Here is a 57,671-nt window from a genome sequence, read left to right on the forward strand (position 1 = left end):
GCGAAATTAAACAACCAGTCGCCGGTTCAATACCGACAACTGGTTGGATAAATGCTTTTTTGACCTCTGTCTTATATACGGGGGTCAGTCCCATGCTTTGCGCTGCCTTTTTTTGTTTCGCAGTTTGTGTCAAATGCGACATGAAAACTTCCATTGTCTTATTCAACTAACCTGCCCCGTTAGTAAAAAATGCTTTACTCCTTATTGAGGTAACGCACCCGTTAGCTTAATAAGGAATTTTTGTTACTCCTCTTCACTATCAAGTAAATAACCAACAAATTCTTCGTGTAAAGCAACTTCTTTTTTTAATTGTATTCACGATTATTGTTATAAAACTGAATAATAAAGTTGTTTAATTCGAGAGCTTTTACGTTTGCCCTCAATTATAAAGAAAATTTCCCACCATGATAACAATAGTAAGTTTCAGCTTTAAGATTTTTAATCTTTCTTAAAGACTGCTGTGCATTATCGACATCTAGACAAAAGTTTGGATTTGCAATGATCAATTCCTGTTTTTCATTAACAGCTGTATCACCCGTAATTACGCTATTCAATCTGGGGAAATACAATGAAATATGTCCTGAAGTATGCCCCGGAGTTGCTATTATCCTACATTTTTCATCTAAAATCATATCACCATCATGTACCTTTTCATCAACTGAAATATGCTTCAAATTCTTTAATTGCTGTATAAACCAATTACCAAAATCGACTTCGCTTTTCGGCATAGTCTTTAGCATTTCTTCAGCTTGAATCAATCTCTCTGACTTCATTTCACCACTAATGTATTTTGATTCAATTTCACTAGCTATAATGTTAATCCAAGGATACTTTTCTTTGAAATCATATAAGGAACCTATATGGTCATCATCATAGTGAGTAATGATAATATTCTTTAAATTCTTCATTTCATATCCATTTTTTAAAATTTCATTCTCTATTAAAGTTAAAAAATTTGCATACCCTGTATCGACCAAGGTTAATTCATTATTCAATATAATTAAGCTAGGATAAATGTAATTTTTTTGTCCATTAAATTCAAATTCAATTGGTAGTTCTAATATCTTCATGTTTCTTCCTCCATCAATTATTTATTCAAACACTGAACAAGCATTATTTGTTTTTAAGATTACATCATAATTATTAGTAAAGATAGATAAAGAATAGTAATGAAACATTTAATACCTAACAATACTTTTTACCCATACTGATTTGTAATTAGACATCATATTTTAGATTTAAAAAAACAAAAAGGCTATCTGGTGTATTATTTTAATAATTCCCCAGACTAGCCATATCAATTATTTTATTTCTTTTTTTGCATAAACAATTTTTTTGATTGTTTCAACTGATAAAAAATACTTTTCAGATATTTCTTGGATGTTCATTCCATACTCAAAGTTTTCTCGAATGTTGTGATTTCGATGATTCAGTTGCTTTTGTATACCACTAACAGAACCCCACTTTTTTCGAGTGGTTTGTTGTATTGGAATATACAATATTTCCCCTTGTATATATTTTTGAACTTCGGCCAAAAGCTCTTTTGGTAATACTTTTGTAGCATTTATATATTTCAAATTTGCTCGCTCCTTATTTCGATTTAACATAAATAAGGTGCAAAGCCAAAATATTAGAATTATTATCTAGCGATTAAATATTTTTCCCCATGCAAAGTATCGCTTTTCTAAATAAAGGCTTTGCATGAGTTTGGGTTTTATTTCTTAATGTAATAGATTTATTTTTCAATTAAAACACTCCTTTGGATAATCATATCCAAAGGGGTGAAACGATGCAACTTTATTAAAAACGGTACATCTTTACAAACGGTATAACTTTATTTCAAACCTACAATTGGAGGGGGCCATTTGTAATGCAAGAACTAAACAAGTAGAAAGTCAATTGCCCATCACCCACGCAACCAGAATTCAATATCAAGTGACTCAGAAATTGCACCAATTTCTCTCAATACTTTTAATTGCGATTCAGTTTGTTCATCGAAAACTTCATGTTTCATATGAGACCACCTTTTACTCAATTTTTAACTAATTAGAGAGTTGTTATGAATACATTCTTATTCAACTAAACTGCCCAGTTAGTTTAAGTGTAACATTTCACAATGGATCACCGAAGCCTACTTGATGTCTTAGACATAAAAATAGACCATCGAAATGATGGTCTTGTTTAACTAAAGCCCCCGTTAGTTGAATAAGGCTTAGATTATAGGGATATTTCAGATAAAAGTTTTTATTTTGGGATTCATTTCTTTAGTGATTTCTTTTTTCTTGATACATTTTCTGTTCTCGGGCTATTTGATATACGTATTGCTTTCGAGATTATCTTTAATGACCTCAGTAGGAATTATGAACTCCAAAGCGCCCATTGCCCCTGGTGCTACCTCGTATTTGTCAAAGCAAATGACCAACTTACCCTCGTTATTGATGTAGAAACTTTGATTTCTATCAATATTTACAAATGATACCTGTTCAGGATATTCAACAATCCCTGCTACCTCGTAGTAATTACTGCTATCTTTCTTATAATTTGCGATCATTTGCTCAATGATATTGTTGCTGATGTAATAAATGTAATTATCATCTTTGAAAAGACTTGGTAATGTAATTAAAAGTTCGTTCTTTTTATCTATCGTATCGAATTGTCTTGCGGAATAACCATTTGATGTGCTGATTTCATAACGTTCGATAGCAAGGATTTGATCGTTGTCGGTTTTCACTTCATAACCTCCTTTGACTCCAATATGCCCACCGCCCACGCTTTCAACATATTTCATACTTTCCTTGAAGGCTTCATATTGTGCTTGGGCTTCAACCATATATTTTTTATTCAAGCTTGCTTCAAATTCAGTGTTCTCCAATCCTTGTAAAGCTGGTACTTGGATATCGGCTTTATATGTTTCATCTTCTACTTTAAATTCGTGGAAGGAAACAACTTTTGCTAGACTACCAATGACAGGCACGTCTTTTACTGAAGCCGCAAAGGATTCACTCGTGTTCACACCTAATATAAAAAATAGTGCTGCTGCCGCTACCCCTCCAGTAATTTTTTTAGGCAATTTTTTATGATTTTTATTGTTCTTCATTCCTTGTTTTATTGCATGCCTAACAACAAAATCTAATTCTTCTGGAATAGGAATATTGTCATTTTCTTTTTTCATTTGTTTTAATTTATCATCCATTATTAATAATTCTCCTCAATCATATCGATGCGTAATATTTGTAACGCTTTGTACAACCTTGTTTTAACAGTACTGACATTTTCATTTAAGATCTCAGCAATTTCACCTAGTTTGAAGTCTTCGATGTATCGGAGTATAATCACGCTACGGTACTGCTCGGGTAGCGCATTGATTGCTGTATTTAAATCAACATTTTCATAATTATCCACCATTCCTGTATCTAAGTTAGATAGTATCGCGTCATCTATAACCATAAGTTTTTTCTGTTTCCGAAGCAGGTCAAGGGCCGTATTCACGACAATTCGATAGAACCATGTTCTGATATACTCAGGATTTTTTAATGAATTCTTATTAGAGAACGCTTTATTAATGGCATCATGCACCACATCAAGTGCATCTTCCCGATTTTGTACATATTGGTAAGCCAGTCTGTAGTACTTTTCTTGATTCTGCATCACAAAATCTGCGATGTTTGTCCCTAAATCTGTTTTGTTCATCTTTTACAACTTCTCCTTAAGGTGAAAATTCATTATAAGTGCACTCTATAAGCTTGACGTACAGCTAATCTAAAAAGTTTGCTAAAACAAATAAAATAAAACAATTCAATTAATCTTCTTTTATTACGTTACTGATGATGAAAGATTAACAACAAAACAAGTAAACTATCTAGATGTCGATAAAATCTTCACTCTTCATGTAAAGTGACAATAAAGTTACTTAATTTTAAAAGCTCAAACAAGCATAACCCCGTCCTAGATTTAGAACGGGGTTAAAAATATTGTTGTTTAATTTTTGATGTAAGATACTCCACTCCACTAAAAAATATAATAATAAAGTCGTTTTAAAATCTAAGTCTTATTCAACAATAGCGCCCATGAGCCTCCTCGGCAATTTCTACACCGACAACTAGATGCATTGAGGAATGTTTTCAATGAGTTGATTTTCTTGTCCTACGATTTAAACTTCATCGTAGAGCGTCCTCCTAGATGATGGGCTTTTGAGGCATCGACCTCGTATGCAACCCTATCGTACCGAGGCCTTGTTTTTTTGCAAAGACCAAATTTTTCGTTTCACAGAAATTCTATCGGGATCTTAAATCTACAAAGACCTATTTTAGCAGTTCGAAAGATTTATTAATATTCAAATCACCGTACAGTTGGTCAAACAGCTTGCCGTCTTCCGACTGGGGAGCAAACGGATTGGACTGCGGTACCGTATACACATACACCATGCCATTGGCTTCCGTAATGACGCTCCCTACAGGCGGCCCTTCTTCGCTTGAGAGGCGACTCCAATCATTTTTTGAAAATACGGAGATCATCATCAGCATCTCAGTATCTTTTCCATTTTTTGTCGTATAATCGAACTGCACTACATGCTTAGCCGATGGCATGATTTGATTTGCATTTGTGCCAGCATATTGGCTTGCCTTGTAATGTCCGTTCCATGATGCAGGCAATTTATAACTGAAGTTTGCCTGAGAATTTGTGTATAGTTCTTGGTTATCCGCCAAAACATCTTTGAGTTTATTTCCTTCCCAAGTTAAGATCAGATGATCCACGTATCCACCATTTCCTCCTTGAGGGGCCGTTACGATAATATCGTTCACTTTGTTGCCCGTATAGTCACCAATAATCAAGTTTGGTTCTCGGGCTGATTCCACATACATTTTTCCATCCGTCCCTTTGAACATCCAATCATATTTTATGTATCTTTTAGTTTTTCCCTCCTGCACGATGATGGATAAATCATTCGCATACGCATCCAGTTTTCCATCAATCTTTTCTTTTGTACCCACCAATATCACATTGTCTTTAACTGAATTACCGTCAATATCGGACACCTTGCAGTCGAGTACATACGTATTTTCCTTAAGTTTAAGTTCGGGTACTCTAAATTTTTGACCAATTTCTATTTTTGGTAACTTTTTTTCGGATTGCTGAGCTACCACTTTTTGATCTGAAGCTGCCTGTTTTGCCAACGAAACTTGTGGCGCCCCGATTCCAACTGCACAAATGAAACCTGCCAACACTAAATAAGGAATTTTCTTTACGTACTGCTTTTTCATTTTCAAAACCTCCATTTATTCATTTTTGTCTCTACATAAGTAAGACGTATGAGGTCCCCTAAAAAGTTTGTTTTTGGATTGGAGGAGAAAGAAATCTTTTTTTATAAACAGTACCTAAAAGGGGTAACGTCAGGTAAATGCGGATTTACAACGATAAGGAAAGCCTAATTTCTCGGTGGTGTAAGTGAGAAATTAGGCTTTAGTTACTTCATAAAAGCGCCCTTTTGTTGAATAGAATGACTCGCATTTTATTTAACAACTTTATTATTTTTTAAACGACATTATTGTGAATTAAACAACCTTTTTGTCATTTAACACTTCACAAAAAGTCGTTCTTCTTAAACTAACCTGCCCGTTAGTTTAAGTACATTTCTTCACAATCCTTACAATTACATTAACATAAATATCCAATAAAAAAATCATCTAACCTCTAAGGAATATACAGAGGAGAGATGATTTTAATCAAACTTTATTACAAATTATCGATCTTTAATATAAATAATCAATCTTTATTACAAAGCTACACTTAATGAAATATAAAAAGTTTGATTATAAAGTTTGATTATATATAATCAAACTCAAAATCCCTAAATATAAGGTCTGGCTTTATTTTATTATACTATTTACCCTATATTATATTTGTTTCCGTAGTAAGTGTTAATTGCCCACCCGGTTGAATTCCTTCGATTACTAATGGCTCCATATTGGCACGTGCTAAGTAAATAGCAACTGTTGCCCCTGCTGGTCCTGTACCTAAAATGACTACTTTTTTTCTCAAAACAATTGACCTCCCAATATAATTGAATGCTTATATATTGATTATAATAATGCATTGCTATATAACAATATACTTATATTATGTTTTACTAACCCTTTTTGCAACTATATATTTTCAATTTACAAAACTTTATTAAAAAAATCCGCTTATTTTAAATGCTCATTACTTCTTAGAACATTAGATTCCTTAGTCTCTTTAAAATCTTACCATTTTAAAGACCTTCACTAACTTTAATTGCAGTGAAGGTCTTTTTCTTTTATATAAAAGTTCTTTATTCCCAATTTCAAATGGGAAAATTCAAATTACATTTATTAAATCAATATTTGATGAATTTACCCAACTCTAATACGGTATATACGGTGGAAATAAATCATTGCGGAATGTATGTGCTCCCATATCCCAACATACTGCTAAATGCGTAGGTTTCATCAAATTTTGAGCCGTTAACACATGGCGGGCAAATCCTTGAACGCCATTAGAAGGAGTTCCGTCTTCTAATCTAATAAATTGATTCATTGCTGCTGATGCAAAATACGAACGGAATAACAGGGCCATCCCGTCAACTATTAATAAATGTGGTTTTGTCATAACTAAACGTCCTCTCTTTGTTACAAAAACCTATTATAACAAAAGTTATCATTGAGAAGGCGATTGAAGCTTAATGACGTTCACTCTATCCAATCAATGAGGTAACAAATAAGCAGCAATTTTATTAATATCTTTACTAAAAATACGATCCTCTGTCATGCTCGGCGCAATTGCTCGGAGCTCCTGCCATTTTTCATAAAGCTTTGGTGACATTTTTTGTGCATCGCGGTATTCTACTGCTTGAGCCGCACAAAATGCTTCAATAGCTAATACGTGGCGTACATTGGCAATAATCATTCGTGCATGACGTGCCCCCGTCGTTCCCATACTCACATGATCTTCCTGATTTGCAGAAGATGGAATCGAATCGACAGAAGCTGGGTGTGCTAATGTTTTATTTTCTGACACTAGGCTTGCTGCACTGTACTGTAAAATCATTGCTCCGGATTCTAACCCTGGATTTGCACTTAAAAAAGCTGGTAACCCTTCACTTAACGATGGATTGACTAAACGCTCAATTCGACGTTCTGAAACATTCGCTAGTTCCGCCACACCAATTTTCATAAAGTCCATGGCAAAAGCAATCGGCTGACCGTGGAAGTTACCACCCGAAATAACGACTTCCCCCTCTTCAAAAATAAGTGGATTATCCGTAGCCGCATTCATTTCAAGCTCTAACTTTTCCTTTACATAATTCAGCACTTGCCAGCTCGCTCCGTGAATTTGTGGAATACAACGCAGTGAATATGGATCTTGCACTCGTTTTTCCCCTTGGTGCGTAATGAGCTGACTGCCTTCTAGCCATTCACGCATACGTTTTGCAACGTCCATTTGCTCCTGCATCCCTCTTGCTTCATGCACAGCTGGATGGAATGCATCAATAATGCCATATAAAGATTCCATCGTCATCGCAGCAATCCATTCACTTGCATATGCTAACTTTTCGGCTTCAATATAATTCACAACACCTTGTGCGGTCATCGCTTGTGTACCATTAATTAAAGCAAGCCCTTCCTTCGCTTGTAATTTAATTTGTGGTAATTGATGTTCATTAAACACTTCATCTGAAGGACGAACTTCCCCTTTAACCCAAACTTCCCCTTCCCCAATAATCGCGAGCACTAAATGCGATAATGGCGCTAAATCTCCAGATGCCCCTAATGAACCTTGCTGTGGAATAATTGGATGCACTTTTTCATTGATCATCCATACTAAACGTTCAAGCACCTCTAAACGAATACCTGATAACCCTTTTAATAAAGCATTTAATCGCAGTACCATCATCGCTCTTGAAACAATTTCAGGAAATGGATCGCCAAAACCGCATGCATGTGAGCGAATTAAATTTAATTGCAAAGTACCTACTTCATGTTCTGCTATTTTGACATCACTAAATTTGCCAAAGCCAGTATTAATACCGTACACTGTTTTTTCCTGCTGCACAATTCGTTCAACGGCTTGTCGGCTTTTTTGCACCTTATCCATCGCTTCTTGACCGATTTCAACTTTTTCATGCTTGTATAAAATTTCTTCTAGCTGCCCCATTGATAATCTTTCACCGTTTAATTGAATCATGTATTCCGTCCCCTTTTATTGCCGTATTTTGTTAATGAACTTAGTTTATTTTATTATTGTACAAATAGTTAGATTTTTCTAGTACTTTATTCGATTTTCACTAGAAATATTAATTTATTCTCTAAAATCGTTATTTTATATGCTTAATAACACATTTTTATATACTTCATCTAATTCATTAACCTATTAACGAATCATCAATTTAGTATTTTAGCATAGTGAAGTTTCGAATTTTTCACCACAAAAAAGACATTTAGATAAATGCTCCAAATGTCCTTTTCCATTCAATTTATTTCATTCGTTTCATATCTCTTATTGCTTGTATGGATAGTCGAACTAATAATATCGCGCATAAAAATAAGCCTAAATAAGCGACCGCATTTAAGTAGACCGCAAAGCTAGATTGCATAAACTGGGAGATTGCTAATAGTGCGACCGAAATTATTCCAAAGGTAATTCCAACTAATAATAAGACGAGGCGTGAGAAAAGTTGGCTAATGAATAAGGAATTTGCCTTATCGGAAAAAATATCGTGATGTAAAATAATTTTCCCGCTTTCGACTTTCTTCACAAGCTGATCAATACGTCTTGGAATTTTGCGGATATTCGGTAACAGGATGGCTAATTCCTCTTCGATAAACGCTATTGTAGCACGAGGTTCCGTAAATGGTTTTGTAAAGCTCGTTTTTAAATAATCATTTGAAAATTCCTTTGCCTCTGTAAATATTTCAAAATCGGGATCAATGATGGATAATGTACCATCTAACGTCACAACCGCACGTAACGCAACATTAACCGCTGGATAAAAATGCAATCCAAATTCACGGACAACTGAAAAAATAGAATAAATTAATACATCTGTCGGTATTCGAGATACGTAATTTATTTTCAGTAAGATTTGACTAATTGCCTGCTCCATTTCAATGCGATTAATATCTTCTGTATTTTCAACGAGCAATCTTACACCATCTACAACGAGTGGCGCATCATTTTGATAAATGCCGACTAAAAAATATTTCAACCCTTCTTGCTGCGGTTCTGCAAGGCGACCAACCGCGCCAAAATCAAGCATCGTCAGCTTTCCTGTATGCTGCTCAATATAAATATTTCCCGGATGTGGGTCCGCATGAAAAATTCCTGAAACGAGTGCCTGCTCTAGAAAAGAAAATAATAATGTTTGCGCAAATTGACGGTGATCAACTTGCTGCGCTTCATAAATATCATGCGCAATGGCTACTGACTTCCCTTTTATATATTCCATAACAAGAACGTTTGCATTGCTATAACGATGATACACTTTTGGTATTTTTACATCATTTTTTTCATTTCGAACAATCGTCATCATTTGTTCCATATTCCGCGCTTCAATCGTAAAATCGATTTCTTCACTTAAAGCTACGCTAAAACCTTTTGCTAACTCTAAAAACCCTAAGCTTTCCGCCCACTGTGATTTACTTGAAATCCAACTGGCAAACTCCATTAAAATGCCTAAATCTTCATTCATAATATTTTTCACATCTGGGCGCAATAATTTTACAGCAACAGGTTCGTTAGTATCACGTAAAATCGCTTTATGCACTTGGCCAATTGATGCTGATGCTAATGGTTCCTCACTAAAGTAGGAAAAGATTTGACTAACTTCACCTTTTAAATTTTTCTTCAAAATTTCGTCTACTTGCTCTTTTGAAAGTGGACGCACATGTTGTTGCAATTTTTCAAGTTCCTCAATGAATACTGGGGATAGCAGCTCTTTTCGAGTAGAAAGAACTTGACCAAACTTAACGAAAATCCCACCGCATTGCTCCAGCGTATCGCGCAAAGCAATTGCTAATTCGCGTTCATCTTCACGCGAACGAGCATATTTCACCGTGCGCGTCACGCCATTTTTCATCGCAATACGGACAACTTGACTTAGACGTTTTTGACGACGCCAATAAATAAACAGTGTCTTCACACTAGAGCGGCGTCCTACAGGTGCCCCGTTGTCATTAATTTCAATTGGGTCAAACAGTTCAAAAAACAAGTAAAGTAGCATTGAAATAAGAAGCATCCCACCAAACCAAAGGAGCGTTACGATATTCGTTAAGTTTGAAATGATACCATCTTCAAAAAAGCTTGTACCACGTAAATACGTATACCAAAAGATGAAGCTCGTAAAAATCACACTGATCGCAACTGAGAAAATACGCTTCCCTAAATTCACTTGGGAGCCGATTAAACGCCCACTAATAAAAAAAACGAGTATTGAAGCAATAACTAATTGTAAAATAATTATTAGAGCATGCATCCATTCGACCTCCTATTTCACTAATCCGCCGGGGCATTATCTTAATTCAGCGGTTTTTTTGCTGAATTAAGATACGTGTACTTCAATCTTCACATTTCCTCTTAACGCCTTGCTAATCATACAAACTTCCTCTGCTTTATATGCGTAACGTTGTGCCATAAGTTGCTTCTTTTCGTCTTGCTGTAACATGTTTAACTCTATATAATGGTGAATTTCACGGTAAGTAAAAACCCCATTCGTCACTTCAACAATACCTTCAGACTTCAGTGTAGGTTGTGCTTCAATTTGACTTCGTTCCAACATCGCTGCAAGTGTGATCATATAACAAGTTGCGGCAGCTCCCAATAGCATCTCATCAGGATTCGTGCCAATGCCCGGACCATCCATTTCTGGCGGTATTGAGATTTGTGTTTCTAAACGCTGTGCTGTTAATTTGCCTACTTCATTGCGTCCACCTGGCCAATCGATTGTTAAACTAAATGTATGTAATGTCATTTTTTATCCACCCTTTACCTTTTCTTTTACTATATCAGATTCAAAAAGGCGGTTGGAACAAATCGCTCCAGCCGCCTCCACATCACCAAACGTTTTCTTTATATTTTTTATAGTAATTGATTTGGCGCATAAATAAATAAAATTTACGTTTACAATGCTTGTCCTGCTTATAAAATAATGGATTCACCATTTTGCCTTCACGAATCAGTCGTTGAATATCCGCTTGAACAGTTGGATCTTCAACGAATTTTCTTAAGACAATTTTCGGAACGACCGAGAATAATAAATCTCCTTTTAAATAAGTGCATGGCGTTGGTATATTGAAAATTAAATCGTCCACAAAATAGCGCGCCATATTATGTCCCATTGCCGTCACATAATAGCTTGAGCGACCTTGGCGAATATTCACTTCAAACACTTTAAACTTGCCATCTCGTTCATCATATTTTAAGTCGAAGTTCGCAAATCCGCGGTAATCAACTGCTTCTAAAAAGCCGCGTAGCTTTGTCATCACTTCTTCATTGTAACGCGTTAGGACAGCCGTATAGTTTCCGATTGCGGTTTTCGTATGTTCCTGTAATGCCACTTGTGCAAATGTTACAAGCTGTGTTTCACCTTTTGAGCTTACATAAATAACGGAATCCCACATCGCTGTATCTTCACCAGGAATGAAATCTTGTATGATCAGCTCATCTTGATAGCCACTCGCCTTCACCATATCAAGTACTTTTTGTACTTCTTCGCGACTTTCTACTTTAAACACTTTCGCTTGTCCTTCAAAAGGATGGCGACTATATTCGATTCCATTGCTTGGCTTAATAATGACCGGATACATCATGTCACCTGTAAAATCACCGTCAACGCGACAGTCATAAAAATATGTTGTCGGGATATCAATGCCGTGCTGCTCACAAAGTTTATAAAAATTGGATTTTAACTGTAAATGTTCCATTAGCTCTTCATCAATATTGTTAAAAACAAAATAATCTTGCAAAATGGCACGATTTTCTATAATTAAACGGACGTATAAATCATTCGTCCCGATTAATACAAGCTTGTCTGCTTCATCGCCATATTTTTTCGCAACACTTATTAAAATCTTCGCAAATTGGTCGGGTTCACCCAATTTTTTATCATATTCAATCGCACGTGGAATGGTACTTAAATTCGTAAAAGGAAGTGCACCTTTTCCTACTAAAATCGGACGGATATTATATTCTTCATGAAATGAAATGGCCATATTGTATGCGTTAATATCTGTCCCTACAATGATGGGCAAAAATGGTTGTTTGCTCATAAAACTCTTCCTCTCGATATGTTCAACTAGCTTAACTAGCAATACGTTTTCTTATTCAATAGAAGACTTCCCAAGCGGATGTCCATTAACATATCATACAATACTCTTTCGAATTATGCCTTAATTTACAAGTAAGAAAATTATCCCATGCCTTTGATTATGAAAACAAAAGCAAACTTTCTGAAACTTCTTCTTGCTTAGAACGTACTTATTAGAGAGGTGATTAAAGTGAATGAACGATTACAATTATTTTTTGACAATATCGGAAAAATAAAACTTTATTTCGGTTCGGATGCAGACAACTTTGCAAAACATTTGGCGCTCAAATTAACTGTTCGTAATATTCATTTTTATTACGAGGATTATGAAAACGTACAGCGGCAAATTAAATTGCATACGAAATGGTATCATTTTGCACGCAACAACTCCAAACTAAATCATGCTTATTATGTGCATTTTGCAAAAGATCCAAAACAAATCCCTAAAGCTTTTCAACATTATAAAACACTAACAAAGCAATTTAATCGAGGGGAACAAAGCTATCTTACTGCGATGTATTTAAATAATGATGCGGCATTAGACAAGCTTCGGGTACTTTTAAACGAATTGATGCAGCAGCCTAGTTTAAAATTTGTCTCACTTGATACGCATCATTGCGCCATTTTAGCTACCCGTCCTGAAGAACCATACATACTAGCGAGTACATACACGCAATATTATAACCAGCTTGTTACGGACGGTTTTGTTCGTAGTAAAGAAACCATTCAAACGGCCCTTTTATTAACGGTTGGTACAGGGACATTTTGCGAAAATACGATTCAGCAAGTAAAAAAACTGACGACACTTATTTTTTCGATTCGAGCAAATTTAAAATACTGTCACTACAGGACAATTGCTTTACTCGCACTGGCAAATTTTCAACCGAATCAAATCCCCGCACTCGAAGACATCCATGATGAAATTTGTCGTAGCTTAAAAATTTCGCCTAATAACTGCAATACCTTACTATTAGCTGCACAAATTTATACGGCAAATGAAGCAATAGGGGATCTCCCATCTTACAATATGGATTTTTCTGATTTTGCCTATGCTATTGTCAATGATGATTTTACAAGTACTAATGAAGCCAGTGATTAATATTTGGTCGCTGGCTTTTAACTAATTCCAATAAATTTTACGTTCAATATTTACTGGGACGCAAAAAAAGGCAGGTGAAATCGTTGCCCATTCCACCCGCCTCTTGCCTATTTTATTTCATCACAACATTTTTCGGTTCACATAATTCGAAACGACCAAGAGAATCCTCGGTAGCCCCTTTTGTATTTCCTAAAACGACAACCGCTTCATTTAATGCTGCTCGACATTTTGTGAACGTATTGTGAGAGGCATTCATTGTGCAGTTTAATGTATCGATTGCCGCGCCACCTGCACGAGAGCTACAACTATCAAATACAGTATCTCGAATTGAGATTTCTGCATCATACATATGAAGCGCACCACTTCGATCAGCGCGACTTTCTTTAAATTGACAACCTTCAACTACGAGTTTTACCTTTTGAACTTTACCTGTTATCCGACTAAAGAAGCTCTTTGATGTCATATGCTTTGCCTCTGTCCCTGCAATGTACATACTCCCACCTTTTCCAAGCGTAGAATTATGTTCAAAAATACAGTTTCGCAATACAAAATGCTCACTATTCGTAAAGTAAATCGCGCCCCCACGTTCCTCTGTAAAGCACTTTTCAAATGAACAACTATCCAGCTCTACCTTTGCATTATTCATTTCAATTGCTCTTACATTGTTCGCACCAAAAAAATGCGCATCATTTATTTTTGTAATCCCCATATTACGTAGGCTCAACATCGTTTTATTGGCATCCAGTGAAGCAATAAAGCGAACACCATCCGCCTTGATTACACCGCCGTCCACAATGATTGTTGCCTCATTGCCAAACGTTATATTCATGCCATTTAAGTCCAGCTCGGCACCTTTTCCGACAATAACCTCGCCCGTTAAATACGTAGCATGGCCGAGCTTTTTCTTTTGTCCCGCTAGTAGTGTCATTTGTGTCAGGCGTTCTTGATATTCAAAACCTGGCAAGAAGTATGAAAGCTCTTGTAGAGTTACGCCCACATTTTGCTCAAAAGCTGTTTGAACTACTTTTGTTGCAAGCTCTGTATCCTTTTTGAGCATCGCCAAACGGAAGCCTCGAATAAATTGAACTTCCTCATAACTTAACTGGAATAGTTCCTCAAATAGGACAAGTAACTCCTGCTCTTTTTCCGTAATTTTATGATCCTTTTGCGCATAGCCATATAAATCGAGCATGAAAATATATTTATGCTGGGCTTCATGCAATGTTTGCAGCACATTGTGAATTGTTTGTGATTCGGCCTCCATTGCAACAGAAATTGCTAACTTTTTAAATTCAGGCGGTAAGTCTAATAATGTAATTTGCTTTTTTAAACTTTCCTTTGCCATCTCACTCGGGTAGCCGTTCACACAGACTAACATTGCAAAGCCAATTGCATATGTTTTACGAAATTGTATTTTTTCATGGGCAAGTGGGTGCTTTTCATTTAATAGTTCCTTCTTAACTTGTCGCAAATTTTGTAATATTGACATGCTGTACCTCCAAAGGTTGTTTCGTTTGTATGTGTTCCTATACTTTATAACGGCAATAATTCAGTAATTTTTATGTCTATTTATATGAAAGAACACACATTTTCAAAACAATTCGAATAATCCCTCCAAACGGACACATCAAAAACAAATGATATACATAATTTCTACAAAAGTTTCTACCTTGTCATTATAAGTATGCTAAGAGAAGTTCTCATAAAGTATGCTCTTTGTGCAAGGCCAGCCTCTTCAAAATTTTTCCTTTCTAAATCCTTTCTCGATATATACACAATTAGAAAACTAAAAAACTCACCATTCCAACAATAAAGTTGAGACGGTGAGTTTTCATTTTGATTTTATTTTGTTTTTCGCTCGTTTGCGTACTCTGCCGCTGCAGTAAATACAACGTCTGATGAAGAATTTAGCGCTGTCTCACATGAATCTTGAATGACCCCAATGATGAAGCCAATTGCCACAACTTGCATCGCAATATCATCCGAGATCCCTAATAAGCTACATGCTAACGGGATTAGTAATAATGAGCCCCCAGCAACTCCAGATGCACCAGTAGCAGAAACGGCTGATAAAATCATTAAGATCATTGCTGTTAAAAGATCTACCTCAACTCCTAAAGTGTGAGCAGCCGCCATCGTTAAGATCGAAATCGTAACAGCCGCGCCTCCCATATTGATTGTCGCGCCTAAAGGAATCGAAATCGCATACGTATCTTTATTTAATCCAAGCTTTTCTGCCAATTCCATATTTACTGGAATATTAGCAGCTGAACTTCGTGTGAAAAATGCCGCCACACCACTTTCTTTTAAACTTGCAAACACAAGTGGATATGGATTGCGACGTGCAACGATAAATACGAGTAAAGGATTTACAACTAATGCAATAAAGAACATTGTCCCAACTAGAATAATCACAAGACGACCATATGACGATAATGCAGAAAATCCAGTTGTTGAAATTGTTTCAAAAACAAGTCCCATAATTCCAAGTGGTGCTAAACTAATTAACCATTGCACAATTTTTGTAATGGCATCTGATAAATCTGTTACTACCTTTTTCGTCGACTCACTCGCCGCTTTTAATGCAAATCCTAAAATAATGGCCCACGTAAGAATTCCTAAATAATTGGCATCTAGTAAAGCACTGACAGGATTCGAAACCATATTGAATAATAATGTTTCCAACACTTCCGTAATCCCACTCGGCGGTTCTATTTCTTGTGCGCTCGTTTTTAATAATAATGTTGTCGGGAAAATGTAACTAATAACTACCGCTACTAATCCTGCTAAAAACGTGCCGAGAATATATAAAATGACAACCATTTTCATATTGGTAGCCTTGCCACTCGCGTGAGAAGCGATTGCATTAATGACTAAAATAAATACTAATATCGGTGCCACTGCCTTTAACGCACTAATAAACAGCGTTCCGAAAATTGAAATGACCGACAATTGTTCAGGTACTAATAAAGCAAATACTACACCAAGTAAAATACCTACAATAATTCGGTTCACAAGGTTAATACTATTCCATTTTTCAAATAAACTTTTCATTTTTTCCTCCAAAAATTATCCGATGTAGACAGTTACATAGAAGTCTATATGGTTTTAATTCATTTTTTATTTATATTAAAATAATACAATGTATCCGTATATAATACAACTGTATTTTTCAGACGTACATTGAAATTGAAATTTACAGGCTCTAATCTACCAAATAAAACTTTCCTCATGATGAGCATTCCATCAAAATAACTATAATAATCCTTATATCAAAATAAAAAGCACTCTTTTTTAACTAATTTTTTTATTTTTTTAACCCAGTTTTAACCTTTGCCCTATAAATTAGTACTGTAAAGAAAAAAATTGGGAGTGAAAAAAAATGACAAACCGTACAATTCAACCACAAATCCAGTACTGTACAATCGAATTTTTAAAGCCAGGAGATGTTGTAAACGAGGATTTATATGTAGAGAATCGTCGACTACTATCAAAGGGCCATGTGCTGACAGAGCGCATTATTACATTATTAAAAAATCGTAATGTAACAAAAGTATGCATTCAAAAAACTGAAACGGACAATTCAGAATTGATAATGGAGATGGATGTGAAGGCAGATGGAAAGGTCGAAAGCGAATTAAACTTTACTAAACCTCTATTCGGTCAAATTCAAACAGAACTCGGCTATGACTATTTACATGTATTAGGCTCTTTAAGTTCTGAAAAACGATATGGACGTATTTTAAATAATTCTTTGGATATTCAATTTTTAAAAAATTTGTTTATTGATTATATGCAAAATCCAGTTTTATTCAAATATATTGAAAACCTTAAGTCTCATGACGAATATACTTATATGCATTCGATAGATGTATTTACAATTAGTACTTTGTTTGCACTATCAGAGGGCATACCAAACATCCAGGAAACGGCGTTAGGCTACTTGTTCCATGATATTGGGAAACTAATGGTACAAGAAAGAGTATTAATGAAGCAAAAAAATTTATTGGATATAGAGTACAATACGATCCAACGCCATACGCTAGATGGTTTTAATATATTAACTGATATTGGTTTTGAAAATATTGCTTATTTAGCAAAGTCACATCATGAACGATTAGATGGTTCAGGTTACCCTGAAGGTTTAGCCGCTCATCAACAATCAATCGAATTACAAATTTTACAAATTACTGATGTGTATTCTGCTATGACAACCAATAGACCTTATAAGGAAGCTGCTTCAGCCAATATCACGATGACACAGCTACTCAAACAATCCGCTCAATTTGACAGTGATTTAGTTCATCGTTTTATTGATTTCATTGGAATCTACCCTGAAAATGCGGTTGTACTATTATCTGACTCTAATCAAGCAATTGTCGAAAAAGTAAATCCTTTATACCCTTTACTTCCTGAAATTAAATTAGTAAACACAGGGCACAACATGACTTTACCTATCGATTTAAGTATTACGATTCAAAAGTTTTTAACGTTGACTATTGAAACTCCGGCAAATTTATTCGTTAAGTTTTCTGATTATCTTATTTTAAATGATGAGTTTCAAATAGATTATTACTATAATCGACTAAAGGAGCATTTCGATCAATCTGAGTGGTTTACACAAATTTATATTCCTGTCTTCCAAATAATTAACGTCATTGAGAATTATCAAATGATACCGACCACACGTTCAGAGGCGATTAAACTTAAGTTTTTATCTTTAATCAAACAATCGTTAACACATTACCGCCATCTCGACGCTAAAAAGAAAAAAGTTATTATTCTTACCGACGATATCGATATGTCTATACCGACGCGGATTTTTGAAGGCTTATTGCATAATTATGATTTTTACCCATTTCCATCTGACCTTGCTCAATCAAATGTACAAATAGAAAACCTCATTGCTCAATGTCATGCTGAAATAGTAATTAGTATTGGCCAACAACTTAACGTGCGTTTGCCAATTACACTTGATCATTATCACCTGACCGAGCAGCAATTAGAAACGGTACTTTCTCGTTATAATGGTACAAAGATTCATAATCAAAGCTTGTCGAATGAATTAAAGAAATTTATTAGTGACACCCAGTTAATCTCATCCATTTAAGAAAGGTGCTGTTTCAAATGTTTAATGAAACACATAACTTACAAACATTACTTAGCCGCAAATATGTTCAAAAATTTGATTGCATGATGTTTGTTCAAATAATGCCTTCTATTGTCACAGAAGAACAGGCTCAATTACAGTTAGAATTATTATCATTAAAAACAAAGCATGATCCTTGGTTATTTCAGCCCATGGGTTATGCTTTACTTGACCAGCACTATGTCATTGCTTATGAAGATTTTACAGGACAAACATTACAGCAACATTTAAATAGTAGATCTCTTCCTATCCATCAAGCGCTAGAAATTGCTATTGAATTAACAAATGCCTGTGTCAATATTCATCAGCACGGCGATATAATCGAGCATTTTTATCCATCACTTATATATATTCAACCGCAAACAAACAAAATAAAAATGCTCGCACCGCTTGCTATTCGTTGGAATATCGCAAATGAACAAACTTTTCAAGTTCCTCTAAAAATGGATGAACTACCTTATTTAGCACCTGAACAAACAGGGCGCATTGCATTAAATATTGATGAACGTACGGACTTATATTCAATAGGTGCAGTTTTATATGAAATGGTCACGGGTACACCGCTATTCCAGGCTAATAACACAATGGATAACTTGTACTATATTTTAACTAAATCTCCAGATCATTCTTTACTTGAGCAGCATTGTCCACTCGTAATGTTGCGTAAAATTATACTGAAATTATTAAGTAAAAATAAAGAGGAACGTTTTCAAACAGCTTTTGGGCTACGACTAGACTTACTTCAAGCTAAACAGTTACTAATTAACGGTAATTTAGCGGATGATCTTAACATCGGAACAAACGACTCTGTATTACAGCCTAAGCTCTCTACCAAACTATATGGACGACATACCGAACAAAATTTATTAAGTACCATTTTCCATAAAGTACAAAACGGAAAAAAAGACCTTGTTTTTATTCAGGGACCTTCAGGTAGTGGAAAATCCTCTATTGCAAAATCTTTAATGCAAGAAACTATATTAACGAAAGGTTATTTTATTGAGGGGAAATTCGACCAATTGCAAGAGCAGCATACATTCCAACCAATTATTGAACCGCTCCAACAGCTATTACGGCAAACCTATTTAGAGGGCGAAGTAGCCATTGCTGCATTTCAAAAAAGTTTATTAGAGGTCGACCTTATGTTGACCGAAAGTTTGATACATATACTTCCAGAACTACATTTCTTCCTAAATGATAAAATTCGCATTGTAAAAGAAAGCACACAGTACACATTGCAAATGAATGCGTATATTTTCTCCTCTTTCCAAAAAATCTTAACTATTTTTGCTCGTGCGAAAAAGCCTATTGTCATGTTTATTGATGATATCCAATGGGCACAACAAGAAGCCATTGAAATTTTACAAAATATTTTCGAACAACATAACAACGGTTATTTTCTTTTATTAATTGCTATGCGCGAAGAGAATTTCGATATAAGTGAAACCTGTTTTTTATGGCAAAAAGAATTAGATTCTTTTACTAGTATTCAAGTCCATTTACTCGATCAAGAAGCTGTTTTAAATTGGATTTGTGATTCTCTTCAATCCCAATGTGATACTGCCCATCATATTGCACAACACTTATATCAAATGACACAAGGAAATGCATTATTTATTCAAGAAGCATTTCGCATGCTTCTCGAAAACAAAACAATTTTCTATAATATTGAAAGCTTAAGTTGGGAATATGATGTGGAGCAATTACATGAAAGCATCGCCAACAATGAGTTATTCAGCTTTATTGAAAATCGTATGAACAAGTTGACACCTAAAGTCCAAAACATACTACAGATTGCATCTTGTTTTGGTCGTGTTTTTAATTTTAATTTACTGTCGAAAGTGGTTAACATTCCATTTTACGACTTACTAACCAATTTGGAGGAGCTGACATCACAAGGTTTTATTATTGCGGTTGATGGACAATTGAATTTTACTCAATCGACAATGTTAGAAAACCATCAAGAGCTTTATTCCATGCAATTTCAATTTATTCATGATGGAGTCCAACAGTCTGCCTATGAAGCACTTAGTCATGAAAAACGATTAAAAACCCACTTTTCTATTAGTCAACTGTTACAAAAAGAGAGCGATTTTATGAACCATCTCCATGAACTTGTACGACAGTTAAATTATTGTAATGAATTGCTGTCACCTTCTGAACAACAACAGCTTGCCATCTGGAACTTCGAGCTTGGCATACAAGCTAAAAACGCGGGCCTATATAGTACAGCTCGACAGTATTATAAAGATAGCTTACGATTCTTACCAGAAAATAAATGGACAGTATTTCGCGAAAAGACAATTCAGCTATTTATGGAAATCGGGGAGTGCGAATATTTAGTTGGTAATTATGAGCAATCTAAAAAGTATATTCAAGAAGCGCTGGAGCATACCCAAACAACACTTGAAAAACTGAAAATTTATCGATTAATGACTCTCATTTTTATTGAGGTAGAAAATAGCGAATTAGTTCTCGATGCAGGCTTTAAGGCGATGGAATTATGCAACATGAACATTTCGCGTGAACCAAAGAAACTGCATTTAGTACAAGAATTTTTATTATTAAAGTTCGCTTTACAAAATAAATCAAATGAACAATTACTAAATTTAAAGCCGATTGAAAATGAAGAAATTGACGTTCTCATTCAAATCATGATTAATATTGTTAGTAATTCATTTCGTATGAGCTCTAACTTAACTGGAATGATTTTACTTCGTTTAATGCGTCTTCAACTAAAATATGGAGCACCAACAGAGAGTGCTATCGTATTTATTAATTATGCACTTATATTAATTTCGGGCTTTGACAATGTAAAGGAAGCACTGCGATTTGGTAAACTCGCATTGTCTATGGCGGAAGCTCAAGATAATTCTTATATTAAGTCACGCGTTTATTTTATTTTTGGAATCTTTTTAAACCACTGGGAAAAAGACTTTGAGCTAAGTATTCATTATATGCGAACAACTCAGCTAAATCAGGAGCAGCTTGGGATGTACTATACAGTGACGGCGACTTCTTGCTTTTTATGTAGCGTTCAATTAATTGATGGGTATTCAATTCAAGAAATTATTGAGGAAATCACTTATCAACAATCACAATATGGCAAATATCCAAGTGTTCTCGCAATAGATTTTTTAACGGAAATGAAATCTTGGATGGGGGCACTACAGTCACCTACTCAACTGCCGGATTGGGATGCACATATCACGTTACATGATGAAGAGGCCGTTACCGTTATGCACTATACGTTAAGACTACGGATGGCCTATTTATTTAAAAATGAGACACAATTAAAGCAGTTACTCAACGATTTAGAAAAGCAAAGTTCAGAAGTTTATTCATTACCGACGACACCCGTTTATTATTTTTTACGCGGGCTTTGCCATATTGACTTTTTAAAGGGTAATATGGCATCTCCATTTTCTAAAAAGAAGCTCGTATCGGAGTTCAAGGACAGTATGCGCCGTTTTAAGAAATGGGCCAATGAAGCACCTCATCATTATGAACATCTGTATTTAACGCTGCTAGCTGAGTTCCATTTTTTGAACAAAGACTATGCACAAGCCTCTTTGTTTTATGATCAGGCACTCCAACTCACTAAGGTTTATCATTTTCCACAAGATGAGGCCATGATTTATGAACGTGCGGGAAAACTATTTATTAAGTTAAATCAATCGGCTAAAGCGCGCTATTATATTTCACAAAGTATAAATAAATTGCGTGAATGGGGCGCCTTTACAATTGCAAATCATTGGGGAAATGAATATTCTCACTTTATCATTCAACAAACTCAAGCAATTCAACCGACTTTATCTTATGACATGATTAGTTTATTAGAAACGACACACGCGTTAGCAAATGAAATGAGTATTGAAGAATTGCTGCAAAAATTGTTAATTTCCATATTAAAACAGGCAAATGCTACTTCTTGCTACTTTATTCGTTATGCTGAAAATAACTTTTCCACATATGCTAAAGTGGCTGCGGAACACGATGATTTTAATTTCACACTACTCCCTGAGCAAATTGATGTCGCACTAAAAGGGATTGTGGATTATTCCTTATTATTAAAAGAACCGCTCGTAGAAGGAAACCTTTCAAATAGTAAATATTTCAGCAATTTAAGTGTTCAAGCAAAATCATTTTTATGTATGCCCATCCAATTTAAAGGGGAAATCCAAGCCTTTTTATACTTAGAAAATAACTTGCTTGAAAATGCCTTTAATGCAGTACAGCTAGAGTTACTACGAATTATTGCAACACAACTTGCCGTTACACTAGAAAATGCAGAAATCTATTATGATTTAGAAAATCGCGTAAAAGAGCGTACAGTTGCTTTAGATGAAATGAATGTTTTCTTAAAAGAAGCAAATGACCGTCTCGCAATGAATGAGCAGGAACGTAAAAAACTATTGCAAAGTATTTCGCATGAATTACGGTCACCCCTTACCTCAACATTGGGCTATATTGACTCGATTTTAGATGGTGTCGTGCAAAATCCAGCACAGCAAACGCAATATTTACAACGTAGTCGCGAAAGACTCATCGCATTAAATCGCTTAATTCAGGATTTATTTGAACTGGCAAAGCTCGAAGCAGGACGCACAGATTTTAAGTATACGAAAATATCTACTCAACAATTTTTTGAAGAGTTTGCGCACCGCTTTGAGGAGGATGTTCTTCAAGCACAGCTCGCTTATTCTGTTTCTTGCAATTTGCAACCGGACTTATACGTTCAAATTGACTTACTACGAATCGAGCAAGTATTATCGAACTTAATTTCTAATGCGGTCAAACATACGAGCGAGGGGCGTATTTCAATTTCCATGTCTATTGAAGAGGATACACTTTTTTGTGTCGTTGAAGATAGTGGGAGTGGGATTCTTTCAAGTGAGCTACCATTTATTTTTGATAGCTATTACCGTGCGTCCAATTCGAATAAATTGAATTCGCATGGGATCGGTTTAGCCATTTGTAAAGAAATTATTACACAGCATGGCGGCAAAATATTTGCTGATAGTATTCCTAATCACGGTTCTAGATTCTATTTTACCCTACCGATTTCAACTGCAGATAATACTTATAAATAGATTCAAACCGTCCGACTGTGTTATTTTAGTAGAGTATCTTTACTTTCTAGGGAGGGAAAACCATTGTCGCTTTATAAGCGTGGCTACTTCTTTTTACTAATCGGAATTCTTTTACTAGCACTTTCTGTATTTGTAACCGTCAATTTAAATATTTGGGTGTGGGGAGCTATCTTCATCTCAAGTATATTGTTATGTACGATTGGAATCATTTTATTGATTGTCCATCTATACAAAGAAATCAAAAAAGATAAGCAAAAAAATAGTTAAGCAGAAAGCACAATGAAACTGGTTCATTGTGCTTTTTTTAATCCTCCGTAATAATTGATACTACCGTATTTAAAGCTCGACTTGCCTCTGGTATAGGAAATACTGGAAAAACGTGATTCATTTTCGGATATTCGAAGTATAAAATTCCCACATCTTCTTTTTTTGCCTTTTCTAAAAACATTCTGGCATCCACTATGAGCATTTCAGAAGATCCTACAAAGAGTGCAATCTTCCCTATCCCATCAATTGGGCCATGCAGTGGACTACTTAAATTGTTCATTATATCACTCGGTCCTGCCCAAAGTTTCCCCAACTTTTGCGCACCAGCTAGCCCAAGCATTGGATCGATTTTTTCAATTTCTTTATACTCAGGGTTCAATCCTGATACATCTAACCATGGCGAATATAATACAACATGCGCCGGCTGCTTTTTTTTGTGCAATTTGACATCTTGTGCAAGTGCTAAAGCAAGCCCACCACCAGCAGAATCTCCCATAAAGATAAATGGCGCATCATATTGTTTGAGCAATTTATCATATAATGCATGGATTGCAGTAAATGCATCGACATATGTAAATCGGGGTAGCTTCGGATAAATAGGTACGACAATTGTATAGTTCGTTTTCTCTGCAAGCTTCACTAAATGGCGCCAATGGAAAATTAAAGGATCATTAATATAGGCCCCTCCATGAAAATAAAAAATCACTTTCTTTGGATTAATTTGCCCGTTGACTACATAATACGTCATCCCATTCAAATCGAGCTGATTAATTTCATGCTTTTCTTGAAACTTTTTATCCAACTCGTATGGAAGTGCATTATACTTTTCCGCAATAAACTGATCCATCAGCTGTAAATTAATGAACTTCTTTTTTGATCCCCGCATGAGTAAAAATTTTTCGAATAAAAAACTTTGCCAACTGCGCAATTTGATTCACTCCCACCGCTCATTTTACTTATACTGGCTCATCAAACTCCCTGCTACAATGCCCCTAAACCTATACTATTCCTTCATACAGGAAAATATGGCATAATGCTTCCCACTTTTAATTGAAAATGTTACATCATCAATATCTCGCGAATATCATCTTCTGTTAAAGTAGTCGTTGTATTACCTTCAAAATCAATAATATCTGCAATGAGATGTCGCTTTCTGTCTTGAAGCGCGTTCATTTTTTCTTCAATTGTGCCGCGTGCAATGAGCTTAATAACTTGCACCGTGTTTTTTTGTCCCATTCGATGGGCACGACTTGCTGCTTGTTCCTCAACTGCTGGATTCCACCACAAGTCATATAAAATCACTGTGTCTGCACCGGTTAAATTCAGCCCAGTTCCACCTGCTTTTAAAGAAATTAAAAACACATCGCGCTCCCCTTCATTAAATCGGTCGCATAGTTGGACGCGTTCTTCTGAAGGTGTTTGACCATCCAAGTAAAAATACGTTTCATTTTGGCGTGTCAGCTCTCGTCCAATTAACTCCAGCATTTTTGTAAATTGTGAGAAAATCAACACTCTTCTCCCCGAATGTTTGGACTCCTCAAGAATTTGAAGTAGCTGCTCAAATTTTGCTGAACCACCTTTGTATCCTTCAACAAATAAGCCAGGGTGACAACAAATTTGGCGCAATCTTGTTATCCCTGCTAAAATTCGAATTTTATTTTTCTTGAAGGTATCTTTGTCGAGATGTTTAAATGTATCTTCTCGCAGTTTTGCTAAATACGCTGCATACAATTGCTTTTGTTCATCTAACAGCTCTGAGGATTCCAAAAGTTCATTTTTAGTAGGCAATTCTACAAGCACATCTTCTTTTAGTCGGCGTAATAAAAAAGGACGGACTCTCCGCGCAATATCTTTTCTTGATAGGTAACTATACGCCTCTAAGCCTTGAAATAATTGTGGGAAAATCACATGATACAACGACCATAATTCCTCCTGATTATTTTCGACAGGTGTTCCCGTTAAGCCAAAACGATTAACCGCTTGAATCTTTTTAACAGCTCGTGCGGTTTGGGTCATTGGATTTTTAAACGCCTGTGCCTCATCAAAGAAAACGGTGTGGAATGTTTGCTTCTCATACCACGCTAAGTCACGACGCAACAATGGATAGGAAGTAATGAGGACATCCAATTCGGCGGAATCCTTTTGCAATGCTTTACGTGCCGCTTGATCACCATCGATTACAAGCACTTGCAACTCAGGCGCAAATTTCATCATTTCACGGAGCCAGTTATACGTTAACGACGACGGGCACACAATTAAAACAGGCTGCTTGGTAGCGCGAATTGACGGTAATTCTGAAACGATGAACGCAATACTTTGCACCGTTTTTCCAAGTCCCATATCATCTGCCAAAACCCCGCCAAATCCGTAGCTTGCCAACTGCTTCATCCAGTTAAACCCTTGCTTTTGATAGCCTCTTAAAACATTCTCCAAACTAGGTGGCACTTCAAAATTCAATAACTCTGGCTGCATTAATTGCCCAAGGAACTTTCGGAATGATTGTTCTGGTGTAAATACATCACTTCCATCGATCATTTCTAAAAATTTCAGGCTTTCTAAAATCGGCATAGCTAATGTAGCTTCATATTGGTCATCCTGTACCGGACCCGCTAGCAGGAATCGGCGAATCTCTTCCATTTCCTTCGTTTCAAGTGAAAGCAAAGAATCGTTCGGCAATCGATAATATTTTTGCTTCACTTCAAGCGCTTGTAAAAGGCTTTTTATTTCTTTATTCGTAATACCATCCATCTCAAATTTAAATTCGAGCCAATTCGTTCGTTCCTGTTTTACTTTGACAACGATTTTCGGAAAGGTCGATGTTTTGACGAGTCGATTTCTCACAGCAGTAGTCGCATAAATTTGCGTACGTTTTTGAAGTTCTGGCATGACATGATATAAAAAGGCATATTCCAACTCTTCATTTTGCATAAAATAGCCGCCATCTGTTTTCGTAAAGCCGCTTTCATCCATTAGCTCAAGAATTTCCCGTTCCTTTTGTTCATCTCGTATAACCGCCAAATCGATGATGTCATCCGGACTTTCCAACGGTTGAATAATGACATGATCATAATGAAATTCTAGCCCCGCCAACAATCGATTTCTCAGACGATCTAAATAAAGTTTTGCAACGAGCGGTGTTGTCATCATTTGCTTCGTCAACTGTTCACTTAATGTGACATGACCCAATTTGCGTAAACCCGGAATGACCGTTATCAAAAACTGATCCATTTGATCATGCGGAATCGGTACAACGCTCGTACTTGGCTCGACAAGCATTTGCTGCAATTCCGTTAAACGTTCGCATTCCTGTTCTGCTAATTGATACATACAGCCATTACCAACGACACATTGATACGCACTGAACAATGTCATTTTATCAAATCCCGCTATTTGCAATTGATAGTGATTCCCTTGTTCTTCCACTCGGAATTGTAGTGGCGGTACTCCCTCTGCTAGACGTAATGGCTGTTTGATGTGTTCGTACTGTTCAAGATATACTTCGGACGTTTCGGTAAGTAAGGATAAAAGCCCTTTCCACGTAGATGGAGGAATAAGTAAACCCGCTCTATTGCTGCTCGCCTTATGTGGTAGCGTCTCGATAAACATTTGTTCATCACGTGCAACACGAATTAATTGATGCAGCACCGCGTCTACTTCATTAACAAAGCAATGTTCATTTGGATTAAAGATGAAGTCAGATGTTACGATACAAGGTTTCCCACTGCTCACTTGCTGGAGAAAATCGCGAATCGATGTGATCTTCATGTTTGCGATTAAAAGCTCGATACTAAATAAATATTGCCCTTGCCCAATCGCAAAAGGCTTCAATAAAAACTGAATATCTAATACTTGTCTTTTTTCAAAATGAAGCTGGTGGCGACTTTTTCGGGCTCGTTTCTGTTGAAAGAGCGTCATGAATCCTGCTGATAGCTCATTTCCATCCGAAGAACGCCCTAGTTGTTGCTGCTCATGAAGGGCAATTAAAACAGCCGCCACATGTTGACAACTCATATCAAACCCTGCAAGTGTTGGACAGCTACAAGAAGACTGAATATGTTCTTGCTCGTCTTTTTCTATTGTGACATGAAAAACTTCTGCTCCTTGTACAGTTGCGATGCACATATCTATATGTTGTTCTTGTATATTTACTTTACCCGCTCGGAAAAATGCCTCTCCTCTTTTGAAGGAGACAGTTCCGCACATTTCTTTAATAATTTTTTGATTGATTTTAATGTCCATGTCCTCGCTCCTTCTAGCTAGGGAATGCTGTTTTAATAATCATAACATAAACAATTACCGATTATCGCGTGTGCAAATAACAGGCAAAAGTGTGTAAACATGCTATCATATAACTATTCTAACAAAACAAGGAGTTGTTCTTAATGGCACAGGCTTTACAAGGAAAAATCGCCTTTATTACAGGTGCAGCACGAGGTATCGGGAAAGCAACAGCAATCGCACTTGCGAATGAAGGGGTGCACATCGGCTTAATCGCTCGTAACGAAGCAACATTACAAACGGTTGCAGCTGAATTAAAAGAGCTTGGAGTTAACACAGCTTACGCGAGTGCAAACGTTGCGAATTTAGCAGAAGTGGAAACAGCGATTGCTTCTTTAACTGAGCAACTTGGTACGGCTGATATTTTAATTAACAATGCGGGTATCGGTAATTTCGCTAGCGTGCTAGACATGGATCCTGCAGAATGGAAAGAAATCGTGGATGTGAATTTATTCGGTACATACAATGTGACACGTACCGTTTTACCACAGCTGATCGAGAAAAACGGTGGCGATATTATTAATATTTCATCAACAGCAGGTCTTGGCGGCGCAGCTACTTCAAGTGCATACAGCGCGTCAAAATTCGCGGTTATCGGCTTTACAGAATCACTAGCACAAGAAGTTCGTCGCAACAACATCCGTGTAACAGCACTTACGCCGAGCACAGTTGTAACAGACTTAGCACGTGATATGAATTTAATCGACGAGACAAAAGCAGAACGATTAATGCAAGCGGAAGATATGGCTGAGCTAATCGTTTCCCAGCTAAAACTAAACAAACGCGTTTATTTAAAAAATGCAACAATGATTACGACGAATCCGTTTTGATCATAAAAAAACTGAGCTACTAGTAAAAATCTAGTCAGCTCAGTTTTTTGTTTCTAGTGCTCACAATTGAGAAAATTAGCATTTCAAAAATTCATCCGAAATTATGAAAAAGGAGTGGATACTTTGAATAATTATGAAGTCATTTTATTTGATTTAGACGGTACATTAACAGATCCAAAAGAGGGCATTACAAAAAGTGTGCAGTATGCTTTGGGGAAAATGGACATTACGGAGAATAATTTGGACAATTTAATCCCTTTTATCGGCCCCCCACTGCAAGTAACTTTTAAAGAAATCTTCCAATTTAACGAGCAACAACTTGAAGAAGCACTCCAGTTTTATCGTCAACGTTTTATAGAAAAAGGTATGTACGAAAATGAAGTTTATGAAGGTATACCAGAGCTGTTACATCAACTGAAAAATGCAGGCTATCAATTAGCAATTGCTACTTCCAAGCCTACTGTGTTTGCCGAACAAATTTTACATCATTTTAAACTTCATCATTATTTTGATTGTATTATGGGCAGTGAATTAGATGGCACACGCACTTCCAAAGGGGCAGTAATTGAGGAAATCATTAAGCAATTAAAATTAGAGAATATTGCACAATGTGTAATGATTGGCGACCGATCACATGATATTATTGGTGCCAACGAAAATGATATGCCTTCCATTGGTGTGACCTTTGGCTATGGGAGCCGACAAGAATTAGAAAAGGCGGGTGCTACACACATTATCGATTCCGTGTCAGAGTTCAAGAATCTTTTTTCCCGTATCTCCCATACATAAGTAATTGACCTTTAACTGCCGGACACTCCAATCTAGGTGACCGGCACTTGAACTACTACGCACCTTGCCTCATCTCAACCCATTCAAATGGTCAAAAATCAACGGTACATTCGTCGCTCGCTTTAATGAATTAATGTCCTCAGAAATGAAATCCCAGCTTGCTTTATATGTATCCTCGCAACTTTCACTTCTTGAGACAGGCATAAATTGATTTAAAAATTCTTCAACCGGTATCGTCAAATCATCTAAAAAATTCTCTACCTTTTCCATCTTTGAACCTTTTTCAGGATTCATTTCATTAAATAATACATGCTCTAAATTTCTTGAAAAATAATAAAGTTGGTAACTAAAAGTAGAAATATACGCTGCCGATTTCATGATTTTGATATTTCGAGACCTCACAGTATTTCTTTCTTCCATTTTCCCTTTTTGCGTTTCAGAACTGACACTAATGCATCCTTCCAAATACTTTGTTAACCCACTTTGCTCAGTATCAATCGTAATATTGTTTGGCCCTACAAAACAGCCATCCGTATCTAAAATATGGAGCACAACTAATATGTCCGATGAGTTAAATCTTCTTTTAATTAAAACTTCTTTTACTTTATCGCCAATTAGTTTTTTAATTGGTTTTGCCTTTTGATCAATCTGATAAAAAATATCCCCTCTGTACGGCTCAAATCGGATTTCTTTATCTTTAAACAATTGCCTTAATCGTTCAATCAGTAACGTCTCATCCGTATCGCCTTCAACTAACAATATAACTACTTTCTTTTGAGCATTAGTCATTTATCCTCCCTGCTTTCCTAAATGCCTTCTTGATGTCATACATATTTGTTTCATTGTAAATCGGCTCATCTTGCCCACCTAATTGAACAGCTCTCAAATATATATCTCGCGCATTGCTTAATTTTTTTACACCTTTTAATTGTAAATAGCGCTGTTCTTCATTTAGCGTCGTAAACCATAAATTTTGAATCGGCAGCACTTCTAAAATACGTAAATTATGTGACGTGAAAAATAATTGCCCTTTGCCATTTTCACTAATGACTTCCAACATCTCACCTAATAAATATTCAAAAATCCCCGCATCCAATTCATCAATGACCACACATGCATTTGGATTGTTATATACCGCAATTAACGTACTTAATATGGAAATAATTTTCAGTACCCCTTGTGATTCACAACGGAGGGGCAACTCAATTTCACCTTTTACCGATAAAAATTCGAACCGAATACCGTCTTTCCCGTTACTCATTTTTTCCATATTAACTTTACGAACTTTTACGTAAAGCCCTGGAATAATCGTCCTTAATACAACGTTTGTTTGCTCAATGACCTTTTGGATTGTCTCGAACATTTCTTCAGATAACAGCATTGTATCCCTTAGTTCATAAGGAATATTTCCTCTTAATTTTTCAAGATGAATACTAAAAGGCATAATCAAATTTGCTACTAATAAGCCATATTGAACCGTATCAATAACATGGAAATCTTGATTGAAATCTTGACGTAAATTGATGATGATTTCCTGTTCTTCTTCACTTAAGAACGCCTCATATACGTCTTTCAACTCTTTCCGAAATACGAATGAAGTGGCATTTTCTTCAGCCATCCGGTCCGCCACCATCATATTGACGCGATTCATTTCTGAAAATGATTCCATCTTTTTATTTCGAAATGAAATGCTTCGCTCATGTTTCGAAATGATTTCCTTGTACCTCTTGCCACTCGCATTTTCTTTATAATATAAATTTTCACCTAAAACGCTCAGCTTATCCATGCCTTCTTGCAAAATGGCGTGATATTTAACAAAATACTCACCCAGCTCATTTGTAATTAAAAATTCAAATTGTAGTTCTACATGCTGTTCTTTAAAATAAATCAGTTTTTCTTTATTCATTGGTAATGTATAAGAATTCAATAAGTTTTTTAATAAACTAAACGCTTCGACAACGGCCGTTTTACCAGAGCCATTTTGACCATAAAACCCGATAACATCCGCTTCATATTTACTGAAATCTGAATTTGTATTAAATTCACCTTTCTTTACATTTTTTAAATGATGGATACGAACACTTTTCACACGAATAATCTTCCCCATTTTCATTCCCCAATCTATTGTTTAATACCATGAATATAGCTTTATTAATTTATTAAATGACGATTTATTCACCAAACCCATATTTAATTATACTATTTACCTTATTTTAATGAATATACATCATTTCGAAATTAGCTAATATTTGTAAAGAAATTAATCTTAAAAAGTAAATATCTGAAAACCTAAAATCCACCATTTTAATAGCATTAAATAGTGGATTTGATGAATATTTCCTAAATGAAAAAAGTTGCCGAAATAATACTCCGGCAACTTTTATAACTTTATCGTGATTCTCTAGGTGGTACACATACTTCGCATTTTCTTTGATTATTAGTTTTAAATTTTGTAAACGTTTTTTCGAAATTTTGTCCACAAGAACATTTAAATAATAATTTTTGCGAGAATCCATGATATTCAGTAGAAAGCAATTTACTCTCTGAATTTTTTGCTACATATTCACGGATTTTATCGATCGTCCATTTTTTGTTCATTATTATACATCCTTCCAATTAGGCTTAACAAAGCCTAATCTATCTAAGTGCTCTATTATAGCACTTTTTTGATTACTATTGTAGTTCGGTGGTCGGAAATATAACTGATTTTCACAAAGTACACATTTTACCGTTAATTTGTAACAACCTTTGTAAATCAAGTTCTTCACTAATTCATACTTCGCAACAGTCATTAACCAATAGGCTGGCCTGCTACATACGCACACAGCTGAGTCGTATTGATGATTTATGCTAACATTGTCCATGCGCCTCATGTGCTTAGCCAGCCTAAACTAGCACATACTTTATTAGAATTCCTATTAGAACACTTACAATGAAAAGATAGAAAGTTTTGTTGAATTTATATATCAATAAAAATGACCACAAAACATTGATTCGTTTTGTAGTCATTTTCTTTAAATTTTAAACTTACCGGTATTAAACCCCTATAATGTTATGCATTTAACCCATAAGCATTAACAAGTGCCGCTAAGCCCCCTTGATAACCTGATCCAACTGCATTGAACTTCCACTCATTGCCGTGGCGATACAATTCACAAAAAACAACGGCTGTTTCAATCGAAAAATCTTCACCCAAATCGAAGCGTAAAATTTCTGTACCTAAATCTTCATCTACTAAGCGGACAAATGCATTTGTTACTTGTCCAAAGTTTTGACGGCGATTTTCAGCATCATGAATTGTGACAGTAATGGCGATACGCTCTACATCAGACGCAACTTTATTTAGATGGACTTTGATTTTTTCATCATCGCCGTCCCCTTCACCAGTCAAATTATCACCCGTATGTTCAACAGAACCGTCGACACTTACTAAGTTATTATAAAAAACGAAGTCTAAATCTTGACGGCACTTTCCTTGATCATTTAATAAAAATACCGATGCATCTAAATCAAATGCGGCGCCTCCGTCAAAATTCTTCACATCCCAACCTAAACCAACGATAATATTTTGCAGTGCTGGATTGCCTTTTGTTAAATCAATTCGTTGGCCTTTGCTTAATTGAATTGCCATGTGAATTCCCCCTATTACTTTTCAATATGGTTAACCGATTTGTAAGCCAAAATCATTACATAATGCCGCTAGTCCACCTTGATAACCAGATCCGATTGCAGCAAATTTCCATTCACCACTATGACGGTATAACTCGCCAACTACAAGCGCTGTCTCAATCGAGAAATCTTCGCCTAAGTCATAACGGATTAACTCGCCAGAATCGCTGAATACACGAATAAATGCATTCGAAACCATCCCGAAGTTTTGTCCGCGACCTTCACCGTCATGAATCGTAACGGCAAATGTTATTTTCTCAATGTTTGCTGGCACTGCTTGTAAGTCAACATAGACAACTTCATCATCGCCTGTTCCAGCTCCTGTTAAGTTGTCACCAGAATGGACTACTGAACCATTAGCACCTGATGTATTGTTATAAAAAACGAAGCCTTCTGGACCTGTTACTTTTCCAGTTCCTTCTAATAAGAAGATTGATGCATCAAGGTCAAAATCTTTTCCGCCATCGTATTTATTCGTATCCCAGCCTAAACCGACACTCACCTTTGTTAACCCTGGATTTGATTTTGTTAAATCTACTTTTTGACCTTTTGATAATGAAACGACCATTTTAATTCACTCCTCAATTATGATTGGTATTTTCGAACGACTTCACCGATTGAATTATCTTGCGTACCTGTTCCTAATGCAGCAAACTTCCATTCATTTTCATGTCGGTAAATTTCGCCCGTAATTAATGTTGTTTTACCTGAATAATCTTCAGATAAGTTATATTTTAACAGTTCTTCGTTCGTTGCAGTATTAACAACACGAATAAATGCATTTTGAATCATACCAAAATGTTGATTACGCTTTGCTGCTTCATAAATATTAACAACGAAAATCAATCGATTATAATCTGCAGGGATAGACTTTAACTCCACAATAACTTGTTCGTCATCGCCTTCACCAGCACCTGTTATATTATCCCCTGAATGGACAACTGCACCGTTCGCACCTTTTAAATTCCCAAAATAGATGACATCCTCTTTAGCAGCTAAACGATCACCTTTCAAGAGAATAACGGAAGAGTCACAGTCTACATTTGCAGTTTTAGCACCGCCGCCTCCAAATAATCCGCCGAGTAAACCACCGCTCGATTTTTGTTGAACAGGATCCCATCCTAATCCAATTTGAATTTTATTTAACCCTGTATTGCCTTTTGTTAAATCAACTCGTTGACCTTTTTGTAAGTTAATTGTCATATTAATTCCTCCTAACAACCATATTATTCAGCCTATTATTAATTTTATATTTTCTGACAAAAAAGTACAAACTTTCCTGCCTACTATTTTAGTTTTTTCGAAATCCGACGAAACATTGTCTTCAAATCTAATTTTCGATCCGATGTATCTTTTGCTAATGGTGCGTTTAACGTTTTCGCCAATGTTTCATCAAAACTAATTTTCTCAAGACGATGTGTATTAAGCAGATGTCCTGTAATAAAATGTTCAATACTCCGCGAACCACCCGGACTACATATAATGACATCAAACCCAAGCATGCTTGCAAACAATAATAGCACCGCATCTTGGCGTTGCATTTGCCCACTTGCTTCTTCTTTAAAGATTAGAATCGTCGGGTTTAAATAACTATAGTCAAATTGTTGATACAAGCGAATGATTTCTTCAGGAATTAGCATAAGTTGCCCAAATAAATATTGCGCATGCTCTACTTTGGATTGCTGTGGAAGCGGCTGAACATAGTCACTTTCTATAAAACGAATCATCGTGTTCGCCATATTTCGCTGTGCACCGAGTGGCATATTTTTACACGGCCATATCGACAATTGCATTATTTTTTCTGCATCTAACTGACCGTCTGTGCTCGCATCACGCATATGAAACTGCATATTGCTCTTTTGCAATGGCAGTAATGGGAAACTAGTAGCAGTGTACGTCATTTCTTGCTCATGTAGCTTACGAATTTTACGAGCGTAATCTACCTGATCCAGCGACAGCCCTTCCACTTTTGCAAATAACACAGGTAAATAAATGACGCCATTCTCTTCTTCAAAACCATCACGTAAATACAAATGAGCATCCGACAAAATAAATAATTCATCGTATGTTGTATTTAAAATTCGTGTTCGTGTTTCATGCTCAGCGTATTTCCACGGATAATTCAGTGCCGAGTTATTATACAAATGCTCACTTACTTGCTCTGACGCTCGTGATGTAACCGTTTGCACACGCATCGGCTTATCAAATGGAAAATCAAATATTGTCCCTTTATTGGCAAGCACTTCAGTCGGAATATCCGTAAGCCCGAATGGTTCAAATATATTTTCACCATCTGGCTCAAATACGACGAGGTCACAGCCAAATAAATAGAGGAAGTATAAGAAATATATTTCACTTTCTTTTGCAGGACCATACCATAGCACACGCGGCATCGAAGACTCAAAAGGCGCTTGCTCTAGCCATAATGGGAAGAAATGATTCGACCATTTTACAAAATCTAAAAAAATCCGCTGCAACTGATTGCTAACTAGACCTGGATAGCGAATTTGTATAAGCTCCAACCAGCTTTGTAATGTGTTCACAAAGTGATTTCGGTAAGGTGTATTCATCAGTGGCAATAATTGCTTTCCTGCAAAAAACGCCATGAAACGATTAATCGAAATCGGGTTTTCTCGATGCATTTGCAAAATATTCACTATTTCAGTTCGCATCTGGGGATCAATTACTTTCGGCATATTATGAAAAAGTAGCGTCCAACCAATTTCTTTATTCGTTAACGTGTATAAATACTCCTGCATGTCATATTCACTATCATCGATTCCTAATAATTGTTTTGCGACACGTGAATATTGTAGTTCTCCGTTCGTTTCCAAATAAATTGGTCGTGTATGTAATTTTGTCGAAATGATTTCTTCCCATGTTTTTATATTGTCTACGAAATCATGTGGCTTAAATCGCATCATTCCCTCACTCCAGTCTACAAATCATTGAGCTTCTCTATAATATACGTTTTAGGTAGAAGTTTAGTTTCATTTATCATAGTAAATTTTCGAGCTTTTCCAAAACATGAGCAATCTCATCGCGTGAAGAGGTTAAATTTTTCTGCTCCAAGAAGAATTTTTTTATGATTCCCTCGTACAAAACCCTTTAAATACTTAATGTAAAAAGACCACAAAACAATGTAATGTTTTGTGGTCAACTATTATTTACAATTTAAATTTACGCGCTGTTTCGTTTAAATTTTCCGCCATTGTTGCTAAGTTGATGGCGCTATTCGTAATTTCATCCATTGAACTTGCTGCTTGTTGAATTGTTGCTGACGTTTCTTCAATCCCTGCCGCAGATTGCTCTGAAACAGCTGCAATTTCATCGACTGATTTATTAATAGTCACTGTATTCTGCACAACGTCATCAAGTTTCTCCGACATATCTTCAATGCGCCCCGACATAGCATAAACCGCTTCAGCAATTTGTGTAAATGTTGCGCCTGTAGAAGCAATTTGTGTTGAGCCTTTCGCTACTTCCTCATAGCCATTTTCTAAAGAAGTTGTCACTACTACAGAGTCTTTTTGAATTTTTTGTACAATGTTTGTAATATCGCCAACTGAAACGGATACTTGCTCTGCCAGTTTACGGACCTCATCTGCAACTACTGCAAATCCTTTCCCATGCTCACCCGCGCGTGCCGCTTCAATGGCCGCATTCAGTGCCAATAAATTTGTTTGATCGGCAATATTATGAATGACCGAGACTAATGTTGAAATTTCTTGTGTTTGTTTACTCAACTCATCTACGTTTACAACCGCATCTTTTACAATAAGATCAATTGTCATCATTTGATTCGTTGAGGCTTCCATTAAACTTCTACCTTCTTTGGTCAATTTCATCACTTCATCTGAGTAATGATTGACCTCATTACTACTTGTACTTACATCCTTTACCTTTGTTGTAAAGTCTGTCATCGCTGTCGCAACATCCGAGGCATTACTTGCTTGAATTTCTGTACCACTTGCAATTTCGGTAACTGTATCTACAATTTGTTCTGTACCTGTTTTCACTTCTGTTGCCGATTGCATCAGTTCTTCACTGTGTGCAGCGACGTCATTAGATACTGTTTGAATATCCTTTAATAAACCATTCATCGTCTTTGTCATACTATTGGTAGCCTCTGTTAGTTGACCAATTTCATCTCTTGAATTCACTTCTAGGGCGGGTTCACTAAAGTCTCCACCTGCAATTTGCTGCATACGCTTTGTAACGACATTAATAGGTTTTGAAATAAGTCTCGCACTAATGATGGCCGTAAAAATGGCAACAATGACAATCACAATGCCGACGATTATATTTGCAATCTGTATTTTTTCATTATCTTTTATCATACTTGCACCAGAAGCATTAATGGATTGTTTTCGGTGTTCCGCTTGGCTTTCATAACCCTCACGAATTTCAGTCGCCTTTGAATCCATTGCTGCTAAATTTTGAAGCGCTAATTCTTTATTTCCTTGATCGTAGACTTCAAATACGTCTTTTTGAACATAGCTACTCCACTCTTTCGCCATTCCAGCATATTTGTTGATTTCTCCTGATTCTATAAGAGCTAATCGAATTTTCTCGTTTTCAAGCGCTCGTTCTGAAGTATTTACAAAAATATCTTTATATTTTTCTTCCCCAGATAATACATAACCTCTTGCTGCAGCGATACGTAAACCAATTGTTGAGGCTAATTCATAATCTGCAATTAATAATTGTAAATCTTCATCAACAATTTTTTCAGTAGCTAAATTGCTTTGATGCGTTGTATATACATTGAATCCAATATTTAAGCAAATCACCGCTACAATCAAACTAAATGCAAATATAATTCTTGCACTGATCGTCTTAAATTTAAACATTTTATCTCTCCTCATTTTTCTAGATTCTATAAAAACAATTTGTGAAATTCTGTTTCTCTTATTATAAAAATCGTAATTTCTCTATTTTAGATTTTCATAATATCCCTGAATATTATTAATTTACCACTTTTATATTCTATTAGGATAAAAATGAGATTTATGTAACATTTAAATTGATAACTTCATGATTTTATTACAAATTACAGCAAATATCTAATTTTTTTATTCTAAAATACGCTCATTTTAGTTCCATGGGAATATTACATCCTCAAAACAACTAAACATTTATAGCTATAAAAACAAAAAAATGATTCATTTACTTGAAACGAGTGAACTTTCAAAGTGTAATTCCTCTGCAACTATTCTTTTGGAGAGCGTTCTCAAGCTTGATTTTTTGATTTGTTCGACGCTTATTCACATATTGAGTTTACTGAATTTTCAGTATATAATTATTAAAAAGGGGATGAATGTAAATGAGGAAATACTTGAAGGAATTTGGCACTTTTCCAGACGTCACTGTCATGTTATTCATTTTATTCGTTTGCACTGCATTAACCGTTCCGCATATGCTACACCTTTGGACGTGGGTTGCATTAGGTGCGGGTATGCTGACGTATGCAACGAGTGAGTATATGGTACACCGCTTTTTATTTCATATTAAGAAGCCCGAAAATCCGTTCATGCTAAAGATGATTAAAAGGTTACATTATGACCATCATGTAGATCCCGACAATTTGAAACTATTATTTTTGCCGTTATGGTTCAGTATTCCAGGATTTGTTATTTATAGCCTCATAGTTTTCCTCATAACAGACAGTAAAAGTCTGACGCTTGCATTTGCAACAGGCTTGGTAGCTTACTTCCTTTACTATGAATGGAAGCATTACATTGCCCATAGACCTATCCAACCTCGGACAAATTTAGGGAAAAACATAAAAAAGCATCATCTCCTGCATCACTTTAAAAACGAAAATTACTGGTTCGGTGTCACGCATACATCGTTTGATAAAACATTAGGCACCTTTAAAGAAGGCAAGGATGTTGAAAAGAGCCAAACTGCACGCAATTTAGAAAATCGAGTATAAGCGAGTTCTTCATTTATTGCAGTTGATTTTGTTGCGCCATAGTTACCTCCCTGTTTGAATTGTACTTTTCTTGTAAGGTTTTGTTTTGCCAGTAAAACGTGAAAAACTACAACCTTGTGAGATTGTAGTTTTTCAGACGTGCCTATTTCTTCTTTACATAGCTTTGATAAAAATCATACAGTTGTTCAATGGAGGAACTTAATAAAAGTGGCATCGCTGTTTCAACCATTTCGCGCTCCCAATCAAACCAGCGCATTTCCATCAACATATTGATTTCTGAATCAGTAAATCTCTTTTTAATTTCTTTTGCAGGATTTCCGCCTACCATTGTATAAGGTGGTACATCTTTAGTGACTACTGATCCCGACGCAATAATCGCACCTTCGCCAATTGTAACCCCTGGCATAATCATTGCATTCATACCAATCCAAGCATCACTTTTTATAACTGTATCCCCTTTTGGCTCATAGGAGTTTTGTATATGCTCGACAAATGGATAAACTGTAATCCAGTCCGAGTGGTGGTTATGGTTGCCTCCCATTAAAATGACAACACCACTCGCAATACAAACATAATTTCCAATAATCAGTTTGTCGAGATGCCAGCCAAATTGTTCAATCGGATTAAAAAGTGCCTGCGATTTACTATCTCCCCATAAATATCTTACACAACCGTCTTCAAAATTTTGATTGCCATAATATCCTGAGTAATAGGAATACTCGCCTACTTCAATAAGTGGGTTTGTCACGATATCTTTTAAATATTTTATTTCTGACCAATGATTAAATAATGGATGTTTCATAATGATACCTCGCTTCTAAGTATTAAACATTTTATGGGTTACTTAGAAGCTTGACCCAACAGCGACATTTTTGAATTTTTTCAAACGACGAATCATCCTCATCAGCCCTTCTTGTATAGTATTAAAAATCATAACGCAATCAATAATCGTAGTCAAATTGTGTGTGATTCTGTTTACAAATAAGGTTAAGGAAGCCCCTTTGCGTGTAGATTTTGATTATCTATAAATATCGTGATAAAATAAAATAAAAATAATTCCAAAAAAAGGATAAGGTGATTTATGAAGTTGATATCGGAAAATAAAGAGCAAACTATATTTGATCATGTTGGAAATAAAATAATATTGGATAGAGAAATTAATATTATCACTCGATTTGAAGAACCATTGATCGTAACTTTAGGAAATGTTTTAAGTAACGAGGAATGTGATGAACTTATTCGTTTATCAAAGGACAAGTTGCAACGCTCAAAAATTGGGGCTACACGCGAAGTCAACGAACAGAGGACAAGTAGCAGCATGTTTTTTGAAGAAAGTGAAAATGAAATAATTACTACCATCGAAAAAAGAATCTCTTCTATTATGAATATTCCCATCGAACACGGTGAAGGCATTCAAATCCTTCAGTATACTCCGGGTCAAGAGTATAAGGCTCATTATGATTTCTTTTCATCAACAAGTAAATTATCAAGTAATAATAGAATTAGTACGCTCGTTATGTACTTAAATGATGTCGAAGAGGGTGGAGAAACCTTTTTCCCTAAACTGAATTTATCCGTAACCCCACAAAAAGGGATGGCGGTTTATTTCGAGTATTTTTATAACGACGAAAACTTAAACGAGTTAACATTACATGGTGGAGCGCCCGTTATTACTGGTGAAAAATGGGTTGCTACGCAGTGGATGCGGAAACAAAAAATTAGATAATAAACTGAATTATTCTAGGAAGCTGTCTCAAAGGGTGCTTATGAGACAGCTTCCTGTTATTTTTAGTTAAACCTTTTCGTTGTTTGAAATAAAATGAAAAATATTCTCCCAAAAGCAATCATCTTTCACACAATTATGGTGGCCCTTCGTTTCCACTTTTATGACTCGCTTAAAGTTACTAGCTTTTAATAGTATCTCCACATTTGAAATTGGTACTTTTTTATCCAAATTTGAGTGTATGGCAAGTGCTGGGGACTTTTGATTTTTTAATATTTCCTCTAGACACCATTCTCTTCTCGCTTTTAGAAACACACCTCCGCGTAATAAAAACCAACTGACAAATAGCCAGCCAAACGGAATATAAGGAAGTTTTACTTTGTCAGCCATTGAGTTACTAATACTCTTTAATGATGTCGGCATTGAATCAGTTATCAGTGCTTGTATTCTCAAATCGGTTGCATTTACAATACTCGCTGCTATCCCACCCATTGAATGCCCTAAAATATAGATCGCTTTACTATTAATATCTGACCTCTCGCGCACATAATCAATCGTTGAAGTTATGCTTTGGACAAACGATGCAATACTCACTTGTTTGTGGATGAATTCACTTTGCCCATGACCAAGAACATCCACAATAATTACATCATACCCGTTAGCTAGTAGCGGGTCGGCATACCGCAACATGTCTGACTTATTAGAGCCCCAGCCGTGTACAAGTAAAAAGCACCCCTTTGCCCTCTCACTTTTAATGAGCCAACCTCGAATTGTCCCACTATCCAATTCCATTTCAATTGTTTCATACGGCGAGCTCGGTTGCATTTTTTCAGCTTTTCGTTTCGGCGTAAAAATATGACGAATAATAGCGCTCCTCAAAATCAAAATAACTCCTACAAAAGCAATGAATATTAAATATTTCATAATAACCTCCTCAAAAAGATACCTTTCAGTCCCTTTTATAGTGTAAAAAAAGACGGCTTTATTGCCGCTCAGTTTCAATCATTGAAATATATTTCTTTAAATTATTTATGATAATTTTCGTTATTTGCCCCTCTTTTTTTAGTCGGTCTAATACAAGACCACCTTCTAATGTTGATACAATATAAATCGCTGTCTCGTATGGTTGTAATAATGGCTTCAACTCCTGTTGCTGAATACCATCCTCTATAATTTTCACCATCCATTTAATTAGCATATCCATTGCCGCATTAATTGATGGCAATAACGCACTTCCTTCTAAATCATCCATTTCTATTGCTGCGTTAAAAATAGGACATCCACCTACTATCGGTTCTCCTTCACTTAATTGTAAAAAGGTCTCTACAAATGCGATTAATTTATCCGCTGCATGTTCTTGTTTTGAAACACTCGTCATTAAATGATTGCGCATCATTTCAGTAGAGTAATGAAAAGACTCAACCATCAGTTGCTCTTTATCTTTAAAGTGTCGGTAGATCCCCCCTTTTTGAATAGTTGTTTCTTGAATAATGTCATTCATCGTCGTTGTCATATAGCCTTTTTGGTTAAAAATTATAGCTGATTTTCGGATAATCGTACGTCTTGTTAATTCACCTTTTTTCATTTCCACCCTCCAAAAGATACCGTTCAGTCTCTTATAATATGCAGGTTGGACAATATAAAGTCAAGGATTTTTTTAACATTAAATAACATGTCAACTCTTTAAAAAGTGGATAAAATTTAATAAATCCATCTGACAATCAAAACAAGCCCGAACTTATTTCAGTTCGGGCTTCCCTAATTAATTTACCTCTACCTGCCCCATCATTCCGTTTTCTTCGTGTTCAAGAATGTGACAGTGGAACATATAGATTCCCTTATTATTGAACTTCACAGCTAACTTGAATGTTTCTCCCGCGTCAATTGCGATCGTATCTTTCCATCCTTGCTCGCTCGCTGGTGGTTCTTGGCCATCGATTGATACGATTTTAAACTGTGTCCCGTGAATATGGAATGGATGCGTCATGCCACCCATCATATCTGACTTATTGTAAATTTCCCATATTTCTGTTTCACCTTGTTTTTGTGTAAAATCGATTCGATTCATATCAAATTGCTTATTATTAATCGCGACCATGTTGCCCATCCCGAAAAGCTCAAGCTTCTTAGATACCGGCAATTTTCTTTCTTCATCCGTAACCATATAGTCATTCAAATTAGTTGGAATGTTACTTGAGTTGCTAGATTTTTGTTCATCAATAGTAAATGGTAATAAAATGGCGCCACTTTCATTTAGAAGTGCAATATTACTAGCTGCATCGTATTTCGAAAAATCAATAATAATTTCAGCCCGTTCACCTGGTGTTAAAGTAATTTCACGCAACTTATTTGGCTTATTAATAAGACCACCATCCGTTGCAATTTGTTGGAATTCGTCCCCCGTATTCAATCGATACGTATAATTCCGCGCGTTGGAACCATTTACTAAACGTAAACGAACCTTTTCTTTACCAACTGTAAGCCTCGGATTGATTGTGCCATTTATTAATAACGTATCACCAATCGTCCCATCTTCATTCAGCGCTAATTTGTAATTTAATTGTTTATTGTCATCGAACTGTTTATCTTGGAAAATTAACGGAAAATCATTGATGCCGTATTCATTTGGTAAATCAAGTGTTTTCGATCTCGCATCCTCCACATAAATCAATCCTGCTAACCCTTGGTAGACTTGTTCTGCTGTTGCCCCTTCAGGATGTGGATGAAACCATAACGTAGCTGCTTCTTGATTGACCGTAAATTTAATATCCTTCGATTGGCCAGGTTCTACATAATTATGTGGGCCACCATCGCCTGTACCAGGAATATCAACTCCGTGCCAATGAAATGTTGTTGTTTCATCCAATTCATTTTTTGTTCTAAATGTAACGTTCTCGCCCTCATTTACTTGAATGACAGGCCCTAAAAATGATCCATTATAGCCCAATGTTTTTGTTTGAACACCATCAAAAATTTCCGTTTCACCAATTTGCGCGGTAATTGTATAAATATTTTCTTCACCTTCTTGAGGTTTAAGTAATGGAGGGAGCGCCAACTCGTTTTCACCAGTTGAATCATTTAATGCGAGTGGATTTGTGTGGCTCATATGACCGTTCTCCATTTCGCTGCTCTCCATTTCGCCGTTCATCTGCTGCATTTCTTCCTCGGACATATTACTGTGATCCATTTTGCTATGGTCCATTGTGTCTTTCGCGCCTGAACCACCCGCACTACAACCTCCGATAATTGCAGCACTAAGCAATAATCCTGTAATCAATATCTTTGATTTCATCATTTTCCTCCTCATAATTTGTTACATTTAAAATGTAACAAATAAATAAGGAGAATTTATGGAGATGAAAACTCATTTTCACCAATATGTAATTGTATCCAATATCCCAATGATAATTAGGATCACGCCAGCAATTTTTTGAATTAGCCTTCCTAGCTTCATACTCTTTTTCATGATGTGCCCTCTTACGCCAAAATACCAAAATAACCCTAATATGATGAGCAGCGGTAAAGACGTCATAATGCCAAATATAGCAGGTAATACAAGGCCGTAAGATGTGGTGATGACGGTTGGCATTAGCCACACAAAGAAAAGTACGAACATCGTTGGGCAAAATGCCATAGCAAAGCCAGCTCCAAGTAAAAAGGAACCGATTTTCCCTTTCTTTAAACCTTTGGGTATATGCTTTGAAATACCGTCAAGAAATCGCAAATTTAGAATTCTGAGGAGGATCATTCCTGTTATGATTAACAGCGGTCCCATTGCTTTGCGAAATACCGGAAAATATTCTGTCAGCTTTGTCTCAAATGTCTGCCCGAAAATCCAAGCGAGCAATCCAATGGACGTGTAGACAAAAACTTTACCGGACATAAAGGCAATAATTTCTTTCCAGTTGTTTTCCATTTGTATAGCGCGATTTCCGTATAATGTAATAGCACTCATATTTCCTGTGATCTGACATGGTGCCAATGCGCCAATTAATCCAAGTAGGATTGCAATAATAATTGGCGAATGCTCATACGAGTGTAAAAATGTAGAAACCGGTCCACTAATGGTTTGACTTATTTGGGACAGCCAACTATACATGTAAAAACCACCTTTTTGCATTTATTTATTGATACTTCAACTCCATTTATAACCGATTCCCCACACGGTTTTAAGGAACTCATCAATGGGAAATCCAGCGTTTCGTAGTTTTTCTCGTAAATTGCGAATATGTGAATCCACTGTGCGCACATCTGTATACGTATCAAATGCCCATCCGCTTTCTATAAGCTCTTCCCGTGTAAACGTCTTTGCTGGTCTAGAAATTAATGCCTTTATAATCAAAAATTCCTTTAATGTGAGCTGTGCAGTTAAGTCTTTGTAATTTAGAGCGTATGCCTCTGTATTTAAAGAAAAATCCTGATATTGTATTTGTTCTTTCCCTGATGTATCTTGAGTGACTCGGCGTAGGAGCGCATTGACTCTTGCCACCAATTCCCCTTCATCAAATGGCTTGGTCACATAATCATCCGCTCCTGTATTCAAACCTTTCACTAAATCAAACTTATCTGATCTCGCTGTTAGCAAAATTATCGGTACATTTGAAAATTTACGAATGGCTTCACAAACTTCCCACCCATCCATTTCTGGCATCATCACATCTAGTAAAACAAGGTCGATTTTTGATTTCTTTAATGTTTCAATAGCCTTCTTACCACCCGTTACTTTAATGCATTGATAGCCATGAGGTTCGAGAAATAATGCCACCAAGTCCAACATTCTTTGCTCGTCATCAACTAATAAAATCGTTTGCATGTAAACTCTCTAGCCTCCCATTAAATCGTTATTGTAAAAGTGCTCCCCTTGCCCCGCTTACTTTTGACTTCAATTGTACCGCCATGTGCTTCAACAAGTTCCTTTACAACAGACAGCCCAATGCCTGAACCACCAAAAGCGCGTGACCGTGATTTTTCGACGCGGTATAACTTTTCAAAAATAAAATCAATCTCATTAGCAGGGATGCCTATACCCGAATCCATTACTGAAATAATGGTCTTTTCTTCATTTTGACTGACGTGCAAAATAACCTCAGACTGTTCATCTGAATAGTTCAACGCATTCTCCAATAAATTAATAACAATTTGCTCGAGCCGTAACGCATCAGCAAATAGTTGATATTCTCCCTCACAGTGCAAAGTGAGCTTCATATTTTTCATAGCAAAAGAAGGCTCAACAAGCTTATATATGCCATCAAAAAAAGGACGTGCCGCAAAAAACGCTTTCTTAACAGTAAAGGAATTCTCGTCCATCCTAGCCAAATCTAATAAATTTTTCATAAGCTCTTTCATTCGGTTAGACTCTTCAACAATAATTTCAAGATACTGTTGTCGCTCTTGTTCCGTCAAATTGCCCCTCGACATTACTTTTGAATAGCCAATTAAATAAGTCAAAGGTGTACTTAATTCATGCGAAATTGAAGCAAGAAATTCATTTCGTTCCAATTTTAAACGTTCTAGATCATTCGCCAATTTCTGAATGGATCCTGCCAATTCCCCCAGCTCGTCTTTACTGTTAACCGAAAGACGAACTTGAAAATTGCCTTCACTTAATTTTTCAGTCGCCTCTTTCATATGAATTAACGGTCGCGTAATGACTTTGGACAACACTGCGTAAACAATAAATAACACAATAAAACTTGTCACACCTGCTATGGCAAAATGCATCGTCAAATCTGCTACCATCCCATTAATGGTACTCGTACTAAAAAACATAATTACATAGCCGGATTGCTTTGGATTGATAACGTACGGATGGGCACTCACAATATAAGGAGAGTCACGCCAATTCGAAACTAAAATTTTATATTTTTCCACTTGTAAGTCTGTAAGGCGTAGATTTAGTTGTTCAAGAAGTGCAACATTTATATCCGATTTTCCTAATACCGCACCTTGTTGATTGGTAATGATAACTTCACGATTCGCATCCTTTTCCATTAAGACGATATGCTTAATTGTCGTATCCGAATAATGCTCCATTAATACATCACGATGATTGGCACCATTAGCTAGCAGTGTCTCAAATTCTTCGTCTACTTTCGAGTTGATAATATTTCGATGCAAATAAAACATTAAAAAGAAATCCATGATAAGTACCACAATAAAAAAATAAGTGGCTAATTTTGTCGATATTTTATTCACTCTACTATTAGCGCCCCCTTTACCAAATCATCATATTATTATATCGAATAATTATGGAGAACTTATGCAGATACATATTTACTCGGCGAAATTTACGCCTACTTTATTCAGCTAGCAGGTTGTAATGTTGGCTTTTTAATCATTACGACAAAAAGGCTTGCTAATACGCAGAAAACACCAGCTAAGAAAAACGCCCATGTGTAAGAATCGAAAAATTTATAAATAAGGCCTCCACCAAATGCCGCAGTAGCCGCACCTGCCTGATGAAAGGCAAAAATCCATCCATAAATAATCCCACTCTTTTGGACACCGAAAACTTGTCTTGCAATGCCAATCGTTGGTGGTACCGTCGCAATCCAATCTAATCCATAAAATACCGTAAAGATTACTAACAAAGTAAAAGAACCTTCCATTAAAGAATATGGAAGCATTACTAAAGAAGCCCCTCTCAGGATGTAATACCAAAATAATAACCACCGATTATCAAAACGATCGGATAACCAACCTGAGAGCGTCGTTCCCACTAAATTAAAGATGCCCATAAATGACAGAAACGAAGCCGCTGTAACTAGAGGTATTCCAAAACTCATACAATAAGAAACAAAGTGTGTACCGATTAAACCGCTCGTTGAAAGCCCACAAATATAAAAACTACCGGCTAATAACCAGAATTCTTTCGCTTTCACAGCTACGAACAAACCTTTGAAAGCTAAAACAATCGGATTTCCCTTCTGTCCTTCATCGCTCACTTGTGATTCCTCATCAATGCCATATGGAAAAACCCCCGCATCTTTCGGGCTATTTTTCATAAATAAGAAGATGATGATTAGCATGATGAAACATAAAATAATAATTAACCCAATTGCCCACCGCCATGAATAATTATTGATAATAGTAGCTAGGACAGGCAGTAAAATTAACTGACCTGTTGCAGTGCTTGCAGACAAGATACCTAATGCTAGTCCTCTTCTTTTTCCAAACCAATGAGTCGATACATATGGACTCACTACGGTTAAAAAAAGACTCGCCCCAAGCCCAATAATAAAACCCCAAATAACGATTAAGTGCCATGATTGACTCATTATTAATGTGAGCATGCTCCCCATTATTAAGGTTGCCATCGAAACTAACATCAGTTTCTTTACACCAATGACTTCTAATAACGCCGCCATGAACGGACCTGATATGCCATATAAAAATAGACTGATGGCAAAAGCTAGTGCAATAACAGAACGATCCCAGCCAAATTCATTTTCGAATGCATTAATAAAAACGCCTGATGAAGCTATGACAATTCCAGCTACAATAATAGAGAAAAACGTTATTGTAAGAATAATCCAACTATAATGAATCCGTTTCATAATCCGCCTCTTCCTATGGATAATTTTAATGTAATATCCACCCACTTTTTCTTAACTTTACCTTGTGCATAACCATTAGTAAAATTGAAGTTTATGAAGTGACCCATTGATTTTTTTGATACTATAAAAGAAAAAGGAAAATAAAGGTTGGTGAAACGATGGAAATACGTCATTTTATTACGTTTAGAAAAGTCATTGAGATGGGCAGCTTTACACAAGCAGCCCAACATTTAGGTTACACGCAGTCCACAGTGACTTCACATATTCAGGCACTCGAAGAACATTTAGGTGCACCGCTATTTAATCGGATGGGGCGAAAAGTTAGTTTAACTGATATCGGTACTAAATTACTCCCTTTTACGCAAGAAATTTTAGATACGTATGGAAAAATTGAAGGAATTACGAGTGAGGGGCAAGAAATGCGTGGGGAGTTAAAGATTGCGGCGCCTGAATCTTTAACCGTTTACCGACTGGAACCAATATTAAGAGAATTTAGAAGGAAGTTTCCACATGTAAGTATCCGTTTAACGAATGCCACTTGCGGTGATAACAAAAAAGCAATTCTGAATGGTCATGCTGATCTTGCATTTGTTATGTTGCCACAGATGCAGCATTCCGATTTAATTATTCATCCGCTAATGGACGAACCAATTGTCCTCGTAGGAAACCCTGATTGTTCGCTAACTATTTTAGATGAACGTTACAAAAATCAAAAGTTAAATGAATGCTTGATTACGAATGAGAAGGAATGCAGTTATCGAAGAATTTTTGAAGAGTATTTGCGTGAACAGCGAATTGCACCTGCCTCCACAATGGAACTTTGGAGTATTGAAGCAATAAAGCGCTGCGTAATGAGTGGACTTGGTATTTCTTATTTACCTTTAATGACTGTGAAGAGTGAAATTCAAGAAGGTACATTAAAAGTAATTCCTTGTGTAGGAGGCTTCCAACAAATTTTTTCTCAGGTCGCCTATCATAAAAATAAGTGGATTTCCCCAGCTTTAAAGATGTTTATCGAAATTACTTTGAAAAATGCGCGGGATTGGTCATGTGCAGAAATAGTTTAACTTACTTTATTACACGCAAATAAGATGGACTATGAAAAATGGTCCATCTTACTTCAATCTGATTTGTACTCAACACTCACACGTTCAATTGTTTTCCGCCAGCCGACCGAGTGGACCATTTTCATCGATAATATCCGATAAATCATAGACCGAAATAGGAAATATTGGAAAACCAAAATAATGTGGTGTAATTTCAAACAACTGAAAATAAATGACAAGCGTCTTATCCGCAATATAAAAATCTTGATCTGGTTTTATTACGGTAAACGTATTAATTAACGGGATATTTCGGCGCTTAATTTGTTCGTGAATAAGCGCCGAAATTCTTGCAATATAATCACTATTGGGAATAAATAAATCCTTTAACGTACAAATCTGTTCCTTCAGCATGTCAAATGTTAAAGACTTTAAATAACTCATTCCATTGGCGGCATGACTGTGATACGTATAATTCGATTGCGTTAAACTTAGTACTTGCCTTTGATTATTTTTAATTTCAAAATACCCCAACATTTCGTCCACAGTTGTCGGCATATTTCCATATTGTTCAATCATGAGATGTCTCGTTTGCTCAACAATTGCATGATTAATCTTCGCCTGCCATTGTGGTCGATGTAAGTATTCCACTTGAGGATAAAGAACCATTTGTTTTGCGCCATTTCTAATAATAAAAGTATTTATACTTACCGGCACGAGATGAAGCATAGGCGAACACCCCCATTGTTTTAGTTTATTGTATTCAACTAATTTGGGGATGTGTACAGAATTAATTTTGCATCGACATAAAATAAGGTGCATTGCCTAGAAGTTCAATATCCGTTGTTTTTGCTCCATTTTAATCTTCTCCTTCAATAAATTATTCCACTAAAAAGACTGAGATTTGTCCATTCCTACACAGCGTTATTATCTGTATATTCCTAATTATATTATTAATAGTTTACATCTAAACTCTCCTAATTTATAACCGATAGTTTTACAGTAATTCTATTCAACTTAAACGAAAGAGAAGGTGTCCATCATATATGTTTAAATCTATAAAAACAAAAATCATTATGCTTGTCATGGTGCTATTTCTTATTGGCATCGCTACAATGACCGCCATTAGTAGTACACAAGTTAAAAATACGACTGAAAAAACGGCGGCGGAAGCGAGCGCAGCACTCGTCAATGAAATTAGTCTAGCGATCGAAAATTACCTTGGTCAATATGCAAAAGCTATCGGGCATTTGTCTATGACACCAACAGTATCAAATTTCTCTATTTCTGACGGAGATCCTCCTACAAGTAACCCCATCCACGCGATTGAGCAAGAATTCAGTAACTTTTTAAAAATTTATGAAGAAGCGTCATCCATTTACCTAGCTCTTCCTACAAAGGATATGCTCATCATGCCACAAACTGATTTTGGGACAGATTTCGATCCAACAACACGTGAATGGTATAAAAATGCGATTGCAAATCCAGACGCCATTCAATGGTCAACGCCATTTATTGATTCAGTAACGAATGAATTTGTTGTGGCTGTTTCGAAGGCTGTCTATTCAAATAATCAATTTATTGGTGTTCTTTCACTTGATATTCAACTTTCTACATTAGTAACTGAGGTAGCGAGTAGTGATGTCGGCTACAAAGGCTTTCCGATGGTACTAGATACAAATGGTACAGTTGTTGCTCACCCATATAGAACCGGTGAGAATTATATGAGCATGCCATTCATTGCGGCTATGTATGAAGATGGAAACGATCAAAATATTTCTTACTATGAAAGTGACGGGGTTGATTTTGTCAACGTCCATACAACATTACCTGATCTCGGCTGGAAAATCTCTGCTATTTATGAAGAAAAAAATATTAATGAGACAGCCAATGATTTACGAAATTCAATGCTAGTGTTTGCATTTGTTACATTGTTCATAATCTCTATTGCGTTATATTTCACAATAAAGAGAATCATTCAACCAATTGGTGAATTAACATCATCTATGCATTCTGTATCACAAGGAGATCTCACTGTTCGTTCCACGATTAAAACAAATGATGAACTTGGTGAACTTAGCGATAATTTCAATATAATGATTGATAATATGAATTCGATTATTGCAGTAGTTAATGACTCTGCTTCCAATGTCCGCACTAGCTCTGAAAGCTTAAGTGCCGTTGCCGAAGAAACAAATGCATCAAGCGAAGAAATCGCACTTGCTATGACGGAAATTGCTGAAGGTGCCTCAAAATCGGCGGAAGATGCTGAAACGGTTACAGAACGTACAGAGCTTCTCGGTCAGCAAATTAATGATATTACGACTAAGGCAGAAATGATGTCCCACATCGCGACAGAAGCAGATGATATGAATACGAATGGACAAGCTCAAATGCAACAACTAAAACATTCTTTCGATGACTGGGAATCCAATTTACAATCGATGTCTGAAGTAATTTATACGCTCGAATCAAAAGTAAAAGCAATTGGCGGGGTGATGGAAACAATTACTCAAATTTCATCACAAACGAATTTATTAGCGTTAAATGCGAGCATTGAAGCTGCACGCGCTGGCGAGCATGGGAAAGGCTTTGCAGTCGTTGCCGAAGAAGTACGCAAGCTGGCTGAACAATCTGCACAAGCAACAGAAGAAGTGAAAGTAACGGTTCAAGAGCTACAAGCAGAATCTAGATTAGTAACGAAGCAAATGAATGACACACGTGAAAACTTCCAACTTCAAAGTATCGTTGTTCACGATACCGGAGTTACTTTCGAGGAAATTTCTACATTAATGGCAAACATGCACGACTCGATTAATACGGTTTATGCAGAACTCCAAAAAGTTGCGTTGCACAAAAATGACGTTGCTGAAACCATTCAAACAATGGCGGCCACATCTCAAGAAACAGCTGCTACTTGTGAAGAAGTCAATGCTTCAACAACTGAACAGCTTCAAGCGATTCAATCTGTCACAACTGCGGCAGAAACATTAACGAATTTAAGTGAAGATTTAACGAAAGCAATTAATCGTTTTAAAGTTTAAATTTATAAAAGTAACCCCACTGAGTATTAAAATCAGTGGGGTTTTCTAATACATATGAATCGCTTTAAAAGTCAAAATAGATACTAAGAATTATTTAGACAATGCTAATTTGATATGTGCTAAATGATGCTCCTCATGCCATGCTAATTTAGCAACTTTTGTGGCCACTGTTAATTCCCCATTTTCCTGATGCGTAAAAACTCGGTCCAATTGTTCTTCGGTTAAACTAGCGCCTAAACATACGATGCGTTCATTTATCCCTTCTAACATTTTAATCGAACTTTCTACCGGAAGTTTCGTATCTGGTTGAATTGCCCATTTATCTTGGTCGAAAGCTGGCACTGTTGGGTTTTCATCAGTTAAAGCGAGTTTCAAACGTTGATACATATTTAACTGTGAATCTGCAACATGATGAACAAGTTGACGTACTGTCCAGCTGCCGTCATTATATGTTTTACTTAATTCTACATCACTTAATGGTTCAACCACTTCTCTTAATCGATTTGTGTACGTTTCGATTTCCTTTAACCATTCTTGTAGATTTTCTGCTGTTACTTTGTCAGGTACTTGTAATTTTCCAATTGGAAACGTTACATTCATTTTCAATTCCTCATTTCTCATTGTAATTACAATTATTCTTTTCCAGAGATACTCCTGTTACTGTTCGCCTCGGATACGGATAATTCCTTTATTTTTCATTCATATATTTCTTGATTGTGTTGCATAAATTAAACAAGAAGAATAAAAAATAAAAGGATGATGTATAAGGTGACATTGTTGATTTGGTGTGAAATTCAATGACTACAGTATATCCTCTCTATAATTACAAGCCAATGATTGGCGGCTTACCCAATGATGATTGGGATATGGATCGCTGGGAAGATGACGGCGGTAAAAGTATTAGTACAGCAAATAATCCCAGTCTTCATTAAAAAGTAAATATGGTATTCAAGATTTGCAGCAGTTGCCCTTCATATTATTTCAACCGTTTTATAAAATAGGCAGCTTTATTGGATGTATATCCCCCCTCCCTTTCTTTTCGTGACATATTTTATACAGAAGAGAGGGGGGATTATTATGGGTTACTCTAATAATGCATGTGGATATGATAATTGTAGTTGCAACAGCTATAATGGAGGATATGGTGGAGGCAACAAATTCTCATTCGTACTTTTAGTTGTTCTATTCATCCTATTAATTATTGTTGGTGCTTCTTTTATTAACAAACCTTGCTAACCCGGGGTGGATACTGTTCATATTATATTAGGTAATGCTTAAAGTTTTAGCGATTTGAGCAAATTACCCCAAAACTACTTCCTTAGCATGCTTTCGAATGACTGCCCTGAAAACGACTTTATTCCTATGTTTTTACATTAAATTTATATTATTCATCAACCAACACAAAATCCCACAGAAAGCTGACTTGTCGGCTTTTCTGTGGGATTTCTTTTTCAACCTTCCACCCTCAATATCACTTTAAATATTGTTCCAGTTCCTTCCATGCTCTCAACTAAAATCTCACCATTTTGATAAGCAACAATTTGCTTACAAATCGACAAACCAATACCGTAAGAATTGGTCATGTGATTATTGGAAGCACGGTAATGCATATCAAAAATATACGGTAAATCCTTCTCCGGTATCCCCATCCCATTATCCTCAACGGCGAATATTACGTTTCCTTCGACTATTTCCATTGAAAATCGGATTTTTCCACCTGATGTATATTTAATCGCATTTGAAATCAAATTATTTAATACTTGCTCAATCCGTTCTAAATCAAGCATGACATGAGCTTCTCGTTCCGCAGAAAATAAGCTTTCATATACAATATTTGCTTGTTCAATATCAGCTCGGTATTTCTCATCAAATAAATCAAATATCCGCTGTACGGGCCAGCTTTTAAGTTCTAGCTTTGCGCGACCCGATTCTAGCTTCGATAATTCAAATAAATCTTGAATTAAATAATTCAATGAAATTAAGCGTTCCTTACTACGCGTCAAATGTATTTGCTGTTGCTTTGGATCTGGCACAATTCCATCCAAAATCGCTTCAATATAACCTAAAACGGATGTAATGGGTGAGCGTAAATCATGTGACACATTTTGCAACAGTACTTTGCGCTCGATTTCATTTTGCTGTAACCGTTCATTTACTTCATTCAAATAACTATTTACGGACTGAAGCTCCTCTGTTCGGTCACGCACCTGCTCTCCTAAATGCTCATACATTTTCGTATGTTCAATGGAAATCGCAATTTGTGATGAAATCATTTTTAATAATTCAATTTTATCTTTCTTGAAGACATAAGGCATTTGGGTATTCGCTAAATATAAAATGGCGGTCATATTGCCTTGATAAATAATCGGCAAGCACAAAATCGTTTTCTCATCCCCACCAAGATGGAACGGGGATAACATGGACGTATTGTCGATCAAAACATGCTGCTCACTTTTCAACACATATTGCATAATTGACTGCAAAGAATTACTTTCCATTTCCGCACCGCGATCGTGTGCTAGTGTAAAGGAGTTATTTTGCAATTCTGCCTTGCCGATAAAATGCATTTTGTCGTTTTCTTTTTTGAAAAAATAAGAAATATTTGCATCGGCATGCTTCATCATCAACAAAAGAACTTGACGAATTAAATCATCCATTTTCGTCTCATTTGCCAGTATTTGGTTGACTTCAATAACCGTATTCATGTCAAATGGTATGAGCATCTCTTTTTTCGATGTCCCAAATTGATTCGGCAAGAAATGTTCATATTGGTTCTCCCATTTGACCGCAACATGCCTCGCTCCCCATTCCTCCATTAACGAAACCGCCTGCTGCATATATTCTGAGGCACGGTGTACTTCACCTTGTTGTCTATAAAATTCTGCGGCACAATGACTTGCAATCGCTTGATCACAAATAAAACCACTCACTTTCGCAAGTTGAATTGCACGATCATAATATAAAATCGCATCCTCATATTTTTTCACACAAGAATGGTACTCCGCTTGCAGTAAATACAATAAATGCTCAAAATTTTCTGGTGCATGTTTCGAGTATTTCCTGAATTGTTTAATCGATTTCTGTATAGAGCGTCTATACTGTTGCTTCGTTTTTACCGATAATCTTTCATTCTTTCGCAATAGCTTTACCAGCCATAAAGCACTATATAAATATAATTGTGGACGTGCAACGGTCTCAACATTTATTTTCAAAACTGCTCCAAGCTCAGCCATTATTGATTGAGCTTCATTTTCTTCCTGTAATAAGTAGCTCATTTGAAGCCGTAGTACGATATGACTTTCCCAATACGATACATCGGTTTTATTTGTTACAGGTTTATTCCAAACTGCAGTATTCGTTGGTGTTTTTAATACCTGTAGCCACTCAACATACTCCGTTACATATTCGATTGAAGTTACATTTTTTGTTCGAGTCAGAAACTTTTTATAGTGATTAATTTCTTGTAAGATATCATCAATTGGCATACTTTGAACATGCCTTATTTGGATTAAATGCGTCGTTGCAATACCCGTAAATAAATCATGCAATTCACTATTCAAACTATAGTCTAATGCTAGTTTTAAATAATAAATACTATTCACATATGGTTTTTTCCAGTATCCAATCGTTACACCATAGCTCATATAAACATGTGTTTTAAAGAGAATTTTATTTTCCCTTTCCATATGTTGTATCGCCAACATACCAAATTCATAACTACGATTCGTATCATTGAACCCCGCCTTTAATACGCTTGCAAACATAATATAAACAATGGAAGAAAGTTCTACATCTCCATGCTTCAAGATAAGGCGCATCATACGGATTATCATCCATGTATGAAGCTTTTCGTCAAAAATAAGTGCACTGCCCATCGTGTTTACTAATACATTCAAAATTAAATTAATGGACTCATCTTCGTTACGCTTTAAATGCAATAATTCTTGAATTGGCTTTTTCCGAAGGGCAAAATTTAAAAGCGAAAACTCCTTTAAAATTGCTGCAGTCGATACTTTTTCTTTTAAATCAATGTCATATAGTTTTAATGCATCAACCGCGGTAGTAATCGCATTTTGTATATAATATAGATCACCCACTTCCAACGCCGACGAAATCGAAGTGTAAAACGAAATTTTATCATTATAAAGCTTTAACTTTTCGATTTTCGTTTTTGCATAACTTAATGCTTCATTAAAGTAACGTTCTGCTCCGTCATTCGCTCCGTTCATGTATTCCGAAATCCCTTTTATGCGCCACAACTCCAGCATTAGTTCTCGATGCTCTTCCCAGCCATTATTTTGCAACAGCTCGATTGCCACATCCAAAAAGTTCGCAGCATTTTGAAATAATCCACTCCGAGTTGTATTCCTTCCAATGTTAATATTCCACTCTGCAACTTTTATCTTTTCGGCTTTTGTTAATAGCGGAAGACATACATTATAATGCTGAACAATTTTAATAAGAGCTTTATCCGCAATTGGTTGCTCGGATACTTCCTCCAATAATTTTGCTAAGTGGTAATGAGTTTTCATTAACTGGTCTTCATCAATTTGCTTATAAATTACATTTTGGATATCACTATGAACAAAGCGGAATGCTAGTTCTGAATGATCAAACAGCGCTAAATAATTGAATGTAGACGCTAATAACAAGCGATTATTTAACGGTACAATACAACCATCTTGAATGAGGGATAACATTACTTCCACAATTTCGGCGCGCGATAAATCTAAACACGGTTCAAGTATTTGCTGTTCAAACGTTATGCCGATACAAGCCGCGGCTTTAAGAACCTCTTTTTGCTTTTGTGATAAATCATTTACACGCTTTGTAAAAAATTCACTTAAGTTTTTACTAACATTGAAGTCTTCCAT

44 protein-coding genes and 2 pseudogenes (1 of these 46 running past the window's edge) are annotated in these 57,671 nt (G+C 36.1%); 12 read left to right on the top strand and 34 right to left on the bottom strand.

Translation table 11 applies throughout. From position 1 onward, the window contains the following. Positions 1 to 383: 383 nt before the first annotated feature. From ACQKIH_RS04835 to ACQKIH_RS04885, 11 genes and pseudogenes are all read right to left on the bottom strand, one after another. Complete coding sequence (locus ACQKIH_RS04835) at positions 384 to 1,070, bottom strand: MBL fold metallo-hydrolase (RefSeq protein WP_427763728.1); 687 nt, start codon at positions 1,068 to 1,070, stop codon at positions 384 to 386. 231 nt (positions 1,071 to 1,301) lie between these two features. Next, positions 1,302 to 1,577 (bottom strand): CD3324 family protein, encoded by a 276-nt coding sequence (locus ACQKIH_RS04840; RefSeq protein WP_427763730.1) that lies wholly within the window; start codon positions 1,575 to 1,577, stop codon positions 1,302 to 1,304. A gap of 728 nt (positions 1,578 to 2,305) precedes the next feature. Next, complete coding sequence (rsiV, locus tag ACQKIH_RS04845; RefSeq protein WP_427763731.1) at positions 2,306 to 3,193, bottom strand: anti-sigma-V factor RsiV; 888 nt, start codon at positions 3,191 to 3,193, stop codon at positions 2,306 to 2,308. Positions 3,194 to 3,195: 2 nt separating this feature from the next. Beyond that, positions 3,196 to 3,690 (bottom strand): RNA polymerase sigma factor SigV, encoded by a 495-nt coding sequence (gene sigV, locus ACQKIH_RS04850; protein ID WP_427763732.1) that lies wholly within the window; start codon positions 3,688 to 3,690, stop codon positions 3,196 to 3,198. 611 nt (positions 3,691 to 4,301) lie between these two features. Beyond that, complete coding sequence (locus ACQKIH_RS04855; RefSeq protein WP_427763733.1) at positions 4,302 to 5,261, bottom strand: hypothetical protein; 960 nt, start codon at positions 5,259 to 5,261, stop codon at positions 4,302 to 4,304. A 643-nt stretch (positions 5,262 to 5,904) separates the two neighbouring features. After that, positions 5,905 to 6,039: pseudogene (locus tag ACQKIH_RS04860) on the bottom strand (FAD-dependent oxidoreductase); the annotation flags it as partial. A 354-nt stretch (positions 6,040 to 6,393) separates the two neighbouring features. After that, a pseudogene (locus ACQKIH_RS04865) lies at positions 6,394 to 6,627 on the bottom strand (5'-3' exonuclease); the annotation flags it as partial. Between the two features lie 93 nt (positions 6,628 to 6,720). Beyond that, the gene (gene hutH / locus ACQKIH_RS04870; RefSeq protein WP_057983601.1) at positions 6,721 to 8,202 is read right to left on the bottom strand and encodes a histidine ammonia-lyase; all 1,482 of its coding nucleotides are present in this window, start codon (positions 8,200 to 8,202) and stop codon (positions 6,721 to 6,723) included. A gap of 289 nt (positions 8,203 to 8,491) precedes the next feature. Continuing rightward, positions 8,492 to 10,489, bottom strand: coding sequence for an ABC1 kinase family protein (locus ACQKIH_RS04875; RefSeq protein ID WP_057983599.1), 1,998 nt, complete (start codon positions 10,487 to 10,489; stop codon positions 8,492 to 8,494). Positions 10,490 to 10,555: 66 nt separating this feature from the next. Further along, on the bottom strand, positions 10,556 to 10,984 hold the full coding sequence (locus tag ACQKIH_RS04880; RefSeq protein ID WP_057983597.1) for an SACOL1771 family peroxiredoxin: 429 nt from the start codon (positions 10,982 to 10,984) through the stop codon (positions 10,556 to 10,558). A gap of 82 nt (positions 10,985 to 11,066) precedes the next feature. Next, positions 11,067 to 12,281, bottom strand: coding sequence for a carboxylate--amine ligase (locus ACQKIH_RS04885; RefSeq protein WP_057983595.1), 1,215 nt, complete (start codon positions 12,279 to 12,281; stop codon positions 11,067 to 11,069). 228 nt (positions 12,282 to 12,509) lie between these two features. On the opposite strand from ACQKIH_RS04885, the gene ACQKIH_RS04890 reads away from it, so the two are divergent. After that, positions 12,510 to 13,418, top strand: a complete 909-nt coding sequence (locus tag ACQKIH_RS04890) for a DUF4003 family protein (protein WP_057983593.1) — start codon at positions 12,510 to 12,512, stop codon at positions 13,416 to 13,418. A 112-nt stretch (positions 13,419 to 13,530) separates the two neighbouring features. On the opposite strand, the gene ACQKIH_RS04895 is transcribed toward ACQKIH_RS04890, so the two are convergent. Continuing rightward, a complete protein-coding gene (locus ACQKIH_RS04895; protein WP_427763735.1) occupies positions 13,531 to 14,907 on the bottom strand; it encodes a right-handed parallel beta-helix repeat-containing protein in 1,377 nt (458 codons plus the stop codon). Between the two features lie 353 nt (positions 14,908 to 15,260). Next, positions 15,261 to 16,472: a serine/threonine transporter SstT gene (gene sstT / locus ACQKIH_RS04900; RefSeq protein ID WP_057983589.1), complete on the bottom strand. Its 1,212-nt coding sequence runs from the start codon at positions 16,470 to 16,472 to the stop codon at positions 15,261 to 15,263. A gap of 328 nt (positions 16,473 to 16,800) precedes the next feature. Here sstT and ACQKIH_RS04905 point away from each other — a divergent pair, with 328 nt between their 5' ends. From ACQKIH_RS04905 to ACQKIH_RS04915, 3 genes are all read left to right on the top strand, one after another. Next, positions 16,801 to 18,528: an HD-GYP domain-containing protein gene (locus ACQKIH_RS04905; protein ID WP_057983587.1), complete on the top strand. Its 1,728-nt coding sequence runs from the start codon at positions 16,801 to 16,803 to the stop codon at positions 18,526 to 18,528. Between the two features lie 17 nt (positions 18,529 to 18,545). Beyond that, positions 18,546 to 23,660: a sensor histidine kinase gene (locus tag ACQKIH_RS04910; protein ID WP_427763737.1), complete on the top strand. Its 5,115-nt coding sequence runs from the start codon at positions 18,546 to 18,548 to the stop codon at positions 23,658 to 23,660. Between the two features lie 63 nt (positions 23,661 to 23,723). Continuing rightward, positions 23,724 to 23,927 (top strand): hypothetical protein, encoded by a 204-nt coding sequence (locus tag ACQKIH_RS04915; protein WP_057983583.1) that lies wholly within the window; start codon positions 23,724 to 23,726, stop codon positions 23,925 to 23,927. A gap of 37 nt (positions 23,928 to 23,964) precedes the next feature. Here ACQKIH_RS04915 and ACQKIH_RS04920 read toward each other — a convergent pair whose 3' ends face one another. Then, entirely contained in the window at positions 23,965 to 24,855 is an 891-nt protein-coding gene (locus tag ACQKIH_RS04920; RefSeq protein WP_427763739.1) for an alpha/beta hydrolase fold domain-containing protein, read from the bottom strand. Between the two features lie 131 nt (positions 24,856 to 24,986). Continuing rightward, positions 24,987 to 28,166 carry a DEAD/DEAH box helicase gene (locus ACQKIH_RS04925; protein ID WP_427763740.1) on the bottom strand — a complete coding sequence of 1,060 codons (3,180 nt, stop codon included), beginning with the start codon at positions 28,164 to 28,166 and terminating at the stop codon, positions 24,987 to 24,989. A 143-nt stretch (positions 28,167 to 28,309) separates the two neighbouring features. Here ACQKIH_RS04925 and ACQKIH_RS04930 point away from each other — a divergent pair, with 143 nt between their 5' ends. After that, entirely contained in the window at positions 28,310 to 29,035 is a 726-nt protein-coding gene (locus tag ACQKIH_RS04930) for a 3-ketoacyl-ACP reductase (protein WP_057983576.1), read from the top strand. A gap of 114 nt (positions 29,036 to 29,149) precedes the next feature. Next, a complete protein-coding gene (locus ACQKIH_RS04935; RefSeq protein WP_427764047.1) occupies positions 29,150 to 29,824 on the top strand; it encodes an HAD family hydrolase in 675 nt (224 codons plus the stop codon). A gap of 69 nt (positions 29,825 to 29,893) precedes the next feature. On the opposite strand, the gene ACQKIH_RS04940 is transcribed toward ACQKIH_RS04935, so the two are convergent. From ACQKIH_RS04940 to ACQKIH_RS04975, 8 genes are all read right to left on the bottom strand, one after another. Beyond that, positions 29,894 to 30,613 (bottom strand): hypothetical protein, encoded by a 720-nt coding sequence (locus ACQKIH_RS04940; protein WP_057983572.1) that lies wholly within the window; start codon positions 30,611 to 30,613, stop codon positions 29,894 to 29,896. Next, entirely contained in the window at positions 30,606 to 31,931 is a 1,326-nt protein-coding gene (locus tag ACQKIH_RS04945) for an AAA family ATPase (protein WP_057983570.1), read from the bottom strand. Before ACQKIH_RS04945 ends, ACQKIH_RS04940 begins: the two co-directional genes overlap by 8 nt. Positions 31,932 to 32,212: 281 nt before the next feature. After that, positions 32,213 to 32,422, bottom strand: coding sequence for a hypothetical protein (locus tag ACQKIH_RS04950; RefSeq protein ID WP_057983568.1), 210 nt, complete (start codon positions 32,420 to 32,422; stop codon positions 32,213 to 32,215). Positions 32,423 to 32,876: 454 nt separating this feature from the next. Next, positions 32,877 to 33,455, bottom strand: coding sequence for a TerD family protein (locus tag ACQKIH_RS04955; protein ID WP_057983566.1), 579 nt, complete (start codon positions 33,453 to 33,455; stop codon positions 32,877 to 32,879). Positions 33,456 to 33,485: 30 nt separating this feature from the next. Next, positions 33,486 to 34,061, bottom strand: a complete 576-nt coding sequence (locus ACQKIH_RS04960) for a TerD family protein (protein WP_057983564.1) — start codon at positions 34,059 to 34,061, stop codon at positions 33,486 to 33,488. 17 nt (positions 34,062 to 34,078) lie between these two features. Then, a complete protein-coding gene (locus ACQKIH_RS04965) occupies positions 34,079 to 34,696 on the bottom strand; it encodes a TerD family protein (RefSeq protein WP_057983561.1) in 618 nt (205 codons plus the stop codon). Positions 34,697 to 34,779: 83 nt separating this feature from the next. Continuing rightward, complete coding sequence (locus tag ACQKIH_RS04970) at positions 34,780 to 36,414, bottom strand: YceG family protein (protein ID WP_427763743.1); 1,635 nt, start codon at positions 36,412 to 36,414, stop codon at positions 34,780 to 34,782. A 246-nt stretch (positions 36,415 to 36,660) separates the two neighbouring features. Further along, the gene (locus ACQKIH_RS04975) at positions 36,661 to 38,346 is read right to left on the bottom strand and encodes a methyl-accepting chemotaxis protein (protein WP_236706714.1); all 1,686 of its coding nucleotides are present in this window, start codon (positions 38,344 to 38,346) and stop codon (positions 36,661 to 36,663) included. A gap of 473 nt (positions 38,347 to 38,819) precedes the next feature. Here ACQKIH_RS04975 and ACQKIH_RS04980 point away from each other — a divergent pair, with 473 nt between their 5' ends. After that, positions 38,820 to 39,431 (top strand): sterol desaturase family protein, encoded by a 612-nt coding sequence (locus ACQKIH_RS04980; RefSeq protein ID WP_427763745.1) that lies wholly within the window; start codon positions 38,820 to 38,822, stop codon positions 39,429 to 39,431. A 142-nt stretch (positions 39,432 to 39,573) separates the two neighbouring features. Here ACQKIH_RS04980 and ACQKIH_RS04985 read toward each other — a convergent pair whose 3' ends face one another. Then, positions 39,574 to 40,233, bottom strand: a complete 660-nt coding sequence (locus ACQKIH_RS04985) for a CatB-related O-acetyltransferase (RefSeq protein WP_427763747.1) — start codon at positions 40,231 to 40,233, stop codon at positions 39,574 to 39,576. A gap of 279 nt (positions 40,234 to 40,512) precedes the next feature. Between ACQKIH_RS04985 and ACQKIH_RS04990 the strand changes: the two genes are divergently transcribed. Next, the gene (locus ACQKIH_RS04990; RefSeq protein ID WP_057983551.1) at positions 40,513 to 41,157 is read left to right on the top strand and encodes a 2OG-Fe(II) oxygenase; all 645 of its coding nucleotides are present in this window, start codon (positions 40,513 to 40,515) and stop codon (positions 41,155 to 41,157) included. A 66-nt stretch (positions 41,158 to 41,223) separates the two neighbouring features. Here ACQKIH_RS04990 and ACQKIH_RS04995 read toward each other — a convergent pair whose 3' ends face one another. From ACQKIH_RS04995 to ACQKIH_RS05025, 7 genes are all read right to left on the bottom strand, one after another. Next, positions 41,224 to 42,078, bottom strand: coding sequence for an alpha/beta hydrolase (locus tag ACQKIH_RS04995; protein ID WP_427763750.1), 855 nt, complete (start codon positions 42,076 to 42,078; stop codon positions 41,224 to 41,226). 58 nt (positions 42,079 to 42,136) lie between these two features. Next, positions 42,137 to 42,739: a TetR/AcrR family transcriptional regulator gene (locus ACQKIH_RS05000; protein WP_057983548.1), complete on the bottom strand. Its 603-nt coding sequence runs from the start codon at positions 42,737 to 42,739 to the stop codon at positions 42,137 to 42,139. 177 nt (positions 42,740 to 42,916) lie between these two features. After that, entirely contained in the window at positions 42,917 to 44,446 is a 1,530-nt protein-coding gene (locus ACQKIH_RS05005) for a multicopper oxidase family protein (RefSeq protein ID WP_427763752.1), read from the bottom strand. A gap of 78 nt (positions 44,447 to 44,524) precedes the next feature. After that, complete coding sequence (locus tag ACQKIH_RS05010; RefSeq protein WP_427763753.1) at positions 44,525 to 45,253, bottom strand: urease accessory protein UreH domain-containing protein; 729 nt, start codon at positions 45,251 to 45,253, stop codon at positions 44,525 to 44,527. Positions 45,254 to 45,289: 36 nt separating this feature from the next. Further along, positions 45,290 to 45,967 carry a response regulator transcription factor gene (locus ACQKIH_RS05015; protein WP_427763754.1) on the bottom strand — a complete coding sequence of 226 codons (678 nt, stop codon included), beginning with the start codon at positions 45,965 to 45,967 and terminating at the stop codon, positions 45,290 to 45,292. A 20-nt stretch (positions 45,968 to 45,987) separates the two neighbouring features. Further along, the gene (locus ACQKIH_RS05020) at positions 45,988 to 47,295 is read right to left on the bottom strand and encodes a sensor histidine kinase (RefSeq protein WP_427763755.1); all 1,308 of its coding nucleotides are present in this window, start codon (positions 47,293 to 47,295) and stop codon (positions 45,988 to 45,990) included. Between the two features lie 161 nt (positions 47,296 to 47,456). After that, a complete protein-coding gene (locus ACQKIH_RS05025; RefSeq protein WP_427763757.1) occupies positions 47,457 to 48,710 on the bottom strand; it encodes an MFS transporter in 1,254 nt (417 codons plus the stop codon). A 158-nt stretch (positions 48,711 to 48,868) separates the two neighbouring features. On the opposite strand from ACQKIH_RS05025, the gene ACQKIH_RS05030 reads away from it, so the two are divergent. Then, positions 48,869 to 49,777: a LysR family transcriptional regulator gene (locus ACQKIH_RS05030; RefSeq protein WP_427763759.1), complete on the top strand. Its 909-nt coding sequence runs from the start codon at positions 48,869 to 48,871 to the stop codon at positions 49,775 to 49,777. An 84-nt stretch (positions 49,778 to 49,861) separates the two neighbouring features. Here ACQKIH_RS05030 and ACQKIH_RS05035 read toward each other — a convergent pair whose 3' ends face one another. Continuing rightward, complete coding sequence (locus tag ACQKIH_RS05035; RefSeq protein ID WP_427763760.1) at positions 49,862 to 50,482, bottom strand: RsiV family protein; 621 nt, start codon at positions 50,480 to 50,482, stop codon at positions 49,862 to 49,864. Between the two features lie 317 nt (positions 50,483 to 50,799). Here ACQKIH_RS05035 and ACQKIH_RS05040 point away from each other — a divergent pair, with 317 nt between their 5' ends. After that, a complete protein-coding gene (locus ACQKIH_RS05040; RefSeq protein ID WP_427763761.1) occupies positions 50,800 to 52,797 on the top strand; it encodes a methyl-accepting chemotaxis protein in 1,998 nt (665 codons plus the stop codon). A gap of 90 nt (positions 52,798 to 52,887) precedes the next feature. Here ACQKIH_RS05040 and ACQKIH_RS05045 read toward each other — a convergent pair whose 3' ends face one another. Further along, on the bottom strand, positions 52,888 to 53,397 hold the full coding sequence (locus ACQKIH_RS05045) for a YfiT family bacillithiol transferase (protein ID WP_427763762.1): 510 nt from the start codon (positions 53,395 to 53,397) through the stop codon (positions 52,888 to 52,890). A gap of 197 nt (positions 53,398 to 53,594) precedes the next feature. Between ACQKIH_RS05045 and ACQKIH_RS05050 the strand changes: the two genes are divergently transcribed. After that, positions 53,595 to 53,729, top strand: a complete 135-nt coding sequence (locus ACQKIH_RS05050; RefSeq protein WP_269084191.1) for a hypothetical protein — start codon at positions 53,595 to 53,597, stop codon at positions 53,727 to 53,729. 145 nt (positions 53,730 to 53,874) lie between these two features. Then, positions 53,875 to 54,033, top strand: coding sequence for a YjcZ family sporulation protein (locus ACQKIH_RS05055; RefSeq protein WP_083493606.1), 159 nt, complete (start codon positions 53,875 to 53,877; stop codon positions 54,031 to 54,033). Positions 54,034 to 54,248: 215 nt separating this feature from the next. Here ACQKIH_RS05055 and ACQKIH_RS05060 read toward each other — a convergent pair whose 3' ends face one another. After that, a protein-coding gene (locus ACQKIH_RS05060) for an ATP-binding protein (protein ID WP_057983530.1) crosses the window boundary here: on the bottom strand, positions 54,249 to 57,671 show its 3' portion. 1,737 nt of this gene lie beyond the right edge of the window; the window shows 3,423 of its 5,160 coding nt (coding positions 1,738-5,160); the start codon falls outside the window, past its right edge; its stop codon occupies positions 54,249 to 54,251.

This window comes from Solibacillus cecembensis (genome assembly GCF_050272495.1).
Lineage (GTDB): Bacteria > Bacillota > Bacilli > Bacillales_A > Planococcaceae > Solibacillus > Solibacillus cecembensis.

Excerpts from the sequence above, each read along its gene's own strand:
- sigV (WP_427763732.1), bottom strand. The coding sequence starts at position 3,690 with ATGAACAAAACAGATTTAGGGACAAACATCGCAGATTTTGTGATGCAG.
- ACQKIH_RS04970 (WP_427763743.1), bottom strand. The coding sequence starts at position 36,414 with ATGCGATTTAAGCCACATGATTTCGTAGACAATATAAAAACATGGGAA.
- ACQKIH_RS04910 (WP_427763737.1), top strand. The coding sequence starts at position 18,546 with ATGTTTAATGAAACACATAACTTACAAACATTACTTAGCCGCAAATAT.
- ACQKIH_RS04835 (WP_427763728.1), bottom strand. The coding sequence starts at position 1,070 with ATGAAGATATTAGAACTACCAATTGAATTTGAATTTAATGGACAAAAA.
- ACQKIH_RS04875 (WP_057983599.1), bottom strand. The coding sequence starts at position 10,489 with ATGCATGCTCTAATAATTATTTTACAATTAGTTATTGCTTCAATACTC.
- ACQKIH_RS04960 (WP_057983564.1), bottom strand. The coding sequence starts at position 34,061 with ATGGTCGTTTCATTATCAAAAGGTCAAAAAGTAGATTTAACAAAATCA.
- ACQKIH_RS04905 (WP_057983587.1), top strand. The coding sequence starts at position 16,801 with ATGACAAACCGTACAATTCAACCACAAATCCAGTACTGTACAATCGAA.
- ACQKIH_RS04995 (WP_427763750.1), bottom strand. The coding sequence starts at position 42,078 with ATGAAATATTTAATATTCATTGCTTTTGTAGGAGTTATTTTGATTTTG.
- hutH (WP_057983601.1), bottom strand. The coding sequence starts at position 8,202 with ATGATTCAATTAAACGGTGAAAGATTATCAATGGGGCAGCTAGAAGAA.
- ACQKIH_RS05010 (WP_427763753.1), bottom strand. The coding sequence starts at position 45,253 with ATGTATAGTTGGCTGTCCCAAATAAGTCAAACCATTAGTGGACCGGTT.
- ACQKIH_RS05045 (WP_427763762.1), bottom strand. The coding sequence starts at position 53,397 with ATGAATGTAACGTTTCCAATTGGAAAATTACAAGTACCTGACAAAGTA.
- ACQKIH_RS05025 (WP_427763757.1), bottom strand. The coding sequence starts at position 48,710 with ATGAAACGGATTCATTATAGTTGGATTATTCTTACAATAACGTTTTTC.
- ACQKIH_RS05040 (WP_427763761.1), top strand. The coding sequence starts at position 50,800 with ATGTTTAAATCTATAAAAACAAAAATCATTATGCTTGTCATGGTGCTA.
- ACQKIH_RS04945 (WP_057983570.1), bottom strand. The coding sequence starts at position 31,931 with ATGGGGAAGATTATTCGTGTGAAAAGTGTTCGTATCCATCATTTAAAA.
- ACQKIH_RS04975 (WP_236706714.1), bottom strand. The coding sequence starts at position 38,346 with ATGTTTAAATTTAAGACGATCAGTGCAAGAATTATATTTGCATTTAGT.
- ACQKIH_RS05050 (WP_269084191.1), top strand. The coding sequence starts at position 53,595 with ATGACTACAGTATATCCTCTCTATAATTACAAGCCAATGATTGGCGGC.
- rsiV (WP_427763731.1), bottom strand. The coding sequence starts at position 3,193 with ATGGATGATAAATTAAAACAAATGAAAAAAGAAAATGACAATATTCCT.
- ACQKIH_RS04885 (WP_057983595.1), bottom strand. The coding sequence starts at position 12,281 with ATGAGCAAACAACCATTTTTGCCCATCATTGTAGGGACAGATATTAAC.
- ACQKIH_RS04895 (WP_427763735.1), bottom strand. The coding sequence starts at position 14,907 with ATGTCAATATTACAAAATTTGCGACAAGTTAAGAAGGAACTATTAAAT.
- ACQKIH_RS05005 (WP_427763752.1), bottom strand. The coding sequence starts at position 44,446 with ATGAAATCAAAGATATTGATTACAGGATTATTGCTTAGTGCTGCAATT.
- ACQKIH_RS04985 (WP_427763747.1), bottom strand. The coding sequence starts at position 40,233 with ATGAAACATCCATTATTTAATCATTGGTCAGAAATAAAATATTTAAAA.
- ACQKIH_RS04980 (WP_427763745.1), top strand. The coding sequence starts at position 38,820 with ATGAGGAAATACTTGAAGGAATTTGGCACTTTTCCAGACGTCACTGTC.
- ACQKIH_RS04950 (WP_057983568.1), bottom strand. The coding sequence starts at position 32,422 with ATGAACAAAAAATGGACGATCGATAAAATCCGTGAATATGTAGCAAAA.
- sstT (WP_057983589.1), bottom strand. The coding sequence starts at position 16,472 with ATGAAAAGTTTATTTGAAAAATGGAATAGTATTAACCTTGTGAACCGA.
- ACQKIH_RS04930 (WP_057983576.1), top strand. The coding sequence starts at position 28,310 with ATGGCACAGGCTTTACAAGGAAAAATCGCCTTTATTACAGGTGCAGCA.
- ACQKIH_RS05000 (WP_057983548.1), bottom strand. The coding sequence starts at position 42,739 with ATGAAAAAAGGTGAATTAACAAGACGTACGATTATCCGAAAATCAGCT.
- ACQKIH_RS05015 (WP_427763754.1), bottom strand. The coding sequence starts at position 45,967 with ATGCAAACGATTTTATTAGTTGATGACGAGCAAAGAATGTTGGACTTG.
- ACQKIH_RS04965 (WP_057983561.1), bottom strand. The coding sequence starts at position 34,696 with ATGACAATTAACTTACAAAAAGGTCAACGAGTTGATTTAACAAAAGGC.
- ACQKIH_RS05055 (WP_083493606.1), top strand. The coding sequence starts at position 53,875 with ATGGGTTACTCTAATAATGCATGTGGATATGATAATTGTAGTTGCAAC.
- ACQKIH_RS05020 (WP_427763755.1), bottom strand. The coding sequence starts at position 47,295 with ATGGATTTCTTTTTAATGTTTTATTTGCATCGAAATATTATCAACTCG.
- ACQKIH_RS05035 (WP_427763760.1), bottom strand. The coding sequence starts at position 50,482 with ATGCTTCATCTCGTGCCGGTAAGTATAAATACTTTTATTATTAGAAAT.
- ACQKIH_RS04880 (WP_057983597.1), bottom strand. The coding sequence starts at position 10,984 with ATGACATTACATACATTTAGTTTAACAATCGATTGGCCAGGTGGACGC.
- ACQKIH_RS04855 (WP_427763733.1), bottom strand. The coding sequence starts at position 5,261 with ATGAAAAAGCAGTACGTAAAGAAAATTCCTTATTTAGTGTTGGCAGGT.
- ACQKIH_RS05030 (WP_427763759.1), top strand. The coding sequence starts at position 48,869 with ATGGAAATACGTCATTTTATTACGTTTAGAAAAGTCATTGAGATGGGC.
- ACQKIH_RS04925 (WP_427763740.1), bottom strand. The coding sequence starts at position 28,166 with ATGGACATTAAAATCAATCAAAAAATTATTAAAGAAATGTGCGGAACT.
- ACQKIH_RS04955 (WP_057983566.1), bottom strand. The coding sequence starts at position 33,455 with ATGGCAATTCAATTAAGCAAAGGCCAACGAATTGATTTAACAAAAGGC.
- ACQKIH_RS04940 (WP_057983572.1), bottom strand. The coding sequence starts at position 30,613 with ATGACTAATGCTCAAAAGAAAGTAGTTATATTGTTAGTTGAAGGCGAT.
- ACQKIH_RS04990 (WP_057983551.1), top strand. The coding sequence starts at position 40,513 with ATGAAGTTGATATCGGAAAATAAAGAGCAAACTATATTTGATCATGTT.